This window comes from Flavobacterium algoris, from assembly GCF_048158525.1.
GTDB classification, from domain to species: domain Bacteria; phylum Bacteroidota; class Bacteroidia; order Flavobacteriales; family Flavobacteriaceae; genus Flavobacterium; species Flavobacterium algoris.
The window spans coordinates 1-57,671 of the sequence record NZ_JBLNKT010000015.1 but is presented as its reverse complement, the minus strand read 5'-3'; the positions used below and the strand labels follow the sequence as shown (position 1 = coordinate 57,671).

At 36.4% G+C, this 57,671-nt stretch carries 43 protein-coding genes (1 of these 43 running past the window's edge); 22 read left to right on the top strand and 21 right to left on the bottom strand.

The features are described 5' to 3' along the window. The 18 genes from ACM55I_RS09530 to ACM55I_RS09445 all read right to left on the bottom strand — a co-directional run. Nucleotides 1–190 carry the 5' portion of an FUSC family protein gene (locus ACM55I_RS09530; protein ID WP_416846544.1) on the bottom strand. 329 nt of this gene lie to the left of the window's left edge, so only the first 190 of its 519 coding nucleotides appear in the window; the start codon lies at nucleotides 188–190; the stop codon falls past the left edge of the window. Nucleotides 191–252: 62 nt separating this feature from the next. Continuing rightward, nucleotides 253–1,599, bottom strand: a complete 1,347-nt coding sequence (locus tag ACM55I_RS09525) for a 3-oxoacid CoA-transferase (protein ID WP_416846542.1) — start codon at nucleotides 1,597–1,599, stop codon at nucleotides 253–255. 3 nt (nucleotides 1,600–1,602) lie between these two features. After that, nucleotides 1,603–2,382, bottom strand: coding sequence for a 3-oxoadipate enol-lactonase (gene pcaD / locus ACM55I_RS09520; protein ID WP_416846541.1), 780 nt, complete (start codon nucleotides 2,380–2,382; stop codon nucleotides 1,603–1,605). Between the two features lie 15 nt (nucleotides 2,383–2,397). Then, a complete protein-coding gene (benD, locus tag ACM55I_RS09515; protein ID WP_416846540.1) occupies nucleotides 2,398–3,186 on the bottom strand; it encodes a benzoate diol dehydrogenase BenD in 789 nt (262 codons plus the stop codon). A 17-nt stretch (nucleotides 3,187–3,203) separates the two neighbouring features. Then, nucleotides 3,204–4,223, bottom strand: a complete 1,020-nt coding sequence (benC, locus tag ACM55I_RS09510; RefSeq protein WP_416846538.1) for a benzoate 1,2-dioxygenase electron transfer component BenC — start codon at nucleotides 4,221–4,223, stop codon at nucleotides 3,204–3,206. A 10-nt stretch (nucleotides 4,224–4,233) separates the two neighbouring features. Continuing rightward, nucleotides 4,234–4,719 (bottom strand): benzoate 1,2-dioxygenase small subunit, encoded by a 486-nt coding sequence (gene benB / locus ACM55I_RS09505; RefSeq protein ID WP_416846537.1) that lies wholly within the window; start codon nucleotides 4,717–4,719, stop codon nucleotides 4,234–4,236. Between the two features lies 1 nt (nucleotide 4,720). Further along, nucleotides 4,721–6,070, bottom strand: a complete 1,350-nt coding sequence (locus ACM55I_RS09500; protein WP_416846536.1) for an SRPBCC family protein — start codon at nucleotides 6,068–6,070, stop codon at nucleotides 4,721–4,723. Nucleotides 6,071–6,233: 163 nt separating this feature from the next. Then, on the bottom strand, nucleotides 6,234–7,160 hold the full coding sequence (catA, locus tag ACM55I_RS09495) for a catechol 1,2-dioxygenase (RefSeq protein ID WP_416846535.1): 927 nt from the start codon (nucleotides 7,158–7,160) through the stop codon (nucleotides 6,234–6,236). A gap of 51 nt (nucleotides 7,161–7,211) precedes the next feature. Further along, nucleotides 7,212–7,502 carry a muconolactone Delta-isomerase gene (catC, locus tag ACM55I_RS09490; RefSeq protein WP_416846534.1) on the bottom strand — a complete coding sequence of 97 codons (291 nt, stop codon included), beginning with the start codon at nucleotides 7,500–7,502 and terminating at the stop codon, nucleotides 7,212–7,214. Between the two features lie 11 nt (nucleotides 7,503–7,513). Then, entirely contained in the window at nucleotides 7,514–8,635 is a 1,122-nt protein-coding gene (locus ACM55I_RS09485) for a muconate/chloromuconate family cycloisomerase (RefSeq protein ID WP_416846533.1), read from the bottom strand. Between the two features lie 354 nt (nucleotides 8,636–8,989). Continuing rightward, on the bottom strand, nucleotides 8,990–9,868 hold the full coding sequence (locus tag ACM55I_RS09480; RefSeq protein ID WP_416846532.1) for an AraC family transcriptional regulator: 879 nt from the start codon (nucleotides 9,866–9,868) through the stop codon (nucleotides 8,990–8,992). 116 nt (nucleotides 9,869–9,984) lie between these two features. After that, the gene (locus ACM55I_RS09475; protein WP_416846531.1) at nucleotides 9,985–11,370 is read right to left on the bottom strand and encodes an MFS transporter; all 1,386 of its coding nucleotides are present in this window, start codon (nucleotides 11,368–11,370) and stop codon (nucleotides 9,985–9,987) included. Between the two features lie 60 nt (nucleotides 11,371–11,430). After that, nucleotides 11,431–12,741 carry a DcaP family trimeric outer membrane transporter gene (locus ACM55I_RS09470; RefSeq protein WP_416846529.1) on the bottom strand — a complete coding sequence of 437 codons (1,311 nt, stop codon included), beginning with the start codon at nucleotides 12,739–12,741 and terminating at the stop codon, nucleotides 11,431–11,433. A 63-nt stretch (nucleotides 12,742–12,804) separates the two neighbouring features. After that, nucleotides 12,805–14,169 carry an MFS transporter gene (locus ACM55I_RS09465; protein ID WP_416846528.1) on the bottom strand — a complete coding sequence of 455 codons (1,365 nt, stop codon included), beginning with the start codon at nucleotides 14,167–14,169 and terminating at the stop codon, nucleotides 12,805–12,807. Nucleotides 14,170–14,899: 730 nt separating this feature from the next. Continuing rightward, entirely contained in the window at nucleotides 14,900–16,330 is a 1,431-nt protein-coding gene (locus ACM55I_RS09460; protein WP_416846527.1) for a TolC family protein, read from the bottom strand. Beyond that, nucleotides 16,323–19,493 (bottom strand): efflux RND transporter permease subunit, encoded by a 3,171-nt coding sequence (locus tag ACM55I_RS09455; protein ID WP_416846526.1) that lies wholly within the window; start codon nucleotides 19,491–19,493, stop codon nucleotides 16,323–16,325. Before ACM55I_RS09455 ends, ACM55I_RS09460 begins: the two co-directional genes overlap by 8 nt. Nucleotides 19,494–19,515: 22 nt before the next feature. After that, nucleotides 19,516–20,598: an efflux RND transporter periplasmic adaptor subunit gene (locus ACM55I_RS09450; protein ID WP_416846525.1), complete on the bottom strand. Its 1,083-nt coding sequence runs from the start codon at nucleotides 20,596–20,598 to the stop codon at nucleotides 19,516–19,518. A gap of 175 nt (nucleotides 20,599–20,773) precedes the next feature. Then, complete coding sequence (locus ACM55I_RS09445; RefSeq protein ID WP_416846524.1) at nucleotides 20,774–21,169, bottom strand: hypothetical protein; 396 nt, start codon at nucleotides 21,167–21,169, stop codon at nucleotides 20,774–20,776. Between the two features lie 430 nt (nucleotides 21,170–21,599). Between ACM55I_RS09445 and ACM55I_RS09440 the strand changes: the two genes are divergently transcribed. Together ACM55I_RS09440 and ACM55I_RS09435 are read left to right on the top strand one after the other, a co-directional pair. Then, complete coding sequence (locus tag ACM55I_RS09440; protein WP_039109737.1) at nucleotides 21,600–21,899, top strand: ArsR/SmtB family transcription factor; 300 nt, start codon at nucleotides 21,600–21,602, stop codon at nucleotides 21,897–21,899. Nucleotides 21,900–21,905: 6 nt separating this feature from the next. Further along, on the top strand, nucleotides 21,906–23,012 hold the full coding sequence (locus ACM55I_RS09435) for an NADH:flavin oxidoreductase (protein ID WP_416846522.1): 1,107 nt from the start codon (nucleotides 21,906–21,908) through the stop codon (nucleotides 23,010–23,012). Nucleotides 23,013–23,102: 90 nt separating this feature from the next. On the opposite strand, the gene ACM55I_RS09430 is transcribed toward ACM55I_RS09435, so the two are convergent. Both ACM55I_RS09430 and ACM55I_RS09425 read right to left on the bottom strand, forming a co-directional pair. Continuing rightward, nucleotides 23,103–23,813: a LytR/AlgR family response regulator transcription factor gene (locus ACM55I_RS09430; RefSeq protein ID WP_416846566.1), complete on the bottom strand. Its 711-nt coding sequence runs from the start codon at nucleotides 23,811–23,813 to the stop codon at nucleotides 23,103–23,105. Next, entirely contained in the window at nucleotides 23,813–24,850 is a 1,038-nt protein-coding gene (locus ACM55I_RS09425) for a sensor histidine kinase (protein WP_416846521.1), read from the bottom strand. The genes ACM55I_RS09430 and ACM55I_RS09425 overlap by 1 nt, the downstream gene beginning before the upstream one ends. A 164-nt stretch (nucleotides 24,851–25,014) precedes the next feature. Between ACM55I_RS09425 and ACM55I_RS09420 the strand changes: the two genes are divergently transcribed. From ACM55I_RS09420 to ACM55I_RS09325, 20 genes are all read left to right on the top strand, one after another. After that, on the top strand, nucleotides 25,015–26,400 hold the full coding sequence (locus ACM55I_RS09420; protein ID WP_416846520.1) for a TolC family protein: 1,386 nt from the start codon (nucleotides 25,015–25,017) through the stop codon (nucleotides 26,398–26,400). 10 nt (nucleotides 26,401–26,410) lie between these two features. Further along, nucleotides 26,411–29,695: an efflux RND transporter permease subunit gene (locus ACM55I_RS09415; RefSeq protein WP_416846519.1), complete on the top strand. Its 3,285-nt coding sequence runs from the start codon at nucleotides 26,411–26,413 to the stop codon at nucleotides 29,693–29,695. Next, the gene (locus ACM55I_RS09410; RefSeq protein ID WP_416846518.1) at nucleotides 29,685–30,767 is read left to right on the top strand and encodes an efflux RND transporter periplasmic adaptor subunit; all 1,083 of its coding nucleotides are present in this window, start codon (nucleotides 29,685–29,687) and stop codon (nucleotides 30,765–30,767) included. Before ACM55I_RS09415 ends, ACM55I_RS09410 begins: the two co-directional genes overlap by 11 nt. A 411-nt stretch (nucleotides 30,768–31,178) precedes the next feature. Further along, nucleotides 31,179–32,237, top strand: a complete 1,059-nt coding sequence (locus tag ACM55I_RS09405; protein ID WP_416846517.1) for an NAD(P)-dependent alcohol dehydrogenase — start codon at nucleotides 31,179–31,181, stop codon at nucleotides 32,235–32,237. Nucleotides 32,238–32,244: 7 nt separating this feature from the next. After that, on the top strand, nucleotides 32,245–32,661 hold the full coding sequence (locus ACM55I_RS09400; RefSeq protein ID WP_416846516.1) for a (R)-mandelonitrile lyase: 417 nt from the start codon (nucleotides 32,245–32,247) through the stop codon (nucleotides 32,659–32,661). A 193-nt stretch (nucleotides 32,662–32,854) separates the two neighbouring features. Further along, entirely contained in the window at nucleotides 32,855–33,304 is a 450-nt protein-coding gene (locus ACM55I_RS09395) for a carboxymuconolactone decarboxylase family protein (protein ID WP_416846515.1), read from the top strand. A gap of 114 nt (nucleotides 33,305–33,418) precedes the next feature. Then, nucleotides 33,419–33,757 carry a YciI family protein gene (locus ACM55I_RS09390; RefSeq protein ID WP_416846514.1) on the top strand — a complete coding sequence of 113 codons (339 nt, stop codon included), beginning with the start codon at nucleotides 33,419–33,421 and terminating at the stop codon, nucleotides 33,755–33,757. 63 nt (nucleotides 33,758–33,820) lie between these two features. Continuing rightward, nucleotides 33,821–35,065, top strand: a complete 1,245-nt coding sequence (locus ACM55I_RS09385; protein WP_416846513.1) for an RNA polymerase sigma factor — start codon at nucleotides 33,821–33,823, stop codon at nucleotides 35,063–35,065. 130 nt (nucleotides 35,066–35,195) lie between these two features. Next, entirely contained in the window at nucleotides 35,196–36,428 is a 1,233-nt protein-coding gene (locus tag ACM55I_RS09380; protein ID WP_416846512.1) for an ROK family transcriptional regulator, read from the top strand. Between the two features lie 609 nt (nucleotides 36,429–37,037). Further along, the gene (locus ACM55I_RS09375; protein WP_416846510.1) at nucleotides 37,038–40,424 is read left to right on the top strand and encodes a SusC/RagA family TonB-linked outer membrane protein; all 3,387 of its coding nucleotides are present in this window, start codon (nucleotides 37,038–37,040) and stop codon (nucleotides 40,422–40,424) included. A gap of 18 nt (nucleotides 40,425–40,442) precedes the next feature. Beyond that, complete coding sequence (locus ACM55I_RS09370) at nucleotides 40,443–41,894, top strand: RagB/SusD family nutrient uptake outer membrane protein (RefSeq protein ID WP_416846509.1); 1,452 nt, start codon at nucleotides 40,443–40,445, stop codon at nucleotides 41,892–41,894. A gap of 106 nt (nucleotides 41,895–42,000) precedes the next feature. Continuing rightward, nucleotides 42,001–42,921, top strand: coding sequence for a dihydrodipicolinate synthase family protein (locus ACM55I_RS09365; protein WP_416846508.1), 921 nt, complete (start codon nucleotides 42,001–42,003; stop codon nucleotides 42,919–42,921). A gap of 31 nt (nucleotides 42,922–42,952) precedes the next feature. Further along, nucleotides 42,953–44,125: a galactose oxidase gene (locus ACM55I_RS09360; protein ID WP_416846506.1), complete on the top strand. Its 1,173-nt coding sequence runs from the start codon at nucleotides 42,953–42,955 to the stop codon at nucleotides 44,123–44,125. Between the two features lie 88 nt (nucleotides 44,126–44,213). Next, the gene (locus ACM55I_RS09355) at nucleotides 44,214–45,458 is read left to right on the top strand and encodes an MFS transporter (protein ID WP_416846505.1); all 1,245 of its coding nucleotides are present in this window, start codon (nucleotides 44,214–44,216) and stop codon (nucleotides 45,456–45,458) included. Between the two features lie 137 nt (nucleotides 45,459–45,595). Beyond that, the gene (locus tag ACM55I_RS09350; RefSeq protein WP_416846504.1) at nucleotides 45,596–47,701 is read left to right on the top strand and encodes a GDSL-type esterase/lipase family protein; all 2,106 of its coding nucleotides are present in this window, start codon (nucleotides 45,596–45,598) and stop codon (nucleotides 47,699–47,701) included. A gap of 95 nt (nucleotides 47,702–47,796) precedes the next feature. Next, complete coding sequence (locus ACM55I_RS09345) at nucleotides 47,797–48,984, top strand: AGE family epimerase/isomerase (RefSeq protein ID WP_416846503.1); 1,188 nt, start codon at nucleotides 47,797–47,799, stop codon at nucleotides 48,982–48,984. Between the two features lie 97 nt (nucleotides 48,985–49,081). Beyond that, nucleotides 49,082–52,318: a LamG-like jellyroll fold domain-containing protein gene (locus ACM55I_RS09340; RefSeq protein WP_416846502.1), complete on the top strand. Its 3,237-nt coding sequence runs from the start codon at nucleotides 49,082–49,084 to the stop codon at nucleotides 52,316–52,318. 58 nt (nucleotides 52,319–52,376) lie between these two features. Then, a complete protein-coding gene (gene nagA / locus ACM55I_RS09335) occupies nucleotides 52,377–53,498 on the top strand; it encodes an N-acetylglucosamine-6-phosphate deacetylase (protein ID WP_416846501.1) in 1,122 nt (373 codons plus the stop codon). 51 nt (nucleotides 53,499–53,549) lie between these two features. Continuing rightward, complete coding sequence (nagB, locus tag ACM55I_RS09330; protein WP_416846500.1) at nucleotides 53,550–55,487, top strand: glucosamine-6-phosphate deaminase; 1,938 nt, start codon at nucleotides 53,550–53,552, stop codon at nucleotides 55,485–55,487. A 141-nt stretch (nucleotides 55,488–55,628) separates the two neighbouring features. Next, nucleotides 55,629–56,498, top strand: a complete 870-nt coding sequence (locus ACM55I_RS09325; protein ID WP_416846499.1) for an EamA family transporter — start codon at nucleotides 55,629–55,631, stop codon at nucleotides 56,496–56,498. 444 nt (nucleotides 56,499–56,942) lie between these two features. Here ACM55I_RS09325 and ACM55I_RS09320 read toward each other — a convergent pair. Further along, the coding region (locus ACM55I_RS09320) for an IS3 family transposase (RefSeq protein WP_416846497.1) at nucleotides 56,943–57,671 on the bottom strand (729 nt) is incomplete at its 5' end.

The following is a 57,671-nucleotide window of genomic DNA, read 5'->3' as shown; positions in this document are numbered from 1 at the left end:
CAATCGATAAACGACGCGCATCTTTTGCTTCAGGCGAAATAACCAAAACAATAGAAAGCATCGTCCAATACAGTTCATATTGAGGAAAACCCAAATACAATTGATAGCCAATTAGAAAACCAATGATGCATTTGAACCCATAAATAATTAAATCTGATCCGATACTGTATCGTATTAATTTGTTTACCATTTGATTAGTATTAAATTCGTTAGAATTGAAAAACTAAAAGTAATCCTATTCTATCCTTCTTTTTATGCTAATTGTTCCACGAATTTTGCTTCCGTTTTTTCTCGAACTTCCTCTAATGTTGCTCCTGGCATTAATTCTATTAAAGTCAATTTACCATCAATATATTTGAAAACGGCCAATTCCGTAATCACCATATCAACAGACCCCAAAGTCGTCAAAGGCAATGTGCAAGTAGGCACGATTTTAGAACTTCCGTCTCTGTTGTTGTGATTCATTGTAATAATCAGCGTTTTGGCACCTGAGGCCAAATCCATTGCGCCGCCAACTCCCAATAAAGGTTGCCCCGGAACTGCCCAATTTGCCAGGTTCGCGTGCTCATCTACTTCTAAACCGCCCATTACAGCAATATCAACATGTTTTCCACGAATCATGGCAAAAGAATCAGCACTGTCAAAATAACTGCTTCCCGCTACTGCCGTCACTGGGATTTTTCCTGCGTTTACCGGATAATTCATTGCTCCTCCTCCATCTACAGGTTCTGGACCAACGCCTAACATTCCGTTTTCAGTGTGTAAAATAACACCGTGTTTTGGTGTAATTAAATCAGCAACTAAGGTTGGAATTCCGATTCCCAAATTGACAACATCTCCTTTTTTCAATTCTTGTAACGCGCGTTTGGCCATATTCATACGGTCTTCACTAACTTTTTTTCCTTTACTCACCGATGCCGATGAACCTAAGTCTTCCAAAGTAAGTGTCGCCTGAACCAAGTAATCGATGTAACATCCCGGTGTATGAATATAATTAGGATCTAAAGTGCCTTCCGCTACGATTTCTTCTACCTCAGCCACAACCAAATCAGCTGCTGTTGCCATTGCGCGATTGAAATTTTGTTCCGTCATGCGGTACACTAAATTTCCTGCTGTATCTGCTTTCCACGCTCTGATAAAAGCTACGTTTCCACGAATTCCTTTTACAAAAACCTGTTCAACACCATCAATTATTTTAGTCTCCTTCCCTTCTGCAATAGGTGTTCCGGCTGCAGTTGGCGTATAAAAACCTCCTATTCCAGCACCACCGGCTCTTAAGGCTTCCGCCAAAGTTCCTTGCGGTATCAATTCATATTCTACTATTCCATCCTGAGCCGCTTTCACCGCTTCTGGATTACTGGTAAAAAAAGAACCAATCATTTTTTTCAATTGTCCGTTTCGCAACAAACGTCCGCCCCCAATTCCCGCTTCGCCTACATTGTTTCCAATAAAAGTGATGTTTTTAGTTTCAGTTTTCGATAAAGCATCCATTAAATGTACCGGATTTCCCGTCATCCCAAAACCACCTTGCAATAAGGTATCACCATCTTTTACGAAAGCTGCGGCTTGTTCGGTTGTTATTTGTGGAACTGTTTTCATATTTTAATTTTTAATAAATTCAATAAGTAGTTTTGTAAAATCATCGGCTTTTTCAATATTTGAAATATGAGCCGCTTTTAAAGCCGCCAAAATCGAATTTGGAATTTTTTCCATTAGAAAATCACTATCCTTTATGGTTGTTACCAAATCCTCTGTACCGGAAATAATTAAAGTTGGCACCGAAATTTTGGAAACTTCAACTGTAAAATCAGCATCCCTAACGGCGGCACAACAAGAAATATATCCTGCTACCGGTGTTTGTACAAATGTTGCTAAAACCGCATCAACCTCCGCTTTATTTTTGGTAACAAATTCTGTGGTAAACCAGCGTTCTTGCGTTCCTGAAACGATACTGTCCAAACCATTTTTTTGAACCGTTTCAATTCGGGTATTCCAGCCTTCCTTGTTTCCAATTTTTACGGCAGTATTACAAAGTATCAGTTTGTTCAACCGTTCCGGCGCATGAATTCCCAACCATTGTCCGGTCAATCCGCCAATAGACAATCCGCAAAAATTTACTTTTTCAATTTTTAAATGATCCAATAAATCCAAGACATCATTCCCTAGTATTTCAATGGAATATTCCCCTTCGGAAGCTTCGCTTTTTCCATGACCGCGAGTATCATACCGCAGGATATTAAATTCTGCACCAAGTAATTCTACTTGTTTGTCCCACATTGTCAAATCAGTTCCTAATGAATTAGAAAAAACAATAGTTAGCTCCTTTTTGAAATCATCTAACACATAATTCAATGCTGTATGCTGTATTTTTATTTTTGACATTATTTTATTCTTTTATTAACCTAAATCACCACCGGCAACCGGAATGGTAACTCCTGTGATATAGGAAGCTTCATCGGATGCCAGAAAAAGTATGGCTGAAGTTTGTTCTTCAATGGTTCCGTAGCGTTTCATTAAACTCGATTCGGTGGTTTGATCCGCCACTTCTTGTCTCCATATTTTCTCCTGTTCGGAATCAAGAGTTTCATTACGGGGAATCAAACGTTCAGGTGCTTCGGTTCCACCTGGTGCAACCGCATTCACCCGAATATTTTTTTTAGCATATTCAAAGGCCATAGCGGCTGTGAGGGCATTGACACCTCCTTTTGCAGCAGCATAAGGAACACGATTAATTCCTCTGGTTGCAACCGAAGAAACATTCACGATTACCCCTCCTTTTTGATCCAACATCACCGGAATAACTGCACGACAGCCCCATAAAGTTGGGAAAAGCGAACGACGGATTTCTTTTTCTATTTGATCTTCTTCATAGGTTGCAAAAGGTTTCATCCAAATGGTTCCACCCACGTTGTTAATCAAGATGTCTATTCTTCCAAACTTTGCAACAGCTTGCTCTACTACCGACTGAAAGCCTGAAAATTGTTCCAAATCAGCAACAACAGGGAGTGCTTTATTCTTTTGCTCTTCACTTAATTGTGATGCGATCTCATTTACTATTGGAGAACGGTCGACCAGTATAACTGAACCACCTTCGGCTAAAAGTTGAAGCGCAACTGTTTTTCCTATTCCTTGAGCGGCACCGGTAACAAGGGCCACTTTTCCTGAAAATCTATTGGGGTGAAGCATTTTTAGTATTTAAAAAATTATAATTGTACATTTTCCTGACCCGTTGGAACAAATTTTTCCATGTAAAAATTAACATGTTGAATTGCCTCTTTGTCAAGCGTAGTTTTTACCGCTTCTACCATCGCATTTGGTCCACAGATATAAATATCATAGGCTTTATCGCCCAGAAGCTCTTTGTTAATCCATTGCGTAACGAATCCTTTATTATGACCTTCTGCTTGTTCGTCAGAAGTACAAGTATGTATTTTTAATGGCATAATTTCACTAAACGCTCTCAAACGTTCCAATTCCACTACATTCTCTCCTGTCGTAGCTCCGTAAAACAAATGAATCGGAGTCGTATTCTTTTCTGCTTTTAGCTTTTCAAGCATCGCCATAAAAGGGGCAATCCCAGTACCTCCTGCAATAAAGATTAAATCACGTTGTGCCTCTCTCAGGTAAAAACTTCCCAAAGGAGTTACAATATTCAGTTCACCTCCTACAGTCGCCTCCTCTTTTAGATACGTACTCATCAATCCTCCAGGCACTAATTTGATTAAAAACTCCGCTTCTGAAGTATCCGGTTGTGAACTATACGAATACGATCTGGTTTGTGAAGTTCCCGGAACCTCAATATTTACATATTGCCCCGGAAGAAATTGAAAAGAACTCCCGTCAGCAGCACGCAATTTTAATTGGTAGATTTCAGAAGACAATCGGTTTAATTCCTTGATTTCGGTAGCGACAGCCGTAGATTTAACTTTACAGGCAGCAGAACTCGCTAAAATATCAACCACAAGGTCTGATTTTGGTCTCACTTGACAAGCAAGCGCAAAACCTGTCGCTGCTTCTTCATCTGATAAGGCCTCTTCGATATAGTCTCCCGTATCGAAATTCCCTGATCTCATTTTACATTTACAAGTACCACAAGCGCCATCAGCGCAGTCTAACGGAATGTTTATCCCAACACGATATGCAGTTTCTGCCACTGTTTCATTGGGTAAACTATCTATAAATCGGGTTACTCCGTCCTCAAAGTTTAATGCTATTTTTGCCATTACTTTTGTATTAAATATGATAAATGTCAAGAATCTGACGAATGTAATCGTTCTTCAGTATGACTTTTTTATTAGTGATTAAAAATGAATCTTCCACTTTTTTCAAAGTGTAGAAGGAAACGCCAAAAAATTGATCCAATTTATTGTATCGAAAGCTTAATGTATTCCAGTTAAAACGTATTTTAATTTCATCATTATTTTCTTCCAGAATTTCAATATTTGAAATCATGTGACCTGTTCTGGTATCTGGTAAAGTAGCACTGGAACGTTCAGTTCTGATTCTAAAAATACGGTCTTCCAGACCATAACGATTCGGGTAATAAATCAGTGAAACTTCCGTTTCGTGATTGGTCGTTAATTTATCCTCATCATCCCAACATGGCATCCAAAATTCTACTTTTTCATCGTATAACTGAAGCCATTCATCCCATTGTTTGTCATCTAAATATCTCGCTTCCTGATAAACAAATGCTTGTATTTTATCGTAATTCGTCATCTTACAAATTGTTTTCTAGGTTAATCAATTCCTCGCTATCCACGGCTTTTTTCATCACGTCTGCCCAATACTGGTGTTGCATCAGAAATAAACCTTCGTCTTCACTTCGATTTCCGCTTAATTTTGGATTTATTCCCATGGCGGTAGCATGTTCGTCCGGACCATAAACCCAGTGCTCAGCACCACGGCTAACGTCGTTCCAAGGCATTCCTTTTGACAAATAACTTTCCTGACACGATCTGAATTCTTCCAAATCATCAGGGGTTCCCATTCCGGTCACATTGAAGAAATCTTCATATTGACGAAGACGCAACGCACGATCTGCCGCAGGTTCGTTTTTGGGTGCAAAACAATAAATAGTCACTTCTGTTTTATCTACAGCAATAGGGCGAAGTACACGAATTTGAGTCGAGAACTGATCCATCAAATACACATTTGGATAAACAGCCAGATTACGTGTCTCGTTGACAATGAAATTCGTTTTTTCCTCGCCAAGTGTCGTATTCAATCGATCTAATTGACTGTAAAGAGGGCGCACTTCCGGATTCAGCATTTTGGTCCAAAGCAGCATGTGACCGTTTTCAAAACCATAAACACCACCAACACTTTTTGACCATCCGTTAGGATCTACCGCTTGTACACCATCTTCTTTACGGTTCCCCATGGTGGCCACATAGTTCCAGTGCACAGAGCTTACATGATATCCATCGGCTCCATTTTCCATTTGCAATTTCCAGTTGGCGTCATAGGTATAGGTAGAAGATCCTTTTACTACTTCTAAACCAAATTCAGACTGGTCTACCATTTGATCTATAATCTTTACGGTATCACCAAGATATTCTTCCAACGAAGAAGAATCTGAATTTAAGCTGCCAAATAAAAAGCCCTTATACGATTCAAATCGTGCTATTTTTTTCAAATCATGAGAACCTTCTGTATTAAACTGCTCTGGATATCCTGCTCCTTTTCCGTCTTTTACTTTTAATAATTTCCCTGAATTATTAAAAGTCCAACCGTGAAACGGACATGTATAGGTTGATTTATTTCCTTTTTTATACCTACAAAGCTGCGCTCCTCTGTGACTGCACGCATTAATAAAAGCATTCAATTCACCGTCTTTGTTGCGAGCGATAAAGATGGATTGTCTGCCAATGTAGGTGGTGAAATAATCATTCAATTCTGTTATTTGACTTTCATGTGCCAAATAAATCCAATTCTTTTCGAAAATATATTTCATTTCCAATTCGAACAACTCCGGATTGGTAAAAGATTCTCTGTTATGACGATACAAACCATTTGCAACATCGTGTTGAAGTAGGCTTTCTACATATTCTTTATTTAATTTTTCCATTAGTGTTGTTGTTTAGTAGTCATAACCACCCAATCCAGAGGAATTTTGGGGTAAAAACCCCATGAGAATAGCTACAAAAATCAATTCGATTTGTTCTTTCTCACGGGGATTTCACAAGTCCAAAAAAGATTCGGAAAATGCCAATAGACCGTTCTTTTATATATTATGCTATAGATTCAGCTCTCAATCGCTCAACTTCTGCATCATGAATTCCTTCCACTTCTTTGTGTAAAGTGAAGTCGAAATCGATTGAGGAAAAAGGGGTGTCTAATCCTTTTTCTTTGATTTTTTCCGCATCAGTAATTACGACAAGATCCGGAATCAAACCTTCACGTGTTGCGAAAGCAAAATCATCCCATAAGTAGGGGTCATTAGCAAAGTTAATTTGTGTAGTTAACTTTCGGCAGCCTGGTGCTGAAACAAAGAAATGAACGTGAGACGGACGATTTCCGTGACGACCAACGGCATGCAAAAGCGTTTCTGTTGATCCACCTGGAGGAACTCCGTATCCAGAAGGAAGGATGCTGCGGAATTGATAGTTTCCATTTTCATCCGTTTCTATCGTTCTGCGTAAATTGAAATCACTTTGCGATTGGTCAAAATAAGAATAGTTCCCTTTTAAATTAGCATGCCAAACTTCTACTATTGCATTTGGAACTGGATTGTTATTATCATCTAAAACTTTCCCCTGCATAAAGAAAATCTCCCCTTGTTCTATTTCAGTTCCATCGTCAAGACGTGCAAAACATTTTGATTTTGGCGCACCTGCAACATAAAGTGGTCCTTCAATAGTTCTTGGCGTTCCACCAATCATTCCTGCTTTTTCTTCTTCTTCATCCATGCGTAAGTCTAAGAAATGTTCTAATCCTAAACCTGCAGCGATTAAACCATATTCTTCATTTTTACCCGCTTGTGTCAAGAAATTTACTGCCGTCCAAACTTCATCCGGTTGGATATCTAAATCTTCGATAGTGTAAAACAAATCGCGAAGGATTCTGTTTACAATTGCTTTTGCTCTTTCGCTTCCAGCTTCTATTTTTTCAGTACTTTCAATTTTTTGAAGTAATCCGTCTATTTGTGCTATAGTCATGATATTGATTTTTTAAATTTATTATAGTTTTTTTTGATTATTTTAAAATGGTTATAATTCTCCTTCTTTAATCGAAGAATAATGTTTGCATAATGATTTTACTTCGATTTCCATAAAAGGAAAAAGGGGTAAATTGCTCAAGATGTCATGGAGTTCAGCCGGACTTTCAACATTGAAAATACTGATGTTCGAATACTTCCCGACGATTCTCCAAATGTCTACCCATTTTCCGCTGCGTTGCAAATCTTGGGACATTGCTTTTTCTTTTGTTTTTAATTCGTTTACAAAATTCACATCTAAGTCATGTGGAATTTTTACGGTCATTTCTACGTGGAATAACATAGTTCTAATTTTTATTTGCGTTTATATTGGTTGAGTTTTTCTAAATCTAATTCCAAGCCTAAACCTGGACCTTGTGGGATTTTCATAGAAGCATTCGAAAATGCTATTTTGGTTTTTACAATATCATCCGTTAACAATAATGGTCCGAAAAGTTCCGTTCCCCAAGACATTGTTTTTAACGTACTAAAAGCATGCGCCGAAGCCACAGAACCAATTGTTCCTTCCAATAAGGTTCCTCCGTACAAACTGATATCGGCCGCTTCTGCAATTGCAGCCACTTTTAAAACATTATGCAATCCACCTGATTTTCCGATTTTTAAAGCAAAAACATCTCCTCCTCTTATTTTGGCCAATTTGTAAGCATCTGTACTATCGTTCAACGCTTCGTCTGCCATAATCGGTACGGTAAACATTTTACTCAAACGAGCCAAACCTTCAAAATTTTCTTTAACTATAGGCTGTTCAATTAAATCAATTCCTGCTTCTTGAAGTTTAGCAATGCTTATTTTTGCAGTGCTTTCGTCCCAAGCCTGATTCACATCCACAGTTACTTTTGCTCGGTCTCCCAAAGCTTTTTTGATAGCGGCAACGTGAGCGATTGAAATTTCCGGCGCTTGCCAACCTATTTTTAATTTGAAAGTAGTATGTCTTCCAATAGCCAAAAGATGTTCGGCTTCCTCAATATCCTGTTGTGTATTTCCGCTGGCCAAAGTCCATAAAACAGGTAAAGTTTCAGTAATTGCCCCTCCTAATAACGTAGCGATAGAAACACCCAATCGTTTTCCATGCGCATCTAGAAGTGCTGTTTCAATTCCGGATTTTGCAATTCGGTTCCCTTTAATGTTTTTTTCAATCCAAAACATGGCTTTGTGAATATTGGTCGCATCCTGCCCCACTAATAAAGGAGCAAAATAAGTATCAATATTGAGTTTCATACTCTCCGGAGATTCCTCTCCATAACTCAATCCACCAATTGTTGTCGCTTCTCCAATTCCTTCAATTCCATCACTGCTGAACATACGAATGATAACCATCGTTTGTTTTTTCATTACGGTCATCGAGAGATGATGCGGACGAATTGTTGGCAAATCAACCAGAATGGCTTCAATTTTTTCAATAATAGGATTATTCATTTCTTAGTATCTAAATTTACTTGATTTCGACAGGAGTAAGTACTCACTCACAAATAATTGAGTGCTCACTTACTGTTTGCTTATCACAAATTTATAGCTAAAAGCAGGGTCTAAAATTGGATTAATTTGCTATTAATGAGACAAATCAAACAAATAGACAAAAAACATAACCATTTGTTTATAATACCTTTAAATAAAAAAATAGATAGAAAAATACTTAATTTCCTTTTAAAAGCAGGACAAACAATACTTTCTGTGGTAAAATTGGAAATAAGAGAGTGACAAACGCCTAATTTATAGGATTGACGCCTATCGTATTTTTATAATTGGAGTGGTAAAAGACGAGTGGAGTGATTACTTACGTCCTAATTGACTTCTGAATTCTTTGGGAGTCAGCCCGGTTTTTTTCTTAAACAAACGCGTAAAATAAGCGGGATCTTCGATATCTAATTCATACGAGATTTCGGCAATCGACATATCAAAATTGCGCAGGTAAATTTTAGCTTCGTCAATAAAAAAATTAATCACAACATCTTTTGGCGATAAGCCGGAAACATCTTTACAAATTCGGTTGAGATGTCCGCTTGAAATAGCTAAGCGAGCCGCATAGTCTTCAACGCTTATTTTAAAAGATTTTTGTTCCTTAATTAATTGAATAAAACGCCTGTAATACATTTTATTCTTATTATCAGAAAGAGGAACAGCAGTAGAAGTTACAAATATCCGATACAAACGCAACAACATCATTCCCACTAGGTACTGTAAAGCATGCTGTTTACCCGGCAGTTCAGAAAAATATTCATCGATACATTTACGAATCGTTGTTAAAGCATCATTGATTAATTTATCATCTTCGGATAATTTTGAAATGTGTATTTCGTCTATCTTATTGATGATATCAGTATCAAGCTTCAACATATTCTCTAAGGATTTGTCATAAAGCGAGATTACCCATCCTTTAGTATCCGGATTCATGCGCAGACCATGACTGATATTTTTTGGAATAGAAAAAAAAGAGACACTATCCACAACTTGACTTTCGCCATTAATTATCAATTCAAGGTATCCGCTTTCAACGACAAAAATTTGAAAAAGATCACTATGTGCATGAGGTTTAATATACCATTCGTGGCGTTTACCGGTCATTTCCATTGGAGTAACATGAATAATATCCCTAACCATATCGATAGAGTTATCACCATAAATCCCCTTAAAAAATAATTTACTTCTCATGTATTATTTTAGCTCAAAAACTATTTTGAAACCTATCAAAGATACTACAAATACAACTATATCGTTTAAGTGCTATTTAACATTTTTTAGATAAAAGAAAAAAACTTGGTGGTGTTTTAAGACCGATTGGTAGTATTCAATTTTGAAAGTCGGTATAAAAAAAGTGCCACAAAAACCAAATAAATAATGGCCATACTCATCGCAATAGTATATCCATCTAGACCTTGTTTTAAACTAAAAAAAAACACGCTCCCTATAATACTGATTCCAAAAGCAGATGAAAATTGTTGCACGGTTGAGTATACACCTCCCGCCAATGCGGCATAATCTGTTGGGATTTTTTTAAGCGCATAATTCAAAATCGACGGTAAAAGTGTCCCTTGTCCCAACCCGTACAATAAAAGAAACCAAGGAATGTACTTCACATTCACCGGATCTCCAAGAGTAAAAATCTGTAAAACCAAAGAAATAATCATTAGACAACAGCCTATAATCAATAATTTGATTCCATATTTATGCAATAATTTTAAAGCAATAAATGATGACATCAAAAAACCAATACCATTAAAAGTAAAATACTGGCTGGCAACATAAGGATCCAGATGTAATGTGTTTTGGAATTGAACCGCACATATTAATAAATAAGAATTGTGTGCTCCGAAAAAAAACAACGCTACCAGTAAAACCAAATTGAAACTTTTTATTTTAAAAAGATTCGTGTTCATCAAAGGACTGCTTTGCTGTTGGGTTTTTCGTTTTTGGTTCTTCCAGAATACATATAATAGAATCCCAGATAAAAATAGTAAAAGCAATACTAAAACAGAAAGTCCTTCCTCCGGCACTAAAGTGAGTCCATAGATTAAGCTTCCCAAAGCAATGGTTAATAGTAGTACACCAAACAGGTCAAATTTACCTTCTCTATGCAGACTCGTTTCCTGCAAAAAGAAAAATGAAAGTACAACAGTTACTAAACCAAAAGGAACATTTATCAAAAATATCAATCGCCAACTTTCTTCAATATAATGATGTGCCACAAAATAGCCTCCTAAAAATTGTCCTAAAATAGAAGCAATACCCAACGTAATTCCGAAAAAGCCAAAGGCCAAATTTCGTTCTTTGGCTTCTCGAAAAGTAATTTGTATTATAGTCAAGGTTTGAGGAATCATAAAGGCCGCTGCCACACCCTGAAAAAATCTAAAAAGTATCAATTGGAAAATGGTTCCCGCGTAACCACATAAAGCCGATGTAATTGTGAACGAAAGCATCCCAATAATGAATATTTTCTTTCGACCAAAAAAATCTCCGGCTCTTCCTCCGGTGACTAAAAAGACACAATATCCCAACAGATAAGAACTAATCACTAATTCTGTATTACTGTCTGATGTCAAATACTGCTGTTTGATTTCCGGCAAAGCCATATTGACGATATACACATCGATTACCGAAAGTAATGGGGCTACAAGTACAATAAGTAATGCTAGCCATTTATTGGTTTCTTTCATATTCACAAAAAAACGTTGGATGCAATTCTTTTGAATTACACCCAACGCATTAAAAAAAAATTAAAATTTTAGCACTGTGGCAAATACAACTCTCCAGGTTCCTATCAAATTCAGATTACTTACTGCTCTGCCACTGTTATCCGCATTCCCCCATTCGGCAGCCGAATATTCTGCTTCCAAACCAAATTTCAGATTTTTAATCGGCACTTCAATTCGTGGTGCCAATCGATAAATATAGTTAATAGTTCTGGTCGTTGTATTTCCTGAAGCCGCTATACCTCCTACCATATTTGAAAATCCATAAGCTACCGCTTTTCCAGAAATTGGATTAGTAGCACCAGCATTTTGGCTAAAGCCAGCAAAGAACCCAGGAATTATTTTTTTAGTTTTTCCGGTTAAATCAATCCAAAAAGATTGTGTCGCCATTGTCGAATACGTTTCTAAACCCGGACCTGAAGTGGGTGTATATCCTACATATCCTCCAAGCATAATGAAAGAAGTGGCGTTTTCGCCATACATTGCTTCTGCTTTTATAGTCATGGGTTTCGTTTCAAAACGGCCATATGCCATAACGGAAACACTGTTTAGTCTTTCATTAGAAAAATCATTGGTCAATCCAGAACCTGTTTTAGGGCGAATTTGCTCAAAATGACCCGCCAAACCTACAAGAACATCTTTGTTTTTATAATTTACCTGAACGTGTCCGGAAGGAATTGAACTGTTTCTGTACGGAGCCGTATTCGAAGTAAAATCCCTTTGTGAAACAGCTGCAATCATAAGATTAAAATGCGCATCTAACTTTTGGGTAAACCGAATCTGAGGATTTCTGTTGTAAGGCATATAAGGCGCACCTCCACTAAAATTTACTACTCCGGGAAACATTTCCAGAATGGTTAGCGGATGCCAAAATTGACCTATTCCCAACTGGCTTTTTTTCCAGTCTAATGTAATATAGGCATGTCTCAAACGAAATTCATTGATTCCTCCTTCTGCATTACCAAAAAAATCACCTTCAAGGAATCCGGCAGTTTTTGCACCCAAAACATCGGGTGCGTTTACTTTAACTCCAGCTCTGGATAATACATTCAGCATTTGAAACTTGGAAGCAGAGTTTCTATCTTTCCCATTGGCATCAAAGTCAACATCTTTTCCCCAAAGTACCACTGCCGCTTCTCTTACATCAACAGTCTGACGGGAATCAAACACCGCATCATGCCGAATAAAACCAGAAAACTTAACATCAAAAATCGGTTCTTTTTTCTCTGGTTTGATAGCAATAACACTATCCTTTTTCTTAATGGTTTCCTGAGCATTAAGTAGCACTGCCGTAAATAACAAGCTAGTTACTGCAACTATTTCTTTAAACTTCATCTCTTTATTTTTTGTGTTCTATCAATCCTTAATTGTTTAGGATTAATTTCTGATTTTAATTGTCTATTCTTCAGCAACAATAGTATTTAGTGCAGCCATTTCCTGTTGCTGTACCAGTGCTTTTCTCTCCTGGCTGTGCTTTACATTAATAAAACAAACTGCCAAAGCGCCTATAGCCCCCGGAATAGCAAATGCCACAAAATTGAATTGGAAAGGCAATTCTAAACCCATTAAAGCCCCACCTAAAATAGGCCCAAGTATAGCACCCAATCTACCTATTCCAGATGCCCAACCAATACCGGATGATCTAATGTTTATAGGATAAAACTGCGCAACATAGGTGTAACACAATATTTGTGTACCAATAGTAGTTGCCCCCGCAATAGCGATTAAAATATACAATACCATCGTTGAACTTTTGAAACCAAGTAAACTCAAAGAAATAGCAGCAACGGCAAAAAATGAAATCAGCACTGTTTTTAAATTAAATCTGTCGCCAAGCCAGCCTCCGCCAATAGCTCCAGCCATGGCACCAATATTTAAGACCAATAAAAAAGTAAGACTGGAACCTAATTCGTAACCTGCTTTAGTCATTAATTTTGGCAGCCAGGAATTCAATCCATAAACCATCAAAAGACAAGTAAAAAAAGCAACCCAGAACATAATTGTACTAACAGTTCTGTTATGTTGAAATAGTTGGTTGACACTCGCTCCTGCAGCTTTCGCTTCTCCAGAATCTAAAACATCGCCTTGTTTAGGAACGTAAGTTGGCTCAATGAGGGAAAGTATTTTTTTAGCCTCATCGGTTCTATTTTGCTTCGCTAAAAACCCAACAGAATCCGGTAAAAATTTAATAATCAAAGGCAATAAAAGTATGGGCACTAATCCAACATAAAATACGGATTGCCATCCAAAATTTGGAATCAAAAATATTCCCAATCCGGCAGAAAGCATCCCTCCTACAGAATAGCCGCTAAACATCAATGTTACTAAAGTACTTCTGACTTTTTTTGGAGCATACTCCGTCATTAAAGCCACTGTATTTGGCATTACCCCACCAATTCCAAGTCCAGCAAGGAAACGCAATATTCCAAATTGTAAAGGTGTTTCTGCAAATCCATTGATAAAAGTGAATCCGCTGAATAAGAAAATACAAATAATGATTGCTTTTTTTCGTCCAATACGATCCGAAAGTGTTCCAAATATCAGTGCTCCAAACATCATCCCAAAGAGTGCGTAACTCCCCAATGTGCCCGCTTCTAATGGAGTTAAATGCCATTTATCCATCAATAAAGGCAAAACTACCCCATAAATAACCAAGTCGTAACCATCAAAAATGATGATTAGTGCGCACCAGAATATCACCGTCCAATGAAATCGGTTCAATTTTGCATTGTCTATCAAATCATGAATATCTATTTTTTGCATAATTTTTTGTTTTTTAGTTAAAAATTTAATGGTTATTGGTTAATAGGTATTTCAGGCTGTTATATGGTTGAGCCCGTTTATAACAAATTTTTCCATATAAAAATTTGTATGTTTAATAGGACTTATACCAAGGTTTATTTTGGTTCATTCCCTATATGTGATGCGTCATTTACAGATGCTGTTTCTCATTTTAAGCACAATCTAATTGGTATTCATCAAGAATTTAGTGATCACTCGCTATGTCTATTATGCAATACATTTACATTATCATTGACTTATTACTTGTAAAAATCAATTAAAATTATATAAAACATAATTATTGACTAATTTTTGCATTGATATACAAATATTGAAATTATTCAAGATGAAAAATTGTTCTTTTAAATCAAAAACAGGACAAATCAAATGTTTAATAGAAATTGAAGATGAAAAAAGAATATTTAAATCCTTTTTTTACCAATAACGAAAAGGTAGAATGTAAAAAATAGTAATTTGTAAATCAGACTTATAAGTATAATCTAAACCAGTTTTCCATGCTTATGGCAGCAAAAAGGAATACCAGCAAGTGGAGTATTTATGCATCTTTAATGCAAAGATTGTAGCGCAAGATGCAGTATTAAAGTTGGAATAATATTTAAAGACTAACATGCATCGCTATCTTAGGATGTGACAGGACCCCAATAAAAAAGCCAGTCAAAAATTGACTGGCTCTTTAAATTTGAAATATTTCTTATTTCCAACCTCCTCCTAAATCCCTGTAAACATGGACTACGGCATTAAGTTGTTCTTTTTTGGTTTCAATCAATTCGAGGTTGGATTCCAATGCATCACGTTGCGTCATCAGAACTTCAAAATAGTCAACTCTGGCAGACTTAAACAAGTCATTAGAAACATCTATCGAGCGGTTCAATGCAGCCACTTGTTGTGATTTCAAGTCATAGCTTTTTCCAATATTACTGATTTTAGAAAGCTGATTAGAAACTTCGAAATAGGCATTTAGAATGGTACGTTCATAGTTATACAAAGCCTGAAGTTGTCGTGCATTGGCAGAACTATACTCGGCTTTGATTGCATTTCTGTTGATCAGTGGCCCAGCAATATCTCCGGCCAGCGAATAAAGCACCGACTCTGGAATTCTAAACAAGTAGGATGGCTTAAATGCCTGTAATCCTAACACTGCAGAAATATCTAATGAAGGATAAAACTCGGCTCTAGCCACTTTTACATCCAGCTTTGCAGCAGTCAGTTCTAATTCGGCTTGTTTGATATCTGGACGATTCGACAATAATTGCGAAGGAATTCCGGAATTTACAGCAGAAGGTACTAAACTTAAAAAATTACTTTTATCCCTCGCTATTTCCTGCGGATAACGCCCGAGCAAAAAGTTAATTTTATTCTCCGTTTCTTTTATATTTTGAAGAATCTCAAACTCCATACTTTTGGAGGCCATTACCTCTGCCTGAAACTTTTGAACGGCAAGCTCTGTTGCTCTAGCAGCTTCTTTCTGAATTTTTACAATTTCTAAAGCATTGTACTGCAATGCGATGTTCTGTCTTACAATATCCAATTGGCTATCTAAAGCCAACAATTCATAATAAGAATCGGCAATCTCAGCAATAAGGTTCGTAATCACGAAATTTTTACCCTCAACAGTCGATAAATATCGGCTCACTGCAGCTTTCTTAGAATTGCGCAGTTTTTTCCAAATATCAACTTCCCAGTGGGCATAAGCTGCCAGTTTGTAATCTTGTAATACTTCTGGAACTATATTACCTGGTGTAATCTCTGCAGATGCATCCCCAGCTCCTTGACTGGTATACTTTCCTACTCTTTCAACTCCTGCTCCTGCCCCTAAACCAACTGATGGTAAGAGCAATCCTTTTTTTACACGGATATCATTCTTTGCAATCTCAATTTCCTGCAAAGTAATCATCAATTCCTGATTGTTTTTTAAGGCAGAATCGATCAAATTTACCAGATTCTGATCCTTAAAATAGGTACGCCAAGGAGTCGCTGAAATATTAGTTGTATCCGTACTTTTATCAAATGATTCAGGAACAGGTTTACTTGCTGTCAACGGTGCTAGAACCGGAGTACAACTCACCACCGCCAGGCAAATACCTAGCGGGATAATATATTTATGTAACTTGATTTTATGCATGATTATTATCAATTTCTTCGGTTAATGGATTGTTATTTTGTTTTTTTACCATCTTGATTTTTGCGGCAATACTTCCAAAGATATAATACAATCCCGGAATGAGCAATACTCCAATAACAGTTCCTAAAAGCATTCCCCCAAGCGCAGCAGAACCAATGGTTCTATTACCAATTTTACCTGGACCACTTGCAAATACCAATGGAACTAATCCCGCAATAAAAGCAAATGAAGTCATCAAAATAGGACGAAATCTTACTTTGGCGCCTTCCATGGCGGCTTCTAAAATGGTGGCTCCAGCTTCGTGTTTTTGAACAGCAAACTCGACAATCAAAACCGCATTTTTACCCAGTAAACCAATAAGCATAACAAAGGCAACCTGAGCATAAATGTTGTTTTCTAAACCGCATATTGAAAGCAATAGAAACGATCCAAAAATACCCGCCGGAAGTGATAAAATCACGGCAAAAGGCAACACAAAACTCTCGTATTGAGCGGCTAAAACCAAATAAACAAAAAGCAAACAGATTAAAAAGATGTAAATCGCCTCGTTACCACGACCTACCTCATCTTTAGAAATACCTGCCCAGTCTATACCAAATCCTCTTGGCAAAGTTTTTTCAGCAACTTCTTGAATCGCTTTAATAGATTCTCCACTACTAAATCCTGCTGCCGATTGTCCACTAATTTCGGAGGCATTGTACATATTATGCCTTGTGATTTCAGACAATCCATATACTTTTTCCATTTTCATAAAAGCCGAAAACGGCACCATTTCGTCACGATCGTTTTTAACATACAATTTCATTATATCTTCTGGCAAAGCTCTGTATTCTGGCGATGTTTGAACGATTACCTTGTATTGTCGGTCGTATTTGATAAAACTAATTTCATAATTACTACCTACCAATGTCGAAAGTGTATTCATTGCATTATCAATCGAAACTCCTTTTTGCTGGGCAATATCATTGTCGATTTTCATCATATACTGCGGAAAACTGGCACTATAAAAACTAAATACTGATGATAATTCTGGTCGTTTATTCAATTCTTTTACAAAATCGTTATTTACGGTTTCCATTTTTTTATAATCACCAGAACCAGCTTTGTCCAGCAAACGCAATTCAAATCCACCTGCAGCACCATAACCGGGTACGGCTGGTGGTTGGAAAAACTCAATTGTAGCTCCTGTAATATCTTTGGATTTTTCCTCGAGTTCTTTCATAATCTCATTTGCCGAATGCTCCCGATCTTCCCAACTTTTTAGGTTAACCAAACAAGTTCCAGAATTAGAACCTGTTCCTTCTGTCAAGATTTCAAATCCAGCCAAAGCCGATACCGATTGCACCCCTTCGATTTTTTCTGCAATTTTTTGCAATTTTAAAGCCACATCATTGGTTCTTTCTAATGAGGAGCCCGGAGGTGTTTGTATAATCGCATAGAACATTCCTTGGTCTTCATTTGGAATAAATCCAGTTGGGAGACTGTTGTTCAAGAAAAAGATTCCCACACAAAAAGTGATAAAGGCAATAAAAGTAATAGACCTTTTGTTGACTATTTTCCCAAGTACTCCTTGGTATTTTCCTGTAAGTTGGTTGAATTTGTTATTAAAACCGTCCAAGAAATTGTTCAAAGGCGTTTTCTTTCTAGGTACACCGTGAGCGTTTTTAAGCATCATCGCACAAAGTGCAGGTGTAAGTGTCAGTGCCACAACACCAGACAAAATAATACCTGTTGCCATTGTGATAGAAAACTGACGGTAAAAAATACCTACTGGACCAGACATAAAAGCAACTGGAATAAACACCGCTGCCATCAAAAACGTAATAGCTATAATGGCACCACTAATTTCGTTCATTGCTTTTTTGGTAGCCTTGAGTGGACCTATATGATCTTCTTCCATCTTCGCGTGTACTGCCTCGATGACCACAATAGCATCATCGACAACGACACCAATAGCCAAAACAAGGGCGAATAACGTAACCAAATTGATTGTGATTCCAAAAAATTGCATGAAGGCAAATGTTCCAATAAGCGAAACAGGTACTGCAATGGCAGGAATAATTGTAGAGCGCCAATCTCCTAAAAATAAGAAAACTACCAATCCTACCAGAATAAAGGCTTCCACCAAGGTATGAATTACTTTTTCGATAGAAGCATCCAGAAATTTAGAAGCGTCATAACTTATTTCATAATCAACACCTTTAGGAAATGATGATTTCTTGATTTCGGCTAATTTTGCTTTTACGTCTTTAATAACCTGACTTGCATTACTTCCGTAAGATTGTTTTATGGTAATTGCCGCCGATGGACTTCCATTCAGGTTCGAATAAATATCGTACATCGAACTTCCAAATTCTATATTGGCAACATCTTTCAGACGAAGTATTTCTCCGTTTGGATTCGATTTCAGAATAATGTTTCCGTACTGTTCCTGAGTAGTAAAACGTCCTGAATATTTCAACACATATTCAAAAGCTTGTGAGCGTTTTCCAGAACTTTCTCCCGTTTTTCCTGGCGATGCTTCTAAACTTTGTTCTTCTAAAGCCTTCATGACCTCATCAGCAGAAATTTTGTAAGCCAGCATTCTGTCTGGTTTCAACCAAACTCGCATTGCATAATCTCTATTTCCTACAATATCAGCATTACCAACGCCATCGACTCTTTTAAGTTCCGAAAGAATGTTGATATCCGCAAAGTTGTATAAAAACTTTTGATCCATCTTTGGATCTTTGCTGTACAAGTTAACGTACATTAAATTATTCGATTCTTCTCTAGTAATTTTCACCCCTTCTCGAACTACAAGCGGTGGCAGTTTATTTACAACAGATGCAACTCTATTCTGAATGTTTATAGAGGCTTGATTAGGATCAGTTCCTAAATTAAATACTACTTGTATAGATGCCTCTCCATCATTACCTGCATCCGATGCAATATATTTCATCCCAGGAACACCATTGATGGCTCTTTCTAAAGGAATAACAACCGATTTAATCAATAACTCATTATTTGCTCCAGGATATTCTGCTGTTACATTTACTTTTGGGGGCGAAATAGAAGGCAATTGGGTAACAGGCAAATGGGTCATTGCCAAAATACCAAGCAAGACAATCATCAGCGATATTACTATCGACAGTACGGGTCTTTCTATAAATTTATTAAACATTTTTTATGATTTAAGATTACGTCTATTCTGCTTTTAATTTCAAATGATTCAGCACTTCTTCTGGTTTCTCAAAATCGTATTTGATTTTGTCATCATCCTTCACTTTCTGAACGCCTTCAAGTAGTATCTTGTCAGTTGCTGCAAGACCACTTTTCACTACATATAAATCGGGTATTTCACCAGTAATGATAATTTCTCTTGATCTCACAACGTTGTTTTTATCCACCACAAAAACGTATTTTTTATCTTGAATTTCGTAAGTTGTTTTTTGAGGAATTACCAAAGCATTGTTAACAGGAACGGTCATCAAAACTTTACCGGTTTCTCCGTTTTTCAATAATTTATCAGGATTTGGGAAGCTGGATCTAAAAGCAACATTACCAGTTTCACTATCAAACTCGCTTTCTATAAGTTCTACTTTTCCTTTATATTTCAAAAGTTTTCCGTTTGCCAAAAGCAAGCTTACATGACTATCACCACGGCCTTTTATATTGTCTTGATATTCTAAATATTCGGGTTCAGAAACGTTGAAATAAGCAAACATCTTGCTATTGTCAGAAAGGCTAGTCAATAATTCTCCTTCTTCAACTAAACTTCCTATTTTTTTTGGGAGTCTATCGATAATTCCTGCAAATGGTGCCCTGATTTCGGTAAATGATAAATGGAGCTTTGCCATGGCTACTTCGGCTCTCGCTTGTGCGAGCTTGGCTTGTGCAATAGCTTGTTCATTTTTGGAAATTACATTTTTGTCGGCAAGTGTTTTGGCATTTAAAAGTTCTATTTCAGCACTTTTTGCTTCGGCTTGTGCTTTTAGCAATTCAGCCTCATACATTTTGGGCATAATTCGGAACAATAGTTGACCCGCTTTTACAGCTTGCCCTTCGTCAACATAAATGTTTTGCAAAAACCCTTTTTCTTGTGTTCGGATTTCAATATTTCGTACAGATTTTATCTGCGAAACATACTCTTTGGTAAACGAAGTGTCGATTACGGCAGGATTGGTTACCGTGAATTTAACTGTTTCTTCTTTTTCTTCTTTTTTAGTTGTACAGCTTATTAAGCACAACAGGGCTATAAAGCCAGTAAAAAGGGCATTTTTCTTCATGGTTTTAAATAAAATTGGTGCGATTTAACGCAGTGGATTCGGAAATTTATTTGGATGGAAAAAAGCATCACTTGTCAGGGCGAGACCTAAACTGTCGTGCAAAAGGAAATTTGGTTACTATACATCCACATTTAGGTATTCATAAACATACCTTTTGTAACCGATGTATGGTATATCAAATTATTAAAACGCTGTTTATGATATAAATAGCCGATGAATTGCCGCAAAAAGGCATGAAGATTTTAAAACGCTTGAAGTAATAATTTGAAATAGACAATTGAGAAACTGGCAAATACCAGCTATCAAGCAAACTGTCTTTTTCAGTAAAAAATTTATTAGCAACTCCGTCTTTAATATCATTACCGCTGGAGTATTCCTCATCTAAATCTAAATCAGTATACTCAATTATGATACTACCTAGATTTTTATTTGTAAGTTTTGCTTGCTGGTTTTTTACAAGATTCGGAGTTGAAAAATGGCTGATGTGGCTATGATTTGTATCTGCATGAAGATAACTCCCTCCGCCTAGCAGATGGATACACAGATATACAAAAAATACTACTACTCTCATTTAGGAGCCAAAAGTAATAAAAGAATTGAAAAAATTGAAAGGAAAAGAAGAAATTGTGTTGGATTTAACAAGTAAAAGTAACGAAAACGTTTTCATTAATTAATCTAAAATAAATTTTTCTGAAATAAATAATTGAGTACAAAACAGTTAATAAATTTAAACCTATTAAACTTTTCTGAACATTAAATTACTTTTCTGAATTTTTAAAATACTTTGTAAATCAATGTTTAAAAATGGGCTAGCCTATTTAAATCTTACCTAAAATGGTTTAAAAATACCTAAATGAAGCTCCAAAACGATGATTTTCAAGGTAGTTTTTTCTAGACTAAACGATTAGCTGGCGAAAATTTTCATTGGTGCTAACTCTTAAAAATATCCTAAATAAACTTCTTTAAATAGATATATCGGGAAAAGTCGATATATTTGCACCATGGATCACATAGAAATATTTAAAGCATTATCAAACAAATCCAGATTACAAATGCTGGAATGGCTAAAAGAACCTGAAATAAATTTTCCAGAACAACTGGCTGCAGGTTTTGAGCATGGTGTATGTGTAGGACAAATTCAGGCCAAAGCAGGACTAACCCAATCAACGGTTTCAGAATATTTAGCAATACTACAACGTGCCGGGTTCATCGAATCAACTCGTGTTGGGCAATGGACGTATTACAAGCGCAACGAAAAAGCATTCACAGCACTCAGTAAAATAATCGAATCTAATCTATAAATAATTATGAATACAAATAGTTTGTTTACGCCCTTCAATTTGAAGACGTTAAATCTTAAAAATAGAATTGTGATGGCGCCTATGACGCGCTCTTTTTCTCCAAATGGAGTACCTACAGATGAAGTAGCAGCTTACTATCAAAAAAGAGCTGAAGGCGAAGTAGGTTTGATATTATCTGAAGGAACCGTTATCAATAGACCTTCTTCATCAAACGACGCAAATGTACCTCACTTTTATGGTGATAAATCTTTGGCAGGATGGAAACAAGTAATTGATAGCGTGCATTCAGTAGGTGGACAGATGGGACCGCAGATATGGCATATGGGAATTATGGACAACCACAATTCCGGTTGGGTTCCTCCAGTCCCTTTTGAAGGTCCATCAGGATTAAACAGACCCGGGTTTAGCAACGGGACTACGATGACAACAAATGATATCGAAAATACCATTTTGGCTTTTGGAAAAGCTGCGGCTGATGCCAAAAGATTAGGTTTTGATTGTATAGAAATACACGGTGCCCACGATTATCTGATCGATCAATTTTTCTGGGATGCAACAAATCAACGCACCGATAATTATGGTGGAAAAACTTTAGCAGAACGTACTCGTTTTGCTGTAGAAGTGATTAAAGAAATTAGGAAACAAGTAGGCGAAGATTTTGCTGTAATTATGAGACTTTCTCAGTTCAAACCATCAGATTACACTTATAAACTGGCAAAAACACCTCAAGAAATGGAAGCTTGGCTTAGTCCTTTGATTGATGCAGGTGTCGATATTTTACATTGTTCACAACGTCGTTTTTGGGAACCTGAATTTGAAGACAATGATCTTAACTTTGCAGGATGGGCTAAGAAACTAACAGGCAAACCAACTATTACTGTAGGTTCTGTTGGGCTTTCTGGAGATTTCTTTGGCGCTTTTGCAGGCGAAAGTTCACAACCTACCTCTTTAGATGAATTAACAAGGCGTTTGGACAGAGGAGATTTTGACCTCGTAGCCGTTGGAAGACCTCTTTTATCAGATCCGAATTGGGTTGCCAAAATAAAAGCAGGAAAAAATGAACAACTAAAAGGCTTTAGCAAAGAAGCTTTGGGTGAATTAGTATTGGAATAACATTTGAAAATACAAATCAGTTTATAAAAAAGTTATCTTATAATAGTCAAACCAAAAAGAGAGAAATTCCTAAAATTTCTCTCTTTTTTTTTATAAAATTATTTGATTTTTCAATCGATCAGACAATTCTCTTTTATACGTAATGCCGATAGGTAATCTTTCTTTTTTAATGATAACAAAATCTTTTTCGGTAGATTCAATTTTGTCCAATGCCACGATATACGATTTATGAACACGCATGAAATTCTTTTCGGGAAGGCATTTCTCGAATTCGGTGGTGGTAATCGAAGCTAAATATGTCTTTTTTAAAGTGTGTAATTTCACATAATTACCAAAACTTTGTGCAAATAAAAGCTGGTCTAATTCAATTTCAATAAAATAACCATCCACTTTTACACTTACCGAATTGACTATTACTTCTTCCGTTTTGATTTTACTGTTTTCTGTAGAGAAAAAACGTTCGACAGACTTTAAGAACCGAGGGAAATAGATGGGTTTCAATAAATAATCGATAACACCATAATCATAACTTTCAAGAGCAAATTCAGAATAAGCGGTTGTTAAAATCGTTTTAGGATGTGTTGGAATAATTTTCAGCAATTCTATTCCTGTAATTTCTGGCATATTGATGTCCAAAAACATTAAATCGACTTTATTATCCCGAAGGTAATCCATGGCCTCAATACCATTATACCCCTGAAAAACCAATTCTAACTGCGGGTTTTGTTTAATATAATTCACCAAAACATAATGTGCTGCTGGCTCATCATCGATAATAATACACTTTTTTGGTTCTTTCATCATACAAACTTTTTAAGTTGCAATTTCAGATCAACAATATACGTGTTTTTATCGTCTTGAATGTCTAATTTATAGTCCTCCCCGTAAATTAGCTTCAAACGTTCAATGGTATTTTTTAAACCAATTTTAGTCGAAATTACCCCTGTTTTTTTCTTCGGAATTGAATTGACAACATGCAAATGCAACAAACCGTTTTCGACAGTAACGATGATCCTGACAAAACATTTTTCGATAGCACAAGTTCCGTGCTTGAAAGCATTTTCGATAAAAGCAATCAGTAACATTGGAGATACTTTATACGCATTTTCGTTATCAATTTTACTATCGTAAGTAATGTCGCAACGATAGGAAACCCGCTCTTTTTCAAGTTGCACATAACTGTTTATAAATTCCAGTTCATCTTCAAGAGAGACGCATTGTTTGTTATTACTCTCCAGTTGGTACCGCATTAATTGCGAAACTTTCATAATCAAATCGGAGGTTCTTTCAGGGAATTCTAAACTAATTCCGTAAAGGGTATTGAAGGTATTGAATAAAAAATGAGGATTTAATTGCCCTTTAAGCGCATTCAATTGCATTTGGTTGAACAGTAACGTTTCATCGGTTTGTTTTTTATGAATTCGATAGAATTTAAAAACTATTATCGGACTCAAAATACAGACCAATGTACCCAAAACACTTGCTAATTGGTATGCATAACTCCTCTGATGCGAGTTTTGATACAAATGGCATTTACTAAACATTTCTAAAGTCGTTATTTCGTATAAAACTACCGAAAATACGATAACTGTTAATAGCGTCAGAAAGAGATACGTTACTGGTCTTTGTCCCTTAAATAATATTGGCAACAGAAAAAACCGGTTGAATTGAGCGTGCAGGTACAAAATAAAATAGAGAAAAATACCCATCAAAATGGAGGCTAAAGAACTGAATAACATCCAATCGTTTTTTAACGTAAAAAGCGTAAATGAAAAGGCAACAACAGCAATTTCTTGCCACCATTTGTTGTCCATCATATTGTCAAATTTTTTATTCATTTCTAATACTTAAATCGTTTGCAAATTAACTACAATTATTTAGTTTTAATTTCCAATAAATGACAAATTCAATTGGTCATTTATAATCGCATTACATCATTTAAGAAGCCTTATATCGGTTAAAGTGAAATAATTTTGTTCGAAAATATTTCACAATCCATTTTATGTATTTCAAAAAAATTACTTTATTATTTTTCTTGATTTTTGCTGCTACTGGTTTTTCACAAACTTTGTCTTTAAAAGAAGCTATAAAAACAGGTTTAGAAAACTATGGCTCCATAAAAGCAAAAAGCAATTACAGCAATGCTTCACGAGAGACGCTCAAACAATCCCGTCGCGATTATTTACCCAATCTTAATTTGTCAGCACAGCAAGATTATGGAACTGTCAACGGGCAAAATGGACCACTTTACGGTTTTGGAGGACTTGGGGTCGCTTCTTCCGGACTTCCGCTTCCAGAACAAAACTGGAATTCTGCTTTTGGCGCGTTGTATTTAGTCAACATGAACTGGGACTTTTTTACTTTTGGAAAAATTCAGGAGAAAGTTAATTTGGCCAAAATTGATGTTCAAAGCCGTGAAAATGATTTACTACAGGAAAAATTCCAACAGGAAATAAAAATATCAGCTGCTTATCTTAATTTATTGGCTAGTCAACGATTATTGATTTCGCAGCAAAAGAATTTAGATCGTGCAAACGTTTTCAAAAGAACAGCTGCTGCAAGAGTAAAAAACGGTTTACTTGCCGGAGTGGATTCAACATTAGCCACTGCCGAAGTTTCGAAAGCCAAAATGACTTTAAATCTGGCTAAAAATTTCGTCAAAGAACAAAACAATAAATTGGTCGATTTGATGGGCGTTGCGCCACAGGATTTTGTAACCGATACGCTTTTTGTAAATCAAATTCCAAAAGATATTTTAGTAGCTGATAAAGCTTCTGAAAGCTTACATCCTTTACTTCAATTTTACAAAACGAAGATTGATTACAGCAACCAGCAAGTCAAATTATACAAACGGTTTTATTATCCTACGATGAGCGCTTTTGGTATTTTGCAAACACGCGCTTCTGGATTTGATTCGTCCTATGCGATAGACCAAACCGCTTTTAATAAAAATTATTGGCAGGGTGTAAGTCCAGATCGCAGCAATTATTTGATTGGAGTTGGAATTACTTGGAATTTAACTACTCCGTTCCGAATAAGCAAACAAGTGAGTGCGCAAAAGTATGTTTCACAAGCTTTACAAGAAGAGTACAATCAGGCTGACAGAGAATTGCAATCGCAATTGAATTTTGCCGATGATAAAATCAAAATCACACTAGAGAATTATACCGAAGCACCGGTTCAGGTAAATGCGGCAGCTCAAGCCTATTTGCAAAAATCGACTTTATACAAAAACGGATTGACCACTTTAACCGATTTGACACAAACCTTGTTTATTTTAAATCGTGCCGAAATTGATCGTGATATCGTCAACAATAATGTATGGCAATCGTTTTTGCTAAAAGTAGCAGCCACAGGCGATTTTGACTTATTTATAAATGAATTTTAATTAAACCCATATGAATTTAATACGTTTTGCACTCCGCAAACCCATCTCCATATTGGTATTGGTTGCTGGTTTATTTTTCTTCGGAATTAGTGCCATAAGAGATATCAAGATCGATATTCTCCCTAAAATGAATTTGCCTGTAATTTACATTGCACATCCTTTTGGAGGATATACTCCGGACCAAATGGAGGCTTATTTTGCCAAAAATTATGTCAACATTCTTCCTTTTGCCAATGGCGTAAAATCAGTTGAAACCAAGAATATTCAAGGGTTGATGATTATGAAATTGACCTATTATGAAAACACCAATATGGCGCAAGCAGCTGCCGAATTGAGTGCGCTTTCGAATAGGATTCAAGCCGCATTTCCTCCCGGTACGCAACCGCCTTTTATCATTCGTTTTGATGCTTCGTCATTACCGATCGGGCAATTGGTTTTGAGCAGTAAAATCAGGTCTAACAACGAATTACAGGATTTGGCAAACGTGTATGTTCGGGCTTCTTTCACTTCGATTCCAGGTTTATTATCGCCGGCTCCCTTTGGCGGAAGCCCGAGAACCATTGAGGTGAACGTAGATCCTGATTTATTGCGTTCCCACAACATGACACCCGACCAAATTGTAGAAGCGATACGCCTCAACAATCAAACGGCTCCTTCCGGAAATGTGAGAATTGGGGATAAAAACTACATTACGCCAACTAATAATACGATTAAAGAACTTAAAGATTTTGAGAAAATTCCGTTGTTTAAAGGAAGTGTTCAAAACTTGACTCTTGGTGATGTCGCCACTGTAAAAGATGGTGCCGATATTACCGCAGGTTATGCTTTAGTAAACGGAAAACGCTCCGTTTATATTAGTATTGCCAAAGCCGGAGATGCTTCGACTTGGGATGTGGTTCAGAAATTAAAATCGGAACTGCCAAAAATTCAAAGTACACTTCCTGAAGATGTAAAATTATCCTACGAATTTGACCAATCGGTTTATGTAATCAATTCTGTTAAAAGTTTGGTTACCGAAGGAATTATCGGAGCGGTGTTAACGGGATTAATGGTTTTATTATTCCTTGGAGACAGACGTGCGGCCTTAATTGTAATCTTGACCATTCCGATTTCGATTATTTCTGGCGTTTTATTTTTGAAATTATTCGGGCAAACCATCAACTTAATGTCCTTGAGCGGATTGGCATTGGCTATCGGGATCTTAGTGGATGAAAGTACCGTAACCATTGAAAATATTCACCAACATCTCGACATGGGAAAACCCAAGGCTCTGGCCATTTGGGATGCGTGCCAAGAAATTGCTTTACCAAAATTATTGATTTTACTTTGTATCCTTGCCGTTTTTGCGCCTGCTTTTACAATGGTTGGAATTCCTGGAGCACTGTTTTTACCTTTAGCATTGGCGATTGGATTTTCAATGGTAATTTCGTTTTTATTATCCCAAACTTTTGTACCCGTTATGGCGAATTGGTTGATGAAAGAACATCCAAAAACGGAACACAAACCAAGCATTACAGATGATGAAGCCGAGTTTAATGCTTCTGGATTAACGCCTGAATCGGAGAAAGATTTGATCAGTCAGAAAAAAGTAATGATTGAAAGAGATGATTTTAATGGAGATGGAAAAATAAGCGTTTTTGAAAGATTCAGAATCCGATTTATGAAAACCCTAGACCGTCTTTTTCCCTACAAAAAAGCCGCTACTTTGGGGTATCTTGTCGGAATTACACTGCTTGCACTGGTGTTTATTACTTTTATTGGAAAAGATGTTTTCCCAAAAGTAAATTCGAGTCAATTTCAGCTTAGAATGCGCGCTCCCGACGGAACACGTTTAGAACGCACCGAAGAAAAAGTGATTTTAGTCCTGAAAGAATTAAACAAAATGGTTGGCAAGGAGCATATCGGAATTTCATCGGTATATGTGGGACAACACCCTTCTTTATTCTCCATTAATCCAATCTATTTATTCATGGCGGGTTCGCATGAAGCCGTTTTCCAAGTAAGTTTGAAAGATTATGAAGCCGATATGGATGATTTTAAAGATGCTCTTAGAGCTCGAATTAAAAAAATTCTTCCTGATGTAAAAGTCACTTTTGAACCTATTGAGCTTACGGATAAAGTCTTGAGTCAAGGATCGCCAACGCCAATTGAGATTCGAATTGCCGGAAAAGACAAAAAACGAAATGAAGCTTACGCCAATCAAATTGTCGGGAAACTTCAGAAAATATCGTATTTCAGAGATGTACAAATTGGGCAACCGATTCATTATCCTGCGATGAATATCGAAATTGACCGAACACGCGCTGCCGAATTAGGTGTGGATATGAATGATATTTCGCGCTCGTTAATTGCTTCCACCTCTTCTTCCAGATATACAGAGAAAAACACGTGGATAGATGAAAAAACAGGTTTATCGGTTGCAGTACAGGTACAGGTTCCTTTGAATAAAATGAAAAGCAAAACAGATATGGGTGAAATTCCGGTATTGAAAAACTCGTTACGTCCTGTTTTAAGTGATGTCGCCAAAATTACACCTGGATTTGTAAGCGGTGAAAATGACAATTTAGGAGCCATGCCATACATTACAGTTACCGCTAACATCTACCAAACCGATTTAGGTACGGCTACAACAGATGTTGCTAAAACGATAGATTCATTAGGTGAACTGCCACGTGGTTTATTCATCGAACCTATTGGTTTGAGTAAAGTATTGAGCGAAACATTAAGCAGTTTACAAGTCGGATTGTTAGTTGCCATCTTTGTAATCTTCTTAATGTTGGCTGCTAATTTTCAATCGTTCAAAGTTTCATTAGTCATTTTAACCACGGTTCCTGCGGTAGTTTTAGGGGCGCTATTAATGTTAACGATTACGGGTTCTACCTTAAACTTACAATCGTATATGGGAATTATCATGTCTGTGGGAGTTTCGATTGCGAATGCTGTTTTATTGGTTACCAATGCCGAGCAATTGCGAAAAATAAATGGGAATGCATTAGAATCGGCACGAGAAGCCGCAGCGTTACGTCTTCGTCCCATTATTATGACCAGTGTGGCTATGATTGCGGGAATGTTACCTATGGCGATTGGTCATGGCGAAGGAGGCGACCAAGTTTCTCCATTAGGAAGAGCCGTTATTGGCGGATTATTATTTTCGACCTTTGCCGTATTGCTAATATTGCCTTTAATTTTTGCTTGGGCACAAGAAAAAACAGGTACACAATCTATTTCTTTGGATCCTGAAGACGAAGAAAGCATCCATTATATCTCATCATTAAAATCACAAAATGAAAAATAAAATACTACAATCGACCGCGCTATTTTTTGTAGCCCTATTTTTTCTAAGCAGTTGCAATTCGAATAAAAAAGAAGCTCCTGTTGCAGAAATAGAACCTAAAATGGAAACCTTTGCTTTAGCAAAAGCGAAACTGACCACCGACTTGCGTTTACCGGCCGAATTATCCGGTTTTAGCCAAGTGGATTTATTTGCTAAAGTGAATAGTTATGTAAAAACACTAAAAGTAGATATTGGTTCTGATGTAAAACAAGGACAACTCCTTATTGAACTAGAAGCTCCAGAGATCAGTTCGCAACTAGCTGGAGCGGAGTCGCGCCTGCATTCACAGGAAGCTATTTATGCTGCCAGCAACGGGACGTATCAACGGTTGCTTGAAACCAGTAAAGTAGAGGGAACGATTTCTAAAAATGATTTAGAATTGGCTTTATCCAAAAAAAATTCAGACTATGCCCAATTAGCTGCGGCCCGAGCTGGACAGAGGGAAATCAAGATAATGCAAAATTATTTACACATACGAGCTCCATTTAATGGTAAAGTAACCGCACGTAATGTCAATACGGGTGCCTATGTGGGACAAGGAGCTCAAGTTCCGCTTCTCACGATACAAGACCAAAAGAAACTTCGTTTATCGGTATCGATACCTGAGGCGTACACAGGTTACCTGAAAGTAGGTCAGGTAATTAGTTTTAATGTAGTGTCTTTACGAGGTGAAATGTTTCAGGCTAAAATCAGCAGAATGTCTGGAGCGCTAGACCTCAAACTGCGTTCCGAACGTGTGGAATTGGATGTGATAAATTCCGACGGAAAATTACTTCCTGGAATGGTTGCTGAAGTGCTTCTACCCCTTAATAGCAAAAAAGAAACTTTTGTAGTCCCTAAATCGGCCGTTGTGAATAGTGCTGAAGGGATCTATTTGATAAAAGTAGTCAACAAAAAAGCGCAACTCATTAAAGTAAGCCTTGGACTTGAAGCAGATGACCAAATCGAAGTTTTTAGTGATTCATTAGAACAAAATGATATTTTGATTAGCAAACCAAACGAGGAGATTAAGGATGGCTCCGATATCAAATAGTTCCTGTTTTTTCAACAACAAATGACTTTCCTGCAAGGTTTCAAAAACCTTGTAGGTATGGCTTTTAAATTTAAATCCCTATAAAATCAAAAAAAGACCTTGCGGTAAAAATCAGTCAACCGCAACTATATAATTAATCAATTACAAAAGAAGAATTAAACTCCAGTTCATAGCCTATATTTATGCAAATTATATCCTATTTTTGTGTGTTTTTTGCGTGAGTGATGGCAGTGGAGCTCTTTTTTCTTTATCAATTGCCACGGGTTTAAACCCGTGGCAATTGATAAAGAAAAAAAGCGGGAACGTACAGCGCGACCCAAAGTTTTTACGAAGGGTCACGCCCAAATAAAAGGGTATTATTGGGCAAGCAGAAAAAAATTAAATACAATAACAACTTTAAAATTTAATCGAATGGAAACAACAAATGTAAAAGCTTACGGTACAGTAGCAGCGGATGCCGCTTTAAAACAAATGAATATCGAACGCAGAAACATTACGGCAAAAGATATTGAAATCGAAATTTTGTATTGCGGAGTTTGTCACTCTGATCTACACACGGCCAGAAATGACTGGGAAAATACGATCTATCCTGCTGTTCCTGGTCACGAAATTGTGGGAAAAGTGACCAAAGTAGGAAACGAAGTTACTAAACTAAAAGTTGGTGATTTTGCTGCAGTAGGGTGTTTGGTAGATTCTTGTAAGACCTGCGATAATTGCAAGCAAGATTTGGAACAATACTGCTCTAACGGTTGGGTTGGTACCTATAATGGAGAAGACAAGCATTTAGGCGGAATGACTTTTGGGGGCTATTCTGAAAAAATTGTGGTTGACGAAGCCTACGTTTTAAAAGTGCCTGCTAATCTTGACTTGGCTGCTACAGCACCTTTATTATGTGCTGGAATTACCACTTGGTCCCCTCTTCGCCACTGGAAGGTTGGAAAAGGGAGCAAAGTTGCCGTTGTAGGTTTAGGAGGATTAGGACATATGGCCATAAAGCTAGCCAAAGGTTTAGGTGCAGAAGTTACCCTTTTTTCAAGATCAGCTAATAAAGAAAAAGACGCTTTCGAATTGGGTGCAGATGCCGTAATTATCTCGACTGACGAAAATCAAATGAGTGCTGCAAGCGGAAAATTTGATTTAATCATTGACACCGTTCCTTATGTTCATGATGTAAATCCTTATGTAGGAACTTTAAATACTAACGGAACATTGGTTTTGGTAGGATATTTAGGTGGTTTAGAACCTATTTTAAATACGGTACCGATGATAATGGGAAGAAAATCTGTTGCAGGATCTTTAATTGGTGGAATTGCCGAAACTCAGGAAATGCTTGACTTTTGTGGGGAACACAATATTGTATCTGAAATTGAAATTATTAAAATACAGGACATCAACGAAGCGTATGAAAGAATGCTCAAAAGTGATGTTCGCTACCGTTTTGTAATTGATATGGCATCGCTTAAAAGCTAGATAAATTATGAACTCAACAGCTAAAAGCGAACAGCATCCAATTTTTCCCCAAGGTGATAAAGCAAATCCTGATTATTTTACGGGAAATGCCTGGGTTAAATTATTAGTGACTGAAAATGAGTTTAATAGTGTAATCGGAAACGTAATTTTTGAAGCGGGAGCCAGAAACAATTGGCACACCCATCCGGGAGGTCAAATCCTCATTGTAACTGATGGGATTGGCTACTATCAGGAAAAAGGCAAGCCAATTCAATTGATTCAAAGAGGCGATGTGATTAAAATACCCGCTGATGTTAAACATTGGCACGGTGCTGCAATTGATAGTCCGTTAACTCATATCGCCATTACCGCTGTTACTCCTAAAGGAGCAGTCGATTGGCTGGAAAGAGTAACGGATGAGGAATACAACAGTTACAAACAATAAGAACATTTTTAATTCAACAAAAGCCTGTAAATAGTATGATTTACAGGCTTTTTTGTTTTTATTAGACTCCCTAGAAGTACCAAAAAATAATAAACATCAATCAAAAAAAAACAATTTTTATTTTTTTTAAAAAATTTTGTCCAATTACGAAAGTTCAATTGTCATTAGGGTATAACATTTAAAATTTAATACAATGGAAACTAGAATTAATGTATTCGAAAAAGGACAAAAAGCGGTAAGCACATTATTTGGAATTAGCGGTTATTTAAAAAAATCTTCAATCGAAAAACAACTTTTGGAATTAGTCGATTTCAGGGTATCACAGATCAACAGCTGTGCTTATTGTTTAGACATGCATGCTAAAGAAGCCCGTGCAATAGGAGAAACCGAACAACGTCTTTACGGTTTAAGCGCATGGCGTGAGGCACCTTATTACACCCAACGCGAAAGAGCCGCATTGGCTTGGGCAGAAGCGTTAACAGCTTGCACTGTTCCTGACGAAATTTACAATGAGGTTAAAAAAGAATTTTCAGATGATGAAATGATTGATCTTACTCTAGCTGTTACCTCCATTAATACTTGGAACCGCATCAATCTGGCATTTCCGAATACTCCTGGGACTTACAAAGTGGGGCAATTTTAATAAATGAAAAATTGGATTTTTTTTATACATTGTGAATGTATTTATAAATTAATGTAAAATAGTTCCTTTAAAATAAAAGATCGATAAACAGTACCAACTTTAAAATTTAAAAAAATGAATGAGTTTTTATTAATTTTTCGCAGGGATTATGCAACCAAAGAAGTTCAACCTTCACCAGAGGAGTTGCAGCAGCACTTAAAGCAATGGCAGGAATGGTTTGGTAGCCTTGCTGCTCAGGACAAGCTTGCGAGACCTTTACAACGCTGGGATGGACAAGGAAAAATTGTAACCAATACCAAAAGTATTACGAATGGTCCATATGCCGAAATTAAAGAATCTATTGGTGGCTTGATTATAATTAAGGTAAAAGATTATGACGAAGCAGTTCATATCGCAAAAGACTGCCCGATAATTCAACTTGGTGGAAATGTAGAAATCAGAATGGCTATTTAAGAATAGTTAGATACTAGTTAAAAATGCCTTTGTATCTTTACAGAGGCATTTTATTTGCTCTATATGGACAATCAAGAACTTATACCGCGATTATTTAGAACAGAATATCAAAAAATAGTTTCGGTCCTCTGCCGTTTGTTTGGTATTCAGCATATTGAGATTGCCGAAGATATTGTTAGCGATACATTTCTTGCTGCTACGGAAACATGGAGTATTAACGACGTGCCAGAAAACCCAACTGCCTGGCTCTACACGGTGGCCAAAAACAAAACCAAGAATTATTTTAAACGAAATTCCGTTTTTGAACAGAAAATTGTCACTGAAATAAAATACAATTCCGCTATAAATCTAGAAGAAATTGAGATTGACCTCTCCGACAAAAATATTGCGGACAGTCAGCTGGCCATGCTATTTACGATCTGTAATCCCTGTAACGCTAACGAAGCACAGATTGCCCTTGCACTTAACTTGCTTTGCGGTTTTGGAATAAATGAAATCTCCGATGCATTCCTAACAAGCAAAGAGGTCATCTATAAAAGAATTAACCGGGCCAAAGAAAAGTTGAAAGAAGAAAATATCAAAATTCAACAGCCAACCGCATTTGAAGTAAAAAATAGACTAGACAATGTTTTAAAGACGATTTACCTACTTTTTTCGGAAGGCTACTACTCTACTTCGCAAAACACCACTTTGCGTCAGGAATTTTGTACAGAAGCGATGCGTCTTGCGTATTTATTAACCCAGAATCAAGCGACAAACCTTCCCGCGACAAACGCTCTCATGGCATTGATATGCTTCCACTCGTCCAGATTTGAAGCCAGAACAAATGAAAATGACGAGATTATTTTATATCAGGACCAAGATGAAACCCTCTGGAATAAGGAATTAATTGATAGGGGAACCTATTTCCTAAGTAAGTCTTCAACAGGAAATACGCTTTCAAAATACCACCTAGAGGCAGGTATCGCCTATTGGCATACGCAAAAAAAAGACACCACCGAGAAATGGGAACACATATTGGAATTATACAACAATTTGATCATTCTGGAGTACTCTCCTATTGTAGCCTTAAACAGAACGTATGCCTTATCCAAAATAAAAGGAAAAGAAGAAGCAATCTTTGAAGCCGAAAAGCTTAACCTGAAAGACAACCATTTTTACTATTCTCTATTGGGCAATCTCTATACTGACTATGACAATAAAAAGGCGCTGCAAAATTTTCAAACAGCATTAAGCATGGCCAAATCAGTATCTGATAAGAAAATTATTCTCAAAAATATTGATCGCATAAATGCTAATAAAATATAACCCATTGGGAACAATCATAGTGAACAAATAATCAAATTTAATGCTGAAATAAGATTTAAACCATTGTGTAAAAAAAATTATAGTAAGTTTGTAAATCAATCCCATTGCATTTTTTTAAAAAGTAACAATAATGAGTTTAAAAGATTTATTAGACAGTAGTAAAGACAAAAGCCTTTCTGGACAAAAATGGCATATGCTAAGACAAGCAATCGTAAAACGATTATTGTCTGCCGGTAATGCTACAATAGCAGAATTAAGCTCTGAACTACAATCTAGTGTTCCAACGGTAACTAAAGCCGTTAACGAATTATTACCGGAAGGCTATGTGGTCGATTTGGGAAAAATTACCAATAGCGGTGGAAGGCGACCTTCATTATATAGTATCAATCCAACTTGCGCTTACTTTTTAGGGGTCGAAGTGAGTATTGCTAATATGTCTATTGGCTTACAAAACATTAAAAACGAATTTGTCAGTATTGAATTAGGAACTTCCTTTATTTTAGAAAATACACAAGAGTCACTTTTGGAATTTTGTAATCTGATAAATTCATTTATAGAAGATAGTTCTGTCGAAAAAAAGATGATTGTGGGTGTTTGCATCAACTTTTCAGGACGTATCAATTCGATGGAAGGATTTAGCTATAATTATTTCTTTAGCGAAAATAGACCTTTAACAGAAATTATTTCAGAACAATTGGACATGCCGGTTCATTTAGAAAATGACACCAGAGCAATGACATTTGGTGAATATAGTGAAGGTGTTGTTGATGACGAACAGAATATAATATTTCTTAATTACAGTTGGGGTGTCGCTATAGGAATGATCACTGACGGTAAACTGTATTATGGAAAATCGGGTTACTCTGGGGAATTTGGCCACAGTACGATCTTCGATAATGGAATTATGTGCCAGTGTGGTAAACTTGGATGTCTGGAGACTGAAATTTCAGGTTGGTCCTTAGTAAACCAATTCAAAGCGGCTCTAAAAGAGGGAAAAGAATCCAAAGTAGTTCTTGATGAAAATTCTCCTGCTTTGCAACACCATACCATTATTGCCGGAGCTTTTAATCTAGAGGATACTTTATGTGTTGATTTGGTAACCAAGCAGAGTGAAAAAATGGGACGCTATTTGTCTATTCTACTCAACATCTTTAATCCTGATTTATTAGTGATTGGTGGTGATTTCGCACAATTAGGCGATTATACGCTATTACCTATTCAGTCTGCATTAAAAAAATATTCATTAGGTTTGGTTAACCGGGACATGAAACTTAAAAAATCGACTTTAGGTCGTCGCGCTGGTGTTATTGGGGCTTGTTGTGTTATAAAAGAAAAGATGTTATCCCCATTAATCAATAACTAAAATTACTTATAAATTTTAATTATTAAAATAATTTAATAAGTATATTGTATTTATTAAATTTATTTATATATTTACAACGTGATAATAAATAACGCGGAAAAAATATATTTAAAATCGTTTTTTACTCTATTTTTTACTTTCTCTCCTACAAGGAATCAATAAAAAAACTTTAGTTCAAGAGAAAAATCCGCACACAATTACTTATTACAGAAAGAGATTTTATCTTTTTAGAGTACTAATCGCTACACCTATTTTGACTGTGCTATTTTCAATTGAAATTATTTTTTTCTAATGGTAAAGATTGCCCATAAAAACTAAAACAAGGATTCAAATTCTAAAATACAAGTGACGATTTTAGATTACTAACATAAAAAAATAACAAAATTGGGAATGCCCTTTTTTATAAAATATTGATTTGTTATCCATAAAAAAAGCCAGCACATGCTGTAAACATTGCTGGCTGGTTCTTCGTAAAAGAACTATGGTTGGAAAACAAATAAATAAACCAAGAAGGAAGAATTATTATTAACTAACCATTACAAAAGTATGTATTTATTACCAAAAAGCAAGCCGAAAAATTATTGGCTGACCCCTAACTTCGGGAAAGCTATGAAATTAACATCCTTATTTCTAGTAGCTTTTACCGTACAAGCATCAGCTGCAGTATCGACACCGACGGTTCTTTTTTTAGAAAAAAATGTTCCCGTAGCAAAAGAAACAATCAAATTAGCCCTAATCCAAAAGAAAATTACAGGAAAGGTAACGAATGAAAAAGGAGAATCTTTACCTGGAGTAAATATTATTGCCAAAGGCACTACTATTTCAACACAGACCGATTTTGACGGAAATTTTACATTTGAAGTACCGGATAATGTTACCACATTAGTAGTTTCTTATATAGGTCTTCAAGAGCAGGAAGTGACTATTGGAAATGCGCCTCTTACTATAATTCTAAAAGAAGTAGGACAGCAAATGAATGAAGTTATTGTTGTAGGTTATGGTTCGCAAAACAGAAGAACCTTAAGTACTTCAGTATCTAAATTAGACAAAAAAGTGTTAGAAAATGTTCCTTACTCAAACGTGACACAAGCATTACAAGGAAACGTAACTGGTTTAGTGGTACGTACCGCATCAGGACAACCCGGTAAGGCATCTAACATTTTAGTGCGTGGAGGTACATCTATTGATAATCCGGCAGGTGCAACTCCTATGTATATTGTTGACGGAGTTATTCGTACTCAAATTGATGATATTAACTCTGCTGACATAGCCTCATTACAAGTATTAAAAGATGCCGCTGCAACATCAATCTACGGAGCCCGTGCTTCTAATGGTGTAATTATTATTACAACTTCTACCGGAAAAGCAGGTAAAACTAAAATCACTTATAATGTTTCTACTCAAAATAGCCGAGTAGGCAAGAAATATGATTTCTTAGACGGAGGAGACTTTATTAGACTGCAACGTTTGGGTTTGTATAATGCTGCCGAAATCGCCGGACTTTCAACAACAACCGGTATTGCACGATTAGGACAATTAACAGGGGCTACTCCTGCCGGTACCGGAAATAATTTATTGAATAACACCCCTTTTGCTACATTATTGAAATCAAATTTAGACGCACCCACTATCCAAGGTTTACAAGCTAAAGGTTGGCAAGAAATGGCAGATCCTCTAAATGCTAACAATACTATTATGTATAAAAGTACGAATTGGAATGACATTTTATTTCAAAATGCGATCACCCAAAATCATACTTTAGGTTTTAGCGGTGGTGGAGATGCCGGTACTTTTGATTTAAGCTTAGGGTATCTAAAAGGAGATGGTGTTACTATATTTACTGGATACCAACGTTTTACAAGTAAGTTAAATGCATCTTTGAAATTAGCGGATAACTTTACTATAAATGGTAGAGTATTATACTCAAAATCAAGCAACAATCAAGTTGTTGCCAATAGTGTTGTTTTCAACAGATATTTAGGAAACTCCCCTACTACAAAATTATATTTGGAAGATGGTACTTTGGCTCCAGGCCAAAATAACATCAACGGAAATCCATTATACCAAATGGGTAAAGTAAAAGGAATTAATGAAAACAATAAATTGCAGATGGGTGTTGATGGTGATTTAAAACTTACTAAAGACTTAACTTTTACACCTTCATTGTCACTTTATAACGAAAGTGAAAATGATAATACTTTTCAACAGGCATTTTTAAGTGGTAGCAATGGTTTAGTTGATAATACACGTACCGCTACCAGATTAAGCAATCAAATCGCTCAATTACAATACGAAGGAGTATTCACATATGCTAAATCTTTGGATAATGTAGGTGATTTTCAGGCAAAATTGGGAGCGTCTAAATTCGACAGAACCATAAAAGCATTTAATGCTTCTGGGAAAGGAAGTCCTTCTGATCTTGCACAAACTTTAGATTCATCACCAATACCGGTTTCTGTATACAGCAATAATACAAGATTAGTGTTGAACAGTGTTTTTGGTCGTGTGAATTATGATTACAAAAGCAGGTATTTTGCAACAGCATCTTTCCGTTATGATGGTTCTTCCAGTTTAGGTCCGGATAATAAATATGGTTTTTTTCCAGGATTATCTGTAGGTTGGAATGCACATGAAGAGAAATTTTGGAAAGTAATGCCAGAAGTTGTTTCTTCTTTAAAACTACGTGGAAGTTATGGGGTAAACGGTAACTTAGGTACTTTGGGAGATTTTCAATCCGGTGGATTATATTCAGGTACAACAAACGGATTTGCTAATAGCTACAACGGTCAATCTGCAATTGTAAATTCACAAATTGCAAATCCAGGCTTGAAATGGGAGCAATCACAAACTATAAATGGAGGTTTTGATTTAGGGTTTAATCATGATAAAGTTAGAGTAATTGGAGATTTTTATAACAAACTAACTTCTGATTTATTAACGAATCTAACACTTCCTTCCAATAGTGGTTTCTCTACTGTTCTAACAAACTTAGGAGGATTAAGAAGTAAAGGTTTTGAATTAGAATTGAATGCCAATGTGTACAATCAAAATGATTGGAAAATTAATGTGGGTGCTAATGTTTCACACAATACTAACGTAATTGAGAAACTTCCTTTCAATGGAAATGCAAACAATAGAATTGGCGGAACTGAAATTTGGGATGCAGCAAGCAGTTCTTATAAATACGTAGGTGGTTTGCAGGAAGGTCAAAAAATTGGTGATTTTTATGCTCACAAACAATTATATATTCTTTCTACACAAGCACAAGCAGATGCTTATAACGCAACTACACATGATACTTATGTAACTAAAACAGCTGCAGCCGGTGGTAATCCAACTGGTAAGAAATTTGCTGGAGATGCAGTATTTGAAGATACTGATGCAAACGGCATTATTGATAGTAAAGACAGAACTTTTATGGGTAATATGTTCCCTAAATTTGTGGGTGGTTTTAATTTTAATGCGGACTATAAAGGATTCTCATTAACCGTAAGAACAGATTACTCTTTAGGAGCTACTATTTACAATGAAGCCAGAGCGCGTTTTGTGGGTCAATTTCAAGGAAATTACGGATTATTAGCCGAAAGTTTACAGTCTTGGCAAAAAGAAGGTGATATTACTAATGTCCCACGTTACCGTTGGGCTGATCAAACGAACCAAAATAACTTATTCCGTTCTGAAGCAAGTGGAGCTGCATACAATACCAATATGTTCCAAGGAAATAGCCGTTACTACGAAAGTGGAGATTACTTATGTATAAGAGAAGTTACATTTAGTTATACCGTTCCAAAATCGATAGTTGAAAAAGCTAGATTAGCATCAGTACGTGTGTATGTAACAGGAAGTAACTTATACTATTTCACTAAATACAGTGGTTTAAGCCCAGAAGTTCAAGGGATTGATGGTGGTTCCAGTTTAGGATTAAATTCAGCTGGATCGACAGGTACTTATCCTGTTCCAAAAAACTTTATCCTTGGTTTAAACATTGGTTTGTAAATTTTAATATTAAATATTATGAAAAAGAAAATTCTTTTATATTCTATACTTTTTACCGGTTTTTCATTATTGAACTCGTGTCAGGATGACTTAAACCTTACGTCTGAAAGCGTAATTACTTCTGCCAGTTTTTGGAAAACAGAAGACGATGCAAAGGCAGGTGTAAATGGTATGTACTTCAATTTTAGAACTCAAACCCAACAAAATTACTATTTATTGGGAGGAGCAAGAAGTGCAGAAATTACTAATGGAGTTCAATCTCCGCTAAGCTTGGCTAATTATTATAATAACAACCTGACTGCACAGAATATTGATGTGGACTGGGCTGGTTTGTACACCGTAATTCATCAGGCAAATTTGGTTTTAAAATATGTTCCGACTATTCAATTTAGTCCAACAACTGTAAATGAGCAAAAGAGATATATCGCGCAAGCGTATTCTATGCGTGCTTTGGCATATTTTATCATGGCTCGTTCTTGGGGCGGTGTACCAATAGTAACTACGCCAACAGAAAACACCAATCAATCCGAATATATTGTTCCGCGTAATACAATTGAAGAAACTTTTGCATTCATTAAGTCTGATATTGAATCAGCTATTGCTAATTATCCTGATGCGACAAACAATAAAACACAATTATCCTTGTCATCGACTTATGCTTTAAAAGCAGATGTGAATTTATGGACAGCGAAACAATTAGGTGGCGGTAATACTGATTTAAACACGGCTTTGGCTGCCATTAATGCTATTCCTACTGCACCATCTTTATTACCAAATTTCAAAGACGTATTTGGTTACACCAATAAAGGAAATACTGAAGTACTTTTTGCGGTTAGATATTCTTTGGCGGATGTACCGTCTGCGCTATCTGACAATTGGAATTCTTTCATGTTTGTTGGACCAAGTGACTTTGCACCCCTAACAGCAGCGACAGCAACAGCAACTTTTGGAACTTTGGGAGTTGGTACAGGAAATGCAGGTATTTCAAGAGTACAACCAGATATTACACATTTCAACTTTAGCAGTACAGATACCCGAAAAACAGCTACTTATTTAACTTTATACAATGGAACTACTCCGGTAGTAACAGGTTTAGTAAAATACAATGGAACAGTTGATGGTGCTACCAGAAGATTTGTGAGCGATATCATTATTTACCGTTGGGCTGACATCTTGTTAATGAAAGCAGAAATTAAAAATGCTCTAGGTCAGGATGCAACTTCAGAAATGAATCAAGTAATGCAAAGAGCCGATCCCTCTTCCTCATTTACAAATGGCTCTCAAGCAGCTAATGACGATGTTATTTTAAATGAACGTTTGAAAGAATTAGCTTTTGAAGGGAAAGCATGGTGGGATTTAGTTCGTTTCAACAAAACGAATCTTGTGCCCTCTATGGCCGGTAAAAAGATATTGTTTCCAATATCTCAAAATACTATTAACTTTAATCCTAAAATCACTCAGAATCCATAGTAAAAAACTGGATTTAAGAAGTATAGTTTAAATAATAAGCCGGGAATATTTAAGTTCCCGGTCTATTTAAACAACATAAATAAAAGACAATTTAAAAAAATACCTCATGAAAATTGAACATTTACAAGGGCTTATCTCAGCTCCTTTTACACCCTTTAATAGCAATGGAAAATTAGATGTTAGCCTAATTCCGGCTTACTATACTTTTCTAAAACAAAACGGAATAACTGGTGCTTTTATTAATGGCTCTACAGGAGAAGGTGTTTCTATAACATTAGAAGAGAAAAAAGCAGTTGCTCAAGCTTGGGCAGATTGTTCCAATCACGATGCTGATTTTAAAGTAATGGTATTCTTAGGTGGAACTTGCCTTGCCGATTGCATTGACTTAGCAAAACATGCTTATCAAATAGGATTGTATGCTGTTTCTATGACTGCTCCATTTTATTTCAAGCCAGCCAATGTTGATATGTTAGCCCAATCTTGTATCGAAGTTGGCAAAAGTGTTCCTAACATGCCTTTCTATTACTACCATATTCCTGTATTGACAGGTGTGAACTTACCAATGTTTGATTTAGTACAAGCCATAGACGGAAAGCTTCCTAATTTTGCAGGAGTGAAATATACACACGAAGATTTCATGGATTTCCAAAGTTGTATGAGTTATGAAAATGGTAAATTCGACATGCTTTGGGGACGTGACGAGAATATGTTATCAGCATTAGTATTGGGTGCCAAAGGTGCTGTAGGAAGTACTTTCAATTATGCTGCTCCATTGTATTATGATTTGATTGCGGCTTTTAATGCCAATGATTTAGTTACAGCGCGTGCTTTACAGCAAAAATCAATCAACATGATTCGTTTATTGGGTAAATACGGCGGAATTTCAGTAGGAAAAGCCTATATGAAAATGGTAGGATTGGATTTAGGTGAATTTAGATTGCCTGTCAAAAACATGAGTGCTGACCAATTTGAATTGTTCAAAAAAGATGTAGAAAGTCTAAATTTTGAAGATTTCAAATCAAAATAGCTTCGTTCGTTTTATTTAAAAAACAAACACTATGAACAAATATATTTTTCCTCTAATTCTTTCCTTATTTATTATGCCGACAACTGACGCCCTTTCTCAAAAAAAAGCTGTAACCCATATTGAATGGAAAATAGCAGCGCAACTACAAAATACTGATGGAAGTACATCATTAGGTTTTGCAGGTCCGATTAATGGTATAAGTAACGATGTTTTAATAGTTACCGGAGGAGCTAATTTTCAAGATAAAATGCCTTGGGAAGGTGGAAAAAAACAGTATTCAAAAGAAATTCATGTATTGCAGAAATGCAACGATACCTATAGTTGGAATAAAAATGTACACAGCACCTTACCGGAACCTATCGCCTATTGTGGTTCGACTTCCACTGATTTTGGAGTGGTATATGTGGGTGGTGAAAATGAAAATGGACTGTCAAATAAAGCTTTTATCTTAAAATGGAATTTATCCAAAAATGAGGTGGAAACAAAACCGCTACCAAATTTTCCGGTAGCTATTACAAATATTGGTCTTACACATAATGGCAACGTAGTGTACGCCATTGGCGGTGATGAAGCCACAAAATCTTCTGATTTATTTTTAAGTCTTGATTTAAACAGTTCTAATCCGGAGTGGAAAACATTACCAAAATTACCCATCGCTTTGGCAAATTCGGTTGTGGTGGTTCAGAAAGACGAGGATGAAACCAGTATTTATGTGATTGGTGGGAGAACCAAAAAAGCTTCAGGAATAAGTGATTTACACAATACTACTTTTGCTTTTAATATAAAAAAACAAATTTGGGAAAGTCGTGCTAACATTTCCGATGGAAAAAATACAATCAACTTTTCAGCGGGTGCAGGTGTAGCTGTGGGGAACCATTCCATTTTAATCGTTGGTGGTGATAATGGTATCGTTTTTCATAAAATCGAAACGTATTTATCCCAAATTGCACAATCCAATTCTGTTGAGAAAAAGGCTAAACTAGCTGCTGAGAAGAATCTATTGAACACGAATCATGACGGTTTTTATAAAGGAATCTTATTATACGATACTGATACCAATACTTGGTCTACCATTGGCGAACTGCCCTTTCTTGCCCATGTGACGACTACAGCTACTATGTGGAATGATAAAATTGTTTTGTCTAATGGGGAAATAAAACCAGGTATTCGTACCCCTGATGTCATGTTAGGAACTATAAAGTAATTACACTCAAAATAGGTTTTAACCCCCATTTTTTCATGTCGAAAAATGAAGGTAAAATCACAAATGAAATTTTAAAGCATATCAAAATATGAAAAACACAAAGTATTATCCTTGGGTAGTAGTAGGCTTGTTATGGCTTGTAGCCTTGCTAAACTATATGGACCGACAAATGCTGGCAACGATGCGTCCTTCAATGGAAACCGATATTCCTGAATTAGTATCCGGTGAGAACTTTGGACGTTTGATGGCTATTTTTCTTTGGATTTATGCTTTAATGAGTCCTATATCCGGAATTATAGCGGACAAATTAAACCGAAAATGGCTGATTGTAGGGAGTTTATTTGTTTGGTCAGCCGTAACGTATGCTATGGGATATGCAACAACTTACAATCAGGTGTATTGGTTAAGAGCCCTAATGGGAGTAAGTGAAGCTTTATATATTCCTGCCGGTCTATCACTAATAGCCGATTACCATCAGCAAAAAACAAGATCACTTGCTATCGGAATTCATATGACGGGACTTTATGTGGGTTCCGCATTAGGAGGTTTTGGAGCTACTATTGCCGCCGCCTATTCTTGGCATACTACTTTTCATTATTTTGGGATAGTTGGAGTTTTTTATGCTTTCGTTTTAGTTTTCTTTTTAAGAGAGAAAAAAGTTGCCGAAATAAAAAATATTGATTCCGATTTGATGCCAATAAAGGAAAAAAGTTCACTCTTCAAAGGCATGGCTTTGTTATTCACAAACATCTCTTTTTGGGTTATCTTATTTTATTTTGCCATAATAAGTTTACCGGGCTGGGCTACAAAAAACTGGTTGCCTACCCTGTTTTCAGAAAACTTAGGAATTCCTATGGAAGAAGCAGGTCCTTTAGCCACTATCGCCATCTCCTTTTCATCCTTATTAGGTGTAATTTTTGGTGGTATTCTGTCTGATAAATGGGTACAAAAAAATATAAAAGGCAGGGTTTATACCAGTGCGATTGGCCTGAGTTTAACGATTCCTGCTTTATTGTTAATCGGTTTTGGACATTCATTATTCAATGTGGTCGGTGCCGCGCTTTGTTTCGGTATCGGTTACGGAATGTTTGATGCCAATAACATGCCAATTATATGTCAGTTTGTTTCTTCAAAACACCGGGCGACCGCCTATGGTGTCCTAAATATGACCGGAGTTGGTTGTGGTGCATTAGTAACTTCCCTTTTAGGCAAATCCTCGGATAGCGGAACTTTAGGCTCCGGATTTGCTTTAATGGCGGGGGTTGTCATAATTGCATTAGTAGTCCAAATCAGTTTTCTGCGTCCAAAAGTGAATGATTTTGTCGATGCTTAAAATCCATTAGTATCATTTACTAAGTTCAAATAATTGTTTTAAGTTGGGTTTGTTTTTTATCTTTTAAGGCGGAGCCTTGTGTTCCGCCTTGGGGATAATTTACGCCTATTTGTAATAATTTCTGAAAAAATAAAAACATGAATACGATAAAAAGGAATCTATTTTTAGTAGTCTTTTTCATTTCAATAGCCTTTCATTTTGAATCAGTTGCGCAAAAATCAACCCTCAAAGTGGCCTGCATTGGAGATTCCGTTACAGCGGGTTATCTCTTATCTGATGCTGCAAATGAATCCTATCCTTCACAGCTTCAAATCTTGATGGGCGGACAATATGAGATAAAGAATTTCGGGCATAGCGGAGCAACACTTTTGAAAAAAGGTAGTACACCCTACTTTAAAACTAAGGAATGTGATGATGCCATTGCCTACAGACCTGATATAGCCATTATTCATTTGGGCTTAAATGATACAGATCCTAGAAATTGGCCGAATTACAATGCGGAATTTGATGCCGATTACGCTTGGTTAATAGACACTTTAAAAAAACAAAATCCGGCAGTTAAAATTTACATCTGTAGATTAACGCCCATATTTAATGAGCATCCCCGTTTTAAATCGGGAACCAGAGATTGGTTTTGGCAAATTCAATCTCATATACCCAACATTGCAAAAGCAAATCAAGTGGGTGTAATTGATTTACATGAAAAGTTATACCATCGTCCCGATCTTTTTCCTGATGCTTTACATCCAACGAAAGAAGGAGCAACTATTCTGGCAAAAACCGTTTATGGTAACATCACTCAAGATTTTGGTGGATTAAAATTAGCTACTGTTTTTACAGACAATATGGTTTTGCAACGCAATAAACCCGTTCCGGTTTATGGAACCGCTAACGGTGGAGACCAAATTGAAGTGACTTTTAAGCAACAAAAAAAGAACGTCATTGCCGACGAATATGGAAAATGGAAAATTACTTTTCCTGCTATGACACAAGTTGGACCTTACGAAATGACTATTCAATCTAAGGATACAAAAATTGTTTTAAAGAACATTCTGGTTGGAGATGTTTGGTTTTGTTCCGGACAGTCAAATATGGCATTTCAACTTCAAAGCTCAGAAAATGGTTCGGCAGAAGTAAAAAAAGCAATCGCAAATACTACAATTCGGTTATTCAATGCCAAAGCGATCCGTGATACTGATGAATCGGCTTGGGATTCTATAACATTAGTTAAAACCAATCAGCTGCAATTCTTTTCCGGAAGTTGGTCAGTATGTGATTCGATAAGTGCCAAAGATTTCTCTGCCATTGCCTATTACTTTGGTAAAAATATCGCCCACGAAGAAAATGTACCTGTGGGTTTAATTCAAGTTGCCGTTGGCGGATCACCGATAGAATCATGGATTGACAGATACACATTGGAGCACGACGATAAAGTAGTTGATGTATTAACCAACTGGCGTAAATCGGATTTCATCATGCCTTGGGTCAGAGAACGTGCCAATTTAAATTTGAAAAATGCAACAAATCCAAAGCAACGTCATCCCTATGATCCATCTTATAATTTTGAAGCTGGCGTCGAAGCTTTTACTAAATTCCCAATAAAAGGCGTGATTTGGTACCAAGGTGAAAGTAATGCCCATAATGTTGATTTATATGAACATCTAATGCCAAAATTAGTAGAAAGCTGGCGCAAAGCTTGGGCTTCTAATCTGCCTTTCTATTATGTACAATTATCAAGTATTGATCGACCAACGTGGCCGGCATTCAGAGATATGCAAAATAGATTGCAAAATAAGATTCCAAATAGCGGTATGGCGGTTAGTATGGATTATGGAGATACTTTAAATGTGCACCCCATTAAGAAAAAAGAAGTGGCTGATCGTTTGGCGCTTTTGGCCTTGCACTACACCTATGGAAAAGCTGTAATGGCAAATGGTCCTTCCGCTTTGAAAGCCATACAAAAAGGCGATAATATTATAGTTTCATTTGCTTTTGCAAAACAATTAGCAACTTCGGATAAGAAAGAACTAATAGGTTTTGAATTGGTAACTGACAAGGGAATTCACCTTCAAAATAAAGCAACTATCATAAAAAATCAAGTCCTTATTACATTCCCAAAAGGAGAAAAAATAAGAACGGTTTTATATGCCTGGAAACCGTTTACTACAGCCAATTTATTGAATGAAGCAGGACTTCCATGTTCAACTTTCAAACTAGAATTGAATCCTGCTACTGAAAACTAAAAAAAGTCAAATCCTTTATTTACTTACTAAACGAGACAAAAAAATAACATCTAGTACAACATAAAAAATACTAGTTACAAAACATATATCAAAAAATGAGCTATTCAAAAACAGATCTTCTCAGCTTAAAAGATTTTTATCAAAATCAATTATTAAATGATACCGTGCCCTTTTGGTTTCCACGTTCAATTGATACCGAGTTTGGAGGTTATTTATTAATGCGTGATCAAGATGGAAGTTTGATTGATGATGACAAAGCAGTATGGATACAAGGGCGTGCCGCTTGGTTATTGGCTACACTTTACAATACAATCGAACCAAAACAAGAATGGTTAGAAGGTTCTAAGACAGGCATCTATTTTTTAAACAACCACTGCTTTGATACCGATGGACGAATGTTTTTTCACGTAACACGCGACGGACACCCCATACGCAAACGCCGGTATTACTTTTCGGAAACCTTTGCGGTTATTGCGATGTCAGCTTATGCAAAAGCAAGCGGTGATGAAGCTGTTGCTGAGAAAGCACGTTTTTTATTCGGAAAATGCATCGAATATTCAACTTCATCTGGTTTATTAGAACCTAAATTCACCGCTACCAGACCGTCAAAAGGAATTGGAACTCCTATGATTATGATAAACACAGCACAACAGTTACGGGAAAATATTGGTGACCCGCGTTGTGATGAATGGATTCATAAATGGATTACTGAAATTGAAACCGATTTTATAAAAGACGATATTAAATGTGTGATGGAACAAGTAGCACCAGATGGTTCTATCATCGATCATATTGATGGGCGCACGCTGAATCCCGGTCATGCTATTGAAGGAGCTTGGTTTATTTTGCATGAAGCCAAATACCGTAACAATGATCCACACCTGATTGCATTAGGTTGCAAAATGCTGGATTATATGTGGGAACGCGGATGGGATAAGGAGCACGGCGGTATTCTATATTATCGTGATGTATATGATAAACCCGTTCAGGAATACTGGCAGGATATGAAGTTTTGGTGGCCACATAACGAAGTAATCATTGCAACGCTGCTGGCTTATACCATGACAGGTGATGAAAAATATGCAACTTGGCACAAAATGGTGCATGATTATGCGTACAGTAAATTTCATGACAATGAAAACGGAGAATGGTTTGGGTATTTACATAAAGATGGAACCATTGCCCAAACAGCTAAAGGAAATATGTTCAAAGGCCCTTTTCATTTGCCAAGACAGGAATGGTATTGTTTGCAACTACTCAATGAGTATTTAAAAGACAGTTAAGTTTGATTTCAGCTATCGCTGTCAGCTAGTTTAACAAAACCGTTCTTGATTACAATCTTATGCTTTACTAACCAATTTTAACCAAATATTAAAAAATATGAAAAATTTATTACTTTCTTTTTGTTTGTTTTTTATGTGTTTATACGGTAATCGCCTAAAAGCACAAAGTGGTAAGATCTTAAACCTTAACGGAACTAGTACTTACATGACGGTTGCTGATCATGCCGATTTAAACTTTGGCATAAGCCAAAATAAAACAATTACCTGTTGGATAAAAACTACCACTACAACTGGTACCCCACGTATTTTTGCTAAAAGAAATGGTTCATCAGGTAATGGATATGAGTTTTGGACCAGTAATGGTTCAAATGCCGGCAAGTTTGCCATAAATATGCAAGGTACAGGTACACCAAATAACATTAGTACAGCAGGTTATTCTGCAAATTCAATTGCTGATGGGACTTGGCACCATATAGCATTGGTATTAGATGCTTCCAGTAACAGAACAGTATATGGTTATGTAGACGGTGTTTTAGCAAATACAGGAAAGACTTTTACATCCATTACTTCGGATTTTTCCAATACGTTGAACTTTGTTGTTGGGGCTACATCTGACACAAATAACAGTTACAAATGGGCTGGACAAATTGATGCTATACGAGTTTGGGACAAAGCAATGACTCCAACAGAATTAATGGCAGACATGACTGCAGTAGTAAATGGACCAACTACTAACCTACTCGCTGCTTGGGATTTTGAAAATATAAGTGGCAGCACTGTTCCTGATGTTTCCGGTAATAATCATGCAGGAACTCTTTTTGGCTCTCCAACAGTTTCAAATGCTTTTCCGATGATTTTATCTTTGGATGGGGTAAATGATTATATGTCAGTTGCAAATCATGCCGATTTTAATTTGGCAACAGGACAAAGTTTAACTGTTACCTGTAGAATTAAAACAGCTGATTTCTCTAAACGAATCTTGAGTAAGCGACCAAGCGGTGCGGGTATTGGTTATGAATTCATCAATAATTCATCAGCTGGTGGCGGGCAATTTGGAGTTAATCTAACAACAAGTGGAGGTGCTGCTGGACCACCTTATGGTACATCAAATGTATCTAATAATATCTGGCATCATCTGGCTATGGTTATTGATGTGACCTCTACGAGTTGTAAAATTTATGTGGATGGTGTTTTGCAGCAAACCAAAACGACCTCAAATATTGGTGGTATAAATACTGTTTCTAATACGGGTAATTTATTATTTGGAACGCTAAGCAATTTTGCATCCTTTATGAATATTCAAATTGACGATATCCGTTTTTGGAGCAAAGCAATGACAGCTTCAGAAGTATTTACAGATAAAACAGCAATTCTAACCGGTACCGAAGCTAATTTATTAGCAGCATGGGATTTTGAAAATGTTAGCGGAGTTACTGTTCCAGATATTTCTGGCCATAGTCATCCCGGTACGCTAAACGGCGGAGCATCAGCAATCGCTCAAACAAATACCATGCAAATCAATACAGTATCCGTAATTCAAACTGAACTTCCAACGGGTATGGGAGATATTAATCAACGTATTATTGCTGTAAAAGTCGCTACCAACGGAACAATCAATCCACTTACTGTAAGCGCACTTAAATTTACTATGAACGGTACGACAAATAGTGCTGATGTCTCCAATATTAAAATATATTCAAGTGGAACCGATTCCGTTTTTAATGCGGCTACTGCTACGTTATTTGGAAATATAGCACCTGCAGCCGGTAACTTAACCGTGAATGGAAGCCAAGCATTAGTGTCCGGAGATAATTATTTTTGGATTACTTATGATGTAACTTCTGGAGCAACTGAAGGAAATCTATTGGATGCTAGTTGTGAATCGATAGTTACAAATACTATAACTTATAATACCGTTGCCAACACAGTTGCTGGTAACCGCGTTATCCTATTAGCTAATACCCTTTTATTTACTCCTGGGGACGCAGGATCCTCAAACTATCGCATACCAGCAATCATAACTGCGGCCGATGGTTCATTGGTGACCGTGACTGACAAAAGATGGAATGGTGCAGGAGATTTAGCAGCAAAAATCGACCCGGTAGCCCGCCGCAGCACAGATAATGGAAAAACATGGTCGGAGCCTGTGACTATTGCCAATTTTGGTGCACCTACAGGAGCCGGAGATGCGGCATTGGTTATGGATAAAGCAACTGGAAATTTAATTTGTTTACTTGCTGCCGATTTAGGTTTTTTTGCTTCAACACCAACAAATCCAATTAAAATAAAATATTGCAGAAGTACTGATAATGGAATCACTTGGGGCGCACCAGTAGATATAACGAATCAAATTTATGGCGCTGGATGTAGTAATGCCATCACTCAAAATTGGTTAGGCGTATTTGTAGCGTCTGGAAGGGCACATCAATTAAGAGATGGTCGTATCGTTGCTGCCATTTGTGTTAGAGAATCAAGTGGAGGAATCAACAATTACATGATTTCAAGTACTGATGGTGGTATTACTTGGACTCCATCAACAGGAATTGCTGAAACAGGGGGCGATGAAGCCAAAATTGTCGAATTGAATAATGGAAATCTGATGATGAGCATCCGTAATTCCGGAACACGCAGATTTAATGTATCAACCAACAAAGGTATTTCTTGGGGTACAGCCTACAATCAGGCTAATATTACCGATCCTAATTGCGATGGTGATTTTATTCGCTATACCTCAACTTTAGATGGATTTGATAAAAACCGTTTGCTGCATACGATTCCTTTTGCAGCAAATAGAACCAATGTTTCTGTGTTAATGAGTACCGATGAAGGAGCAACTTGGCCAATCAGAAAAACAATTTTTCCTGGAGCATCGGCATATTCTAGTCTAACAGTTTTGCCTGATGGAACATTAGGAATCTATTATGAAAACGGTGAAAGTTCAACTTATCAAATGTATTTTGCCCGATTCAGCTTAAATTGGTTAACAAATGGAGCAGATACATTTGTTCCCAATACATCTTTTTCTTCATCTCAAACCGCAAAGCGTTCTGGCAGTTCAATTCTCTCAGATAAAAATTCAATAACAGGTAAGGAACTAAGTATCACTTTAGAACCCAATCCAACCAATGATCTATTAAAGGTTAAAGTTAGTAATACAAAAGAACCAGTTACTGTTAAAATATTTAATTTAACAGGTACAATAATTCGCAAGACTACAATAGATAATACTGACCTAGAGACACTATTTTCTCTGGGAGATCAAGCTCAAGGTATTTATATTTTGCAGGTAAGCGACTCAAAAACAACAATCAATAAAAAAATAATAAAAAAATAAGCCTGTTGGATTGTATTTTTTAAACAGGAATAAGTTAAACACATTTAAATTATAAAAAATGAAACAAGCCATTGTTAACGGAATTGTACATACTGGCGATGAAATAAATAATGATGTCATTATTATAGAAAATGGAATAATTATTTCTGTTCAAAAAGAAATTCCCAATACTATTCCTATAATTGATTTAAAAGGAGAACACATTTCTGCTGGTTTCATAGACATCCAAATAAATGGTGGAGAGCAACTTTATTTCAGCCAAACTCCAACAGAAGATGCCATTCATGATATTTATGAAACCAGTTTGAAATATGGTACCACTCATGTACTTCCATGTCTGATATCGTCTTCCAAAGAAACCATTCTTCAAGGAATTGAAGCCATTCGCAATTATAAAGCAAAATACAATAACGGAGTACTGGGAATGCATCTGGAAGGTCCTTTTTTGAATCCTTTAAAACGTGGTGCACATAGTATTAATCAGGTTCGTAAACCTACTAATGCCGAATTGGAAGAAATTATCCGTTACGGTAAAGATGTGATAAAAGTAATCACAATTGCACCGGAATGTTTTACAGACGAGCAATTGGATATGCTGTTAGAAAGCGACATCGTCATTTCTGCGGGGCATTCTACCATGACCTACAAAGAAGCACAATATTACTTTTCTAAAGGAATTAAGCTGGTTACCCATTTGTTTAATGCGATGACTCAATTTGGGCATCGGGAACCCGGTTTAGTTGGTGCAACATTCGAAAATGAATCTGTTTATGCTCCTGTTATTTTAGATGGTGCGCATTGTGATTATGCCGCTGCAAGATTAGCTTATAAACTAAAGAAAGATAAATTCTTTCTAATTAGTGACGCTGCTTTTTTAGGACGCAAAGTTTCCAGTTTCAAATGGGAGAATTTTGATGCTCATCTTGATAATGGCTTTTACAGAAATGAAGAAGGTAATCTAGCCGGGGCCAGTATTTCGATGAAAGAAGCGGTTCAGAATGCATTCAATCATTTGAACATATCGGCTGATGAAGCAATTAAAATGGCGACTTGCCGAGTTGCAAATGCTATTAAGATGGAACATCAATTGGGAAAAATAAAACCGGGATTCCCGGCAAGTTTTGTCACTTTCAATGATAATATGTCAAGAATAGAAACCGTAAACTATAATCCAATTTAAACAATCAATATTAAAAAAACAACTACACAACTAACTCAAATAAAAATTAAAATGAAAAGTGTTTTAGAAATTAAACCTGACATAAGCTATAAAAGTGCCGGTAAATTTGAAGAAACGAGATTTGAAAAAATTCATAACGAAATTTTCAAAAACTCAACAGAAGCCTCTGTAATTGTAGCACAAGAAATAGCGGCATTAATTAGATCCAAACAAGTCGAAAATAAACCTTGTGTACTTGGTTTGGCTACCGGTTCTTCTCCTATAAAAGTCTATGAAGAATTGGTACGAATGTATAAAGAAGAAGGCTTAAGCTTTAGTAATGTAGTGAGCTTCAATTTGGATGAATACTATCCAATGACAAAAGAAAACAACCAAAGCTATCATTATTTCATGCATCAGCATCTTTTTAATCATATCGATATTAAACTGGAAAATATAAATGTTCCCGACGGAACGGTAGCGATTGATGAACTGAATCAATATTGTATTGATTACGAAATGAAAATTAAAAATGCCGGAGGACTTGATTTCCAATTATTGGGAATCGGACGTACGGGACACGTAGGGTTCAATGAACCGGGATCCCACATCAATTCAGGAACCCGAATCATTACTTTGGATCATATCACAAGAATAGATGCATCTTCCGATTTTAATGGTATTGATAACGTTCCTAAAAGAGCGATTACGATGGGAGTTTCTACCATTTTGAGATCCAAAAGAATTGTATTAATGGCTTGGGGCCAAAATAAAACGTCCATCATAAAGAGAACCATTCAAGGAGAAATAAGCTCTGAGGTTCCCGCTACTTTTTTGCAAAATCATACCAACGCTACTTTTGTTTTAGACCAATCGGCAGCTTCTGAGTTAACCCGATTTGAAACCCCTTGGCTGGTAGGAGAATGCATTTGGACAACAGAATTAAAAAACAAAGCCATTGTTTGGCTTTGCCAAGAAACTAAACAATCGATATTAAAACTGACCGACAGGGATTACAACAATAACGGAATGTCGGATCTTTTGGCGCAAGAAGGTTCTGCATATGATTTGAATATTAATATGTTCAATGTATTGCAGCATACCATAACAGGATGGCCGGGAGGAAAACCCAATACGGATGATTCTCACAGACCCGAAAGAGCCAATCCTGCTAAAAAAAGAATTATTCTTTTTAGTCCGCATCCGGATGATGACGTGATTTCTATGGGAGGCACTTTTTCTAAATTGATAAAACAAGGCCATGATGTTCATGTGGTTTATCAAACTTCTGGAAATATTGCTGTTACAGATGATGAAGCATTGAAATTTGCTGAAGTTTGCAATGATTTTATTGGAGAAACCGATTGCAATCTTGATTTTCCTGCGGTAATCAATTTCATTAACAACAAAACCGAGAATCAAATTGATTCTCTTGAAGTTCGAAAATTAAAAGGCTTAATCAGACGTCGTGAATCCTATGCAGCAACAAGATACATTGGGTTAAAGGATGAAAACACACACTTTCTAGACCTTCCTTTTTATGAAACGGGTCGAGTTAAGAAAAACCCATTGGGTCCTGAAGATATAGCCATCGTTGCAGCCATTATTGCACAAATAAAACCGCATCAGGTTTTTGCAGCAGGAGATTTAGCAGATCCGCATGGTACTCATGAAGTTTGCTTGAATGCCATATTTGCGGCCATGAAACAACTCAAATCAAAACCTTACATGAGTGATTGTTGGTTATGGTTATACAGAGGTGCTTGGCATGAATGGGATATCCATGAAATAGATATGGCCGTTCCCTTAAGTCCTGATGAAGTTTTGCTAAAACGACATGCTATTTTGTACCACCAATCCCAAAAAGATAGGGTAATGTTTCAAGGAAACGACTCTAGAGAATTTTGGGTTAGAGCCGAAGATCGCAACAAAAATACCGCAAAGATTTATGACGATTTAGGTCTTGCTGAATATGAAGCTATTGAAGCTTTTAAACGTTTTGATTATTAAAAAAAAACCGTAAATTCAAATAACAAAACTCAGTTTGAGAACCATAATAAATGGGTTCCAAACTGAGTTTTTTCTATTATTAACCTACATCTATTTAAATTATAAATTTTGTAGTTTTACTCCCTATATTTGAATCTTTACATGAAAAATAAATTAATCAACATTCCTCCTATACCTGCAGTACTCTTCGCAATAATAAGTGTGCAATCAGGAGCAGCTATTGCTAAAGGTCTTTTTCCTGTTATAGGTGCTGCTGGAACCGCTTCTTTGAGAATTGGTATTTCAGCATTGCTATTACTGGCAGTTTACAGGCCAAACCTAAAAAAAATTACTACCAACCAATGGAAATTAGTGATTCCTTACGGTTTGTCTTTGGGTGCGATGAATTTGGTTTTTTACCTTGCAATAGAGAGGATTCCAATTGGACTGGCTGTTACATTAGAATTTATAGGTCCATTATTGGTAGCCGTTTTAGGTTCAAAACGGATGATTGATTTTTTCTGGGTCTTGCTGGCAGCCACAGGTATTGTTTTGATAGCACCATGGTCCAATAATGGTATAGACCTCTTAGGGGTACTGTTTGCGCTTTTAGCGGGTGCACTATGGGCCGCTTATATCGTATTGGGAGGGAAAATTTCAAAAATAATGAAAGGCGGAGAGGCAGTAGCAACAGGCATGCTCTTTGCTGCAATACTAATTGTGCCCTTTGGAATTCTAGGAAATGGGTTAAACAGCCTCACACCAAAGCTTTTCTCCTTAGGCATTGCGCTCGCTCTTTTGTCAAGTGCGATTCCTTTTACACTGGAAATGAAAGCACTAGGTCAACTTCCTGCCCGTACATTCAGTATTTTAATGAGTTTAGAACCTGCTGCAGCATCAATTTGTGCGCTTATATTTTTACAAGAATACCTTACTTTTAATGAAGTTTTGGCTGTACTGTTTGTGGTAATAGCTTCTGCCGGATCAACAATTACTTCCAGAAGACAAGAAATCAATACTGGCTCCATTTAAACAAAAAGCCTATAAATTTAAGATTTACAGGCTTTTCTAATTTTTAAAATCATTATCGTTTAATTGCCCGTTTGTTCTTTTGGTAATTACAAATTTTCCCGTTTTTAAATTAATTGTTTTAAGTTATTTATGTTTTTACTATTTTGATGTTGTTTATATTGAGATGTTGTTCGGTAAAAAAATGACGCAATTCCTTTACCATTTCTAATTTTGTTATTGAGATATCAAACAAAATTATATTACTTACATTTTTCATTTTGTTCAATATTTCTTTATTATAAGTACATACTAAGATTTGAACTCCCATTTTATACACTTCAACAAAATCAAATAAATCTGCCTCTGAATACACAACAAAAACAACGATTGAAAACTTCTTTTCTATGTCTTCTAAGTTCTCATCCTTTTTAAACTTGGATATGCAAATAAAAACTGCACATTAAGTTAAGCTACATTTTTGTAATTAAATTGATTGTTAAATTCTTCAATAGTTGCATAATTTAAAGCAGAATGTCTCCTTTTTCTGTTGTACCAAATTTCAATGTATTCAAAGATTTCCAGTTTCATTTGTTCTTTTGAAATCAGTTTGTTTCCATAAATCAATTCCGTTTTCAAGGATTTAAAAAAGCTTTCCGCTACTGCATTATCCCAACAATTTCCTTTGCGACTCATACTGCGGGTTATTTTTTTATAGGAATCAAGAACATTTACAAACTTTTTGCTTGCATATTGAACACCTCTGTCGGAATAAAAAATCAAACCTTCCTCAATATTTCGGTTTTTAACTGCCATTTTCCAAGCTCCAAGTGTAGTTTCATCTGTACTCATTCCATCGCTCAAACTCCAACCTATAATTTTTCGGTCGCACAAATCCATAATAGTTGTCAGGTATACAAATCCCTCTTTGGTTTGAATATAGGTGATATCAGAAACCCAAGCTTTTGACGGCATTTTTACAATAAACTCTCTGTTTAATATGTTTTCGACGATTAAATAATTATGATTTGAGTTGGTTGTTACTTTGAATTTCTTGCCTAATTTACTTCGTAAGCCTAACTGTTTCATATATTTTGCTACACTAATTGCTTCGCCTGTTCGAGCAAAGCTCTCGGGTCTTGAAATTTTATAACCAATACTCCTAAGTTCTAATGTTATTCTAGGACTTCCGTATCG

Coding starts and splice junctions, on each gene's coding strand:
- ACM55I_RS09525 (WP_416846542.1), bottom strand. CDS start 1,599: ATGAAAACAGTTCCACAAATAACAACCGAACAAGCCGCAGCTTTCGTA.
- pcaD (WP_416846541.1), bottom strand. CDS start 2,382: ATGTCAAAAATAAAAATACAGCATACAGCATTGAATTATGTGTTAGAT.
- benD (WP_416846540.1), bottom strand. CDS start 3,186: ATGCTTCACCCCAATAGATTTTCAGGAAAAGTGGCCCTTGTTACCGGT.
- benC (WP_416846538.1), bottom strand. CDS start 4,223: ATGGCAAAAATAGCATTAAACTTTGAGGACGGAGTAACCCGATTTATA.
- benB (WP_416846537.1), bottom strand. CDS start 4,719: ATGACGAATTACGATAAAATACAAGCATTTGTTTATCAGGAAGCGAGA.
- ACM55I_RS09500 (WP_416846536.1), bottom strand. CDS start 6,070: ATGGAAAAATTAAATAAAGAATATGTAGAAAGCCTACTTCAACACGAT.
- catA (WP_416846535.1), bottom strand. CDS start 7,160: ATGACTATAGCACAAATAGACGGATTACTTCAAAAAATTGAAAGTACT.
- catC (WP_416846534.1), bottom strand. CDS start 7,502: ATGTTATTCCACGTAGAAATGACCGTAAAAATTCCACATGACTTAGAT.
- ACM55I_RS09485 (WP_416846533.1), bottom strand. CDS start 8,635: ATGAATAATCCTATTATTGAAAAAATTGAAGCCATTCTGGTTGATTTG.
- ACM55I_RS09480 (WP_416846532.1), bottom strand. CDS start 9,868: ATGAGAAGTAAATTATTTTTTAAGGGGATTTATGGTGATAACTCTATC.
- ACM55I_RS09475 (WP_416846531.1), bottom strand. CDS start 11,370: ATGAAAGAAACCAATAAATGGCTAGCATTACTTATTGTACTTGTAGCC.
- ACM55I_RS09470 (WP_416846529.1), bottom strand. CDS start 12,741: ATGAAGTTTAAAGAAATAGTTGCAGTAACTAGCTTGTTATTTACGGCA.
- ACM55I_RS09465 (WP_416846528.1), bottom strand. CDS start 14,169: ATGCAAAAAATAGATATTCATGATTTGATAGACAATGCAAAATTGAAC.
- ACM55I_RS09460 (WP_416846527.1), bottom strand. CDS start 16,330: ATGCATAAAATCAAGTTACATAAATATATTATCCCGCTAGGTATTTGC.
- ACM55I_RS09455 (WP_416846526.1), bottom strand. CDS start 19,493: ATGTTTAATAAATTTATAGAAAGACCCGTACTGTCGATAGTAATATCG.
- ACM55I_RS09450 (WP_416846525.1), bottom strand. CDS start 20,598: ATGAAGAAAAATGCCCTTTTTACTGGCTTTATAGCCCTGTTGTGCTTA.
- ACM55I_RS09445 (WP_416846524.1), bottom strand. CDS start 21,169: ATGAGAGTAGTAGTATTTTTTGTATATCTGTGTATCCATCTGCTAGGC.
- ACM55I_RS09440 (WP_039109737.1), top strand. CDS start 21,600: ATGGATCACATAGAAATATTTAAAGCATTATCAAACAAATCCAGATTA.
- ACM55I_RS09435 (WP_416846522.1), top strand. CDS start 21,906: ATGAATACAAATAGTTTGTTTACGCCCTTCAATTTGAAGACGTTAAAT.
- ACM55I_RS09430 (WP_416846566.1), bottom strand. CDS start 23,813: ATGAAAGAACCAAAAAAGTGTATTATTATCGATGATGAGCCAGCAGCA.
- ACM55I_RS09425 (WP_416846521.1), bottom strand. CDS start 24,850: ATGAATAAAAAATTTGACAATATGATGGACAACAAATGGTGGCAAGAA.
- ACM55I_RS09420 (WP_416846520.1), top strand. CDS start 25,015: ATGTATTTCAAAAAAATTACTTTATTATTTTTCTTGATTTTTGCTGCT.
- ACM55I_RS09415 (WP_416846519.1), top strand. CDS start 26,411: ATGAATTTAATACGTTTTGCACTCCGCAAACCCATCTCCATATTGGTA.
- ACM55I_RS09410 (WP_416846518.1), top strand. CDS start 29,685: ATGAAAAATAAAATACTACAATCGACCGCGCTATTTTTTGTAGCCCTA.
- ACM55I_RS09405 (WP_416846517.1), top strand. CDS start 31,179: ATGGAAACAACAAATGTAAAAGCTTACGGTACAGTAGCAGCGGATGCC.
- ACM55I_RS09400 (WP_416846516.1), top strand. CDS start 32,245: ATGAACTCAACAGCTAAAAGCGAACAGCATCCAATTTTTCCCCAAGGT.
- ACM55I_RS09395 (WP_416846515.1), top strand. CDS start 32,855: ATGGAAACTAGAATTAATGTATTCGAAAAAGGACAAAAAGCGGTAAGC.
- ACM55I_RS09390 (WP_416846514.1), top strand. CDS start 33,419: ATGAATGAGTTTTTATTAATTTTTCGCAGGGATTATGCAACCAAAGAA.
- ACM55I_RS09385 (WP_416846513.1), top strand. CDS start 33,821: ATGGACAATCAAGAACTTATACCGCGATTATTTAGAACAGAATATCAA.
- ACM55I_RS09380 (WP_416846512.1), top strand. CDS start 35,196: ATGAGTTTAAAAGATTTATTAGACAGTAGTAAAGACAAAAGCCTTTCT.
- ACM55I_RS09375 (WP_416846510.1), top strand. CDS start 37,038: ATGAAATTAACATCCTTATTTCTAGTAGCTTTTACCGTACAAGCATCA.
- ACM55I_RS09370 (WP_416846509.1), top strand. CDS start 40,443: ATGAAAAAGAAAATTCTTTTATATTCTATACTTTTTACCGGTTTTTCA.
- ACM55I_RS09365 (WP_416846508.1), top strand. CDS start 42,001: ATGAAAATTGAACATTTACAAGGGCTTATCTCAGCTCCTTTTACACCC.
- ACM55I_RS09360 (WP_416846506.1), top strand. CDS start 42,953: ATGAACAAATATATTTTTCCTCTAATTCTTTCCTTATTTATTATGCCG.
- ACM55I_RS09355 (WP_416846505.1), top strand. CDS start 44,214: ATGAAAAACACAAAGTATTATCCTTGGGTAGTAGTAGGCTTGTTATGG.
- ACM55I_RS09350 (WP_416846504.1), top strand. CDS start 45,596: ATGAATACGATAAAAAGGAATCTATTTTTAGTAGTCTTTTTCATTTCA.
- ACM55I_RS09345 (WP_416846503.1), top strand. CDS start 47,797: ATGAGCTATTCAAAAACAGATCTTCTCAGCTTAAAAGATTTTTATCAA.
- ACM55I_RS09340 (WP_416846502.1), top strand. CDS start 49,082: ATGAAAAATTTATTACTTTCTTTTTGTTTGTTTTTTATGTGTTTATAC.
- nagA (WP_416846501.1), top strand. CDS start 52,377: ATGAAACAAGCCATTGTTAACGGAATTGTACATACTGGCGATGAAATA.
- nagB (WP_416846500.1), top strand. CDS start 53,550: ATGAAAAGTGTTTTAGAAATTAAACCTGACATAAGCTATAAAAGTGCC.
- ACM55I_RS09325 (WP_416846499.1), top strand. CDS start 55,629: ATGAAAAATAAATTAATCAACATTCCTCCTATACCTGCAGTACTCTTC.